The organism is Flavobacterium sp. FlaQc-49 (genome assembly GCF_044005985.1).
In the GTDB taxonomy this organism is placed as follows: Bacteria; Bacteroidota; Bacteroidia; order Flavobacteriales; family Flavobacteriaceae; genus Flavobacterium; species Flavobacterium cupriresistens.
The window spans coordinates 634,385-692,055 of record NZ_JBIPCS010000003.1 but is presented as its reverse complement, the minus strand read 5'-3'; the positions used below and the strand labels follow the sequence as shown (position 1 = coordinate 692,055).

Sequence of the window (57,671 nt, the reverse complement as noted above, 5' to 3'; positions counted from 1 at the left end):
CCGCCTTAACACCTAAGAAACGTGGCTCCATTGCAGCATGCTCACGTGAAGAACCTTCTCCATAATTATGATCTCCCACAACGATAGACGGAACTCCGGATGCTTTATAAGCACGAGCTACAGCTGGAACGGCATCGTATTCGCCTGTCAATTGATTTTTAACTGAATTTGTTTTTTGATTGAATGCATTTACGGCACCAATCAACATATTGTTCGAAATATTATCTAAGTGTCCACGGAAACGCAACCACGGTCCTGCCATAGAAATATGATCTGTAGTACATTTTCCGAAGGCTTTGATTAACAATTTAGCACCTGTGATGTTTTTACCATCCCACGCATCAAACGGAGCCAACAATTGCAAACGCTCAGAGGTTGGACTTACAACAACCTGAACTCCTGAACCGTCAGCAGCGGGAGCCTGGAATCCCGGATCTTCGGCATAGAAACCTTTTGCAGGAAGTTCATCTCCTGTTGGCGCTTCAAGCATTACTTCTTCACCATCTTCGTTGATTAAGGTATCAGTTAACGGATTAAAACCTAAATCACCTGCAATAGCCATGGCAGTTACTAATTCCGGAGAACCAACAAAAGCCAGTGTATTTGGATTACCATCGGCACGTTTTGAGAAGTTACGATTGAAAGAGTGCACGATTGTATTTCTTTCTTCTTTCTCTGCTCCTTCTCTGTCCCACATACCGATACAAGGTCCGCAGGCGTTGGCAAAAACAGTAGCTCCAATTTTATGAAAAGTTTCAATAAACCCGTCTCTTTCAATAGTAGAACGCACTACCTCAGAACCTGGAGTGATTGTAAACTCGGCTTTGGTTTTTAAATTTTTAGCCGAAACTTGTTTCGCTAAAGAAGCCGCACGAGCAATATCCTCATAAGAAGAGTTGGTACAAGAACCTATTAAACCGACTTGAATTTGCAATGGCCAGTTGTTTTTGATAGCTTCTTCTTTCATTTTAGAAATCGGAGTAGCCAAATCCGGTGTGAATGGACCGTTTAAGTGTGGCTCTAATTCCGATAAGTTAATTTCGATCACCTGATCAAAATACTGTTCGGGATTAGCATATACTTCCGGATCTCCCGTTAAGTAAGAAGCTACTTTATCTGCGGCATCGGCAACATCTGCTCTGTCGGTAGAACGTAAATAACGCCCCATTGAAGCATCGTAACCAAAAGTTGAGGTTGTCGCTCCAATCTCAGCTCCCATGTTACAAATCGTTCCTTTTCCGGTACAGGACATTGAAGTTGCTCCTTCACCAAAATATTCAACGATAGCTCCGGTTCCTCCTTTTACAGTAAGTATACCGGCTACTTTAAGAATAACATCTTTAGGAGCAGTCCAACCGGATAATTTACCGGTTAATTTCACTCCGATTAATTTAGGAAATTTTAATTCCCAGGCCATACCGGACATCACGTCAACAGCATCGGCTCCACCAACACCAATCGCTACCATTCCTAAACCACCTGCATTTACAGTGTGCGAATCGGTACCGATCATCATTCCTCCCGGAAATGCATAATTTTCAAGCACTACCTGGTGAATAATTCCGGCTCCTGGTTTCCAGAAACCAATTCCGTATTTATTTGAAACTGACGATAAGAAATCGAAAACTTCATTACTTTGTGTTTTTGCTCTCGCCAAATCAGTTGCCGCATCTACTTTTGCCTGAATCAAGTGATCGCAGTGAACCGTTGTCGGAACTGCCACTTTAGATTTACCGGCATGCATAAATTGTAATAATGCCATTTGTGCCGTGGCATCCTGACATGCTACACGATCGGGCGCAAAATCAACATAATCGATCCCTCTTCCAAACGCCTTAGACGGAGTTCCGTCCCAAAGGTGATTGTACAAAATTTTCTCTGTTAAAGTAAGTGGACGACCAACAATCTTGCGTGCTGCATCAACACGACCCGGCATGTTGTCATACACTTTTCTAATCATTTCAATATCAAATGCCATAATTATAAAATTGTTTTGTTATTTTTTTTTGAACATCCAAGATACGAAAAATAGAGTCGCTATAAAAGAAAAAGCCCGAGTTTGTGACTCGGGCTTCTGAATTATGATTGTTTAATCGTATGCTTATTTCACCAATAACTTGTGAGAAGGTGCAAACTTAGTAAGGTTGATTCCTTCTACAGCTACTTTATATTCTTCGATAGTAGGCGTTCTACCCAAAATTGTAGACAATACTACAACCGGAGTAGAAGAAAGTAAAGACTCTCCTTTTTTACCTTCAGAATCTTCCACAACTCTTCCTTGGAAAAGACGCGTAGAAGTTGCCATTACTGTATCTCCTTTTGCTGCTTTCTCTTGATTCCCCATACAAAGGTTACATCCAGGACGCTCTAAATACAACATGTTCTCGTATTCTGTACGTGCTGCACCTTTAGGAGCGCTATCGTTAAATTCGAAACCGGAATATTTTTGTAAAACTTCCCAGTCTCCTTCTGCTTTCAATTCATCAACGATGTTATAAGTAGGTGGTGCTACTACAAGCGGCGCCAAGAACTCTACTTTACCGTGTTGCTCTTCAATATTTTTTAACATTTGAGCAAGGATTTTCATATCACCCTTGTGAACCATACAAGAACCGATAAATCCAAGATCTACTTTTTTCACTCCTCCATAAAAAGACAATGGTCTGATGGTATCGTGCGTATATCGTTTAGAAACATCAATATTATTAACGTCCGGATCAGCAATCATTGGCTCAGCAATCACATCAAGATCAACAACAACCTCAGCGTAATACTTTGCATTTGCATCTGGAATTAAAGCTGGTTTCTCTCCAGAAATAATTTCTGTGATTCTCTTATTTGCTTTATCAATTAATCCTTGAAGAACCTGATTTTCATTGTCCATACCTTTGTCGATCATGATCTGGATTCTGCCTTTAGCAATTTCCAATGATTCAATCAAAGTATAATCTTCAGAAATACAGATAGAAGCTTTTGCTTTCATCTCTGCAGTCCAGTCTGTAAATGTAAAGGCCTGATCTGCATTAAGAGTTCCGATATGAACCTCAATGATTCTACCTTGGAATACATTTTCTCCTCCAAATTTCTGAAGCATTTGAGCCTGTGTAGCATGAACCACATCACGGAAGTCCATGTATCCTTTCATGTCTCCTTTGAACGTTACCTTCACTGATTCAGGGATTGGCATTGAAGCTTCACCTGTAGCAAGTGCAAGAGCCACTGTTCCGGAGTCAGCACCAAAAGCAACACCTTTTGACATTCTTGTGTGTGAATCACCACCAATGATGATCGCCCACTCGTCTATCGTGATATCATTAAGTACTTTGTGAATTACATCGGTCATAGCATGATAAACGCCTTTCGGGTCACGAGCTGTGATCAAACCGAAATCGTTCATAAATTTCATCAATTTTGGAATGTTTGCTTGTGCTTTTTTATCCCAAACCGAAGCCGTATGACAACCTGATTGGTACGCACCGTCAACGATTGGTGAAATTACGGTAGCAGCCATAGATTCTAATTCCTGAGCCGTCATAAGACCAGTCGTATCTTGTGAACCTACGATATTTACTTCTACACGTACATCTGAACCTGCATGTAATGCTTTATTTGAAATGGTACCAACAGCATTTCTGTTGAAGATTTTCTCAACTGCTGTAAGACCTTGCCCTTCAATAGAAATTTCTTTTGATGGAGCATATACAAGTGGAAAGTCAACTCCTAAAGTCTTAGCTGCAAATGTTTGAAGTTTTTTACCAAATACAATCGCGTAGGAACCACCAGCTTTAATGAATTCCATTTTCTGAGGCGTAAATGCCTTAGAAATGTCAATCAGCTCTTGGTCGCCTTTATATAATTTTTTCTCTTTAATATTGATTGTAAGAACCGTTCCTGTTGCTACAGAATACGTTTCTTCTAAAATTGGTTCATCATTCTCATTACGAACGATATTACCATCAGCATCAAGCTTTTTAACCCAGTTTTTAAGGTCAAGACCAATACCACCCGTAACGTCAACCGTAGTTAGGAAAATCGGAGAAATACCGTTTGTTCCCCCAACAATTGGAGCAATATTTACGAAAGGAATATAAGGACTTGCTTGTTTACCGGTCCAAAGTGCCACGTTGTTTACACCTGACATTCTTGAAGAACCTACCCCCATTGTCCCTTTTTCAGCAATCAACATCACACTTTTATCCGGATGTTGTGCCTGTAGTGCTTTAATTTCCTGTTGTGCCTGAGGCGTGATCATACATTGTCCGTGAAGTTCACGGTCTGAACGAGAGTGTGCCTGATTACCCGGAGAAAGTAAATCTGTTGAAATATCTCCCTCACCGGCAATAAAAGTAACGATCTCTACTTTTTCTGCCACGTCCGGAAGTTTTGTAAAAAACTCCGCTTGTACGTAGCTTTCCAGAATATCTTTAACTATTTCGTTACCTTGTTTGTAGGCTTCCACTAAACGATCTGTATCTGCTTCGTAAAGAAAAACCTGAGTTTTAAGCACTTTTGCCGCTTCTTTTGCAATAGCAACATCATTACCTAAAGCCAAATCAAGCAATACCTCGATAGAAGGTCCGCCTTTCATGTGCGATAATAATTCAAAAGCAAAAGCAGGTGTGATTTCTTTTACTACAGCTTCTCCCAGGATAATCTCCTTTAAAAACTTAGCTTTCTCACCAGCAGCACTAGTAGTTCCAGGCAACGTATTATAAATAAAAAATTGAAGAGAATCTGCTCTATATGGATTCTCCAAATCTTTAATTTGTGCGATGATTTCGCTTACTAATTCAGCACCATCGATAGGCTTCGGGTGAAGACCCTGACCTTTTCTTTCTTCGATCTCTTTAATGTAATCGTTATACGTATTCATAATATATAGAAGTCTTTTTGTTTTTTTGTACGCAAATTTAAATATTAAAGACGAGAATTAAAAAAAATATAATAGAAGTCGGCTTTTCAAAAATTATTATTGCTAAAAAACGATTTTCACTGCCATTTTTTGCTAAAATTTCAATTTTGTATTAAAAAAATGATTTATTACTATTTTAAAATCCTTTCTTTATTAAAGTCGAAATCGGGTGTTGCAGACTAAGGTCATTTTAAGGCCTTTTTAAGTAAAGAACCTTTCTAAATTAGCATCTATAACGTTATAGTAGGTGTTTTTACCCCCTGTCATAAACTTTGAAGAGCAAAACTTTGCAGTATCCTTTTGCTTCTTTTTCTTAAAATCTAATTTTAGAAAAAGAAGGATCAAGTCCGAAAGTTGTAGGGAAGTAAAAATCTCGCAGAATTGCAGTAAAGTTAAAAAAGATTAAACGCTCTGTTTGTCTTTTCTTCCGACGAAGCAGACGCCAATAAAAACGAATAGACCGAGTAAATCAAACGAGAAATAATATTATATCGCAAAATTGTTTCCTTCCTCTTTACGAATTAAATCTGACAGGTTTTTGAAACCTGTCAGATTTGACTTTTGGGTAATTAATTCTATTTTAAAATTAGATTTAAGGAAAGGTGTCTTTTGTATTGTACGAACTAATTTCATCCGAAATGATATGAGTTCAAAAAATAATAGCTAAAAAATCGACACTAAAAATAGCGAACCTTCGATACGAAGACCAATTAAACGAAATAGCTCTCACATAGACAAGCCACACGATATAGCAGCTTCCACGAAAAGGTTTTTCCTGCGATACCCCACAACTTTTGGACTTGGTTCCCTGTATTGGCGACATGTAGCCACTAAAACAAAAAGCCCAAACCTGAAATACGTATCGGTTTGGGCTTTTATATCTGTTTTGCAAATAAACTACATCAATTTCTGTATGATAATTTCTTCTGTAATTCCTTCAGCATCGGCTTTGTAATTTTTAATAATTCGATGTCTCAGAATTCCGGTTGCAACTGCTTTTACATCTTCAATATCCGGAGAAAATTTACCTTTAAAAGCAGCATGTGCTTTTGCTGCCAAAATCAGGTTTTGAGAGGCTCTTGGTCCTGCTCCCCAATCTAGGTAATTTTTCACAAAATCATTTGACAGAGCATTGTCGGGTCTTGTTTTACTCACCAATGTTACGGCATACTCCACAACATTATCCGCTACAGGTATTCTGCGAATCAAATGCTGGAAATCGATTATTTCCTGTCCCGTAAACAACGGATTAATAGCTGTTTTAACATCAGATGTTGTGCGTTTTACAACCTGTACTTCCTCTTCAAAACTAGGATATTCTAATTTTATGGCAAACATAAAACGATCCAACTGCGCTTCCGGTAACGGGTAGGTACCTTCCTGTTCAATTGGGTTTTGAGTTGCTAAAACAAAATAAGGCAGATCTAACTTATGATTTTCACCCGCTATGGTTACCGAACGCTCCTGCATGGCTTCAAGCAAAGCTGCCTGCGTTTTAGGCGGCGTTCTGTTGATCTCGTCAGCCAGAATAATATTAGAGAAAATAGGCCCTTTTATAAATTTAAACTTTCTGTTTTCGTCTAGAATTTCACTTCCCAAAATGTCCGAAGGCATTAAATCGGGTGTAAACTGAATTCTTTTAAAATCCAATCCCAAAGCCTGTGACAAAGTATTAATCAATAATGTTTTTGCCAATCCCGGCACACCTATTAAAAGTGCATGTCCACCGGAAAAAATACAGATCAAAATCTGATCGATAACTTCATCCTGGCCTACAATAATTTTCGCTATTTCTGTTTTTAGTTCATTTCGTTTTTGAACTAAATTATGAATTGCTGTTACGTCAGACATTTAAATATATTTTAAAATTAAAAAGAGTTAGCTCTATGAATTCATAAAACTAACTCTTTTTCTTTATTTAATAAAAATTATTTTTTCAACCAATTGTTTGTGAAAGTACAATCTCTGTATTCTCCAATAATTTTAATGTACGTGTCTTTAATTTTTGTATCAAACCATTTTGCAATCGCAGTGATTTGTTTTTCTTTTAATGCTAATTCTTTAATCTTAGTGTAATCTTTAGCATAATCAGCGGTATGAGCATCAATTCTGTTCGTTACGGTAATCAACTTGTATGTTTTTTTACCTTTATCATCTGTATTTAAAAGCGGTTGAGAAATTTCATCATCTTTTAAATTCGAAACCTGGCTGTATAACGTCGGATCCATTTTAGTCAATTCAAAACGAGTATCCTGAGAAGTAGGATTCACTAATATTCCTCCGTTTGCTCTCGTTTCTTTTTCGTCAGATTCTGTTCTTGCTGCATCTGCAAACGAAATTTCTTTATTTATGATCTTGCTTCTGATATTCGTAATTTTCTCTTTCGCTTCTTTTAAAGCATCTTCAGATACTGTTGGCGAGATCAAAATATGTCTTAATTCTACTTCCTGACCTTTAATTTTATCGATCATAATAATATGAAATCCAAAAATAGTTTCGAATGGTTCCGAAATCTCTCCTTGTTGCAAACTAAAAGCAACATCTTTAAACTCTTTTACAAAAGGAGTTTTTCTATTCATTTTGTAATACCCCCCGTTAGGAGAAGACGCAGGATCTTGTGAATACAAAACAGCTTTGGTAGCAAAACTGGAACCTTCTAAGACATCTTTTCTAATTGCATTTAATTTGTCTTTCACTTTTTGTTTGTCGGCATCTGAAACTTTAGGTTCGATCACAATTTGTGCTACTTCCATTTCAGCACCAAAAGTTGGCAACTCGTCTTTAGGGATTTTTTTAAAGAAACTACGAACCTCCTCCGGTGTAATTTCTACCGCATCAACAATCTTTTTAGTCATTTCTGATGCTAACTTTTGCTCTTTTAAGATATCAGCAAAATAAGTTTTAAACTCTTCTACCGAGTTTTTCTTGTAGTAAGCTACCACTTTATTAATGTCACCAACTTGTTGCGTCATGTAAGTCAAACGCTCTTCCATCATGCTTCTCACTTCGGCATCGCTTACGATAATACTATCCTGAACAGCCTGATGCGCGTACAATTTATCTTCTAACAATTTACCTAGCATCTGGCATCTGGTAATATCTTTTACAGAACCACCCTGAGCACTGATTTCCAGAAATCCTTTATCAATATCTGAATCTAAAACAATATAATCTCCAACAGTAGCAATAATACCATCAATTTTTCGCTTCTGCGTTGAAGGCACTTCAGCTGGTTTTTCAGCCACAACATCTTTAATTATTTCCTGTGCAGAAATGACAGAGTTGAAAAAAAGTAAAAAACACATTGTTAACCCAAATCTGTAATCAATTGTTTTTAGCTGTAATTTTTTTAATAACATTATTTTAAATTTAATTTGAATGTAAAGATCTTGCTTTAGAATTTCATTTTTAAAACAAGTAGTAATCTCATAGCGCTGACCTGAATTTTCAGGAAACACTATCGAATTAGCACCTGGTTTCTTATAACTTATAACGAACAAAAATAACAATTCAATTACATAATACAACTATCAGCTATACTATTAACAAAAAATTATATGATAACTCTTAAATCCAACAACTAAAGTGCTGTTTTTGAAGATAAAAAACCTTCAAAAAAGAGCATAAAAATTACAAATTACGAAACGGGATTACACTTTCGCTCAATTATCCTTAGCAAACCATAAACTACTACTTCACAGCGAAATAAAAAAAAGTTTTCAACACTACAACGTTTTCGCGCTATAGATATTTTCATATAATTAAAATCGGAACAAAAAACTCCTACTTTAGGTAGGTAATTGATAATTTTTGTACTTAAAAATTACGAATATTTATGTTTTAAGACCCCATAAATTACAATTACAACTTTATTAATCTAACCAAACCAAATCCTTAATTATGAAAAAACCAATCCCAAAAATCTATTCCTTTTTGGCTCTTACAGCGTTTTTGTGCTCTTGCTCGCAAAATGAGACCAATGAAATTGATGCAAAAGCAGAAAGTCAACAATTTAAAATTATCAATGTTACCAATCACGATGGAAAACCTTTTAGTACCGGAGATTCAAAAACAACACGCACCGGAAAATATGTAGACAATCCGGGTGGCGGTGTTATGATGCAGGCCTTCTATTGGGACGTTCCTGCTGGCGGAACCTGGTGGGACACCGTAAATAGCAAAGTAACGGCCTGGTCTAATGCCGGAATTGGCTCGATATGGCTACCTCCCGCATCTAAAGCTCAAAATGGCGCTTTTTCTATGGGCTACGACCCAACGGATTATTTTGATTTTGGAGATTTCAATCAAAATGGAACTACAGAAACCCGATTTGGATCAAAAACAGAATTAGTAAGTCTGATCACAAAAGCACATACTGAAAACATGAAAGTGTATGCCGATATTGTTATTAATCACAATAGTGGAGGTCAGTCTGAAGCCAATCCGTTTACCGGAACAAATACCTGGACCAACTTTAACGGAGTTGCTTCCGGAAAATTCAAGCGTTCCTATAATGATTTTTACAAAAACAACTACGGCAATAATGACGAAGGAGCATTTGGAGGTTTTCCGGATTTATGTCATGCAAGTCCTTATGTACAAGATTGGTTGTGGCTTAGAGCGGACGGAGTTGGTAAATATTACAAGAACACCATGAAATTTGATGGCTGGAGATTTGATTATGTAAAAGGTTTTGGTTCTTGGGTCGTACGCGATTGGAATGCCAATGTTGGTGGATTTTCTGTCGGTGAATTATGGGATTCTAACGTAAATACACTGAATGATTGGGCGAACAATGCCAACAGTTCTGTTTTTGATTTTGCTTGTTATTATAAAATGAATGATGCTTTTGACGGAAATAATCTGGCTCTTTTGAATGATGATATGATGTGGAAAAGAAATCCATACAAAGCAGTCACCTTTGTCAGCAATCACGATACAGATGAAATTTCGAGCAAGCTACTTGCCTACTCTTATATTTTAACTCACGAAGGTTATCCAACAATCTTTTACAGGGATTATGAAGAATGGCTGGATAAAAGTAAATTAAACAATCTTATCTGGATCCATAATAACAAAGCTACCGGAAACACTTCGATTTTATATTCGGATAATGATGAGTATATCGCCAGAAGAAACGGTTACAATGGAAACCCGGGACTGGTCGTTTATATTAACAATTCAACTACCTGGCAGGAAAGATGGATTCAGACGAATTGGGCCAATACTCAAATCAAAGATTTCACAGGAAACTCTTCCTGGTACCCGACAACTCAGGGGGATCAATGGGTAAAAATCCAATGTCCGCCAAAAGGATATACTGTTTGGTCAATTAATCAATAATAAACCAGTTGGATGTAATTCAGCTAAAACTTTTTTAACACATAGAAACATAGATTTTAATTTTTTAAAATTGAAACGTTTCAAGAAACTCCTATTTTTTTTACATAGTCTTATATGATTTATTTTGAATGAAACGTCTTTTTTTGAGCTTTATAAACTAGGGCTCTATGTAGTAAAAATAAATACTCCCAACGGGTTAACAATAACAAACAAGGCTGTTCTAAAAAAACAGCCTTGTTTATTCTGCAAAACTTTTATTTTAAACGACAAAGAGTTCCAATTTAAGAAGTGAATATTTTTATTAAGCCGTAATTAATAGTACTTTTGCAACCTATTTATACGAAATATGAGCTTTTTAAAAGAAATACAACGCAGAAGAACGTTTGGAATTATATCGCATCCCGATGCCGGTAAGACCACTTTAACAGAAAAATTACTATTGTTTGGAGGGGCTATTCAAGAGGCTGGTGCTGTAAAAAACAATAAAATTAAAAAAGGAGCAACGAGTGATTTCATGGAAATCGAACGCCAAAGAGGTATTTCGGTTTCAACCTCTGTCCTTGCTTTTAACTATAAAGACAAAAAAATCAACATTCTTGATACCCCTGGTCACAAGGATTTTGCAGAAGATACTTTTAGAACTTTAACTGCTGTTGACAGTGTTATTGTTGTAATCGACGTTGCAAAAGGGGTCGAGGAACAAACGGAAAAATTAGTTGCCGTTTGTAGAATGCGAAACATTCCGATGATTGTTTTCATCAATAAATTAGATCGTGAGGGTAAAGATGCCTTTGATTTGATGGATGAGGTAGAGCAAAAATTAGGTTTGAAGGTTACTCCTTTAAGTTTTCCAATCGGAATGGGGTATGATTTTCAGGGAATCTATAATTTGTGGGAACAAAACATTAATATCTTTAGTGGAGACAGCCGTAAAAACATTGAGGAAACCATTGCTTTCTCAGACGTTCAAAATCCGGAACTGGAAAAAATTATTGGTCAGAAACCTGCTGACAGACTACGTGAAGAATTAGAATTAATTGACGAAGTATATCCTAAATTTGACCGTCAGGATTATTTAGACGGAAAAATTCAACCGGTGTTTTTTGGTTCTGCCTTAAATAATTTTGGAGTTCGTGAACTTTTAGATTGCTTTGTTGCCATTGCACCATCTCCAAGAGCAAAAGATTCTGAAACGCGTTTGGTTGATCCGAAAGAAGAAAAAATGACAGGATTTGTGTTTAAAATCCACGCTAATATGGATCCGAAACACCGTGATCGTCTGGCATTCATTAAAATCGTTTCTGGAACTTTCGAAAGAAACAAACCGTACTACCACGTTCGTCAGAAGAAAAACTTAAAATTCTCAAGTCCAAATGCGTTTTTTGCTGAGAAAAAAGAAATTGTAGACATTTCCTATCCTGGAGATATCGTAGGTTTACACGATACCGGAAACTTTAAAATTGGTGATACTTTGACAGAAGGCGAAATCATGAGTTTTAAAGGAATTCCAAGTTTCTCTCCAGAACATTTTAGATACATCAATAATGCTGATCCGATGAAAGCCAAACAGCTTGACAAAGGAATTGATCAATTAATGGACGAAGGGGTTGCGCAATTGTTTACTTTAGAAATGAACAATCGTAAAGTAATCGGAACCGTTGGAGCGCTTCAATATGAAGTAATTCAATACCGTTTAGAACACGAATACGGTGCAAAATGTACCTATGAAAACTTCCCGGTACACAAGGCATGTTGGGTAAAACCTGATGATGCTAAAAATAATGAATTCAAAGAATTTAAGCGTATCAAGCAAAAATTCCTGGCACATGATAAGTACGGTCAATTGGTGTTTTTAGCCGATTCTGACTTTACAATTCAAATGACACAAAATAAATACCCAAGTGTGAAATTATTTTTCACCTCTGAATTTGAGTAATCCCTAATCGGGTTACGAAAAAACAAAAAGGCAGTCTAAAATTTTTAGACTGCCTTTTTTTCTTCATAAAAACCCGAATAATAATAAACTCTTTATTGTAATTAAAAAAAAATACTACTTAACGCACAGAAACATAGCTACAAAAGAACCTACTAAGGCGTTTCAAGAAAATCACAATTCCCCCCAAAGTCTTATGAATTATAGTAGTAGCAAACACCTCTTTTAAGCCTTACCGACTATGCCTCCATGTGTTAAAAGTAATTGCCCCCGCTTTTATTTATCTCTTACTTGAATAATTAATCCCTAATCCTCCGGCAATATAAATTCTGGAAAGTTCCTCTGCAGCTATACTAATGTCCTGCAACAAAACCTTATTCTTAACCGAACTAAAAGTAAAAGGTATCGCTTTTGAAAGATAATAATCGTCTCCTTTTAAAACAATCTCAAGTGTTTTGTCCGTTTTTAAAACGCGCATCGGAACAGAAAACTCCCCTGTTTTTGGATTTACTTTCACTACACTTTCAAAACCATTAATGCTAAGCATCAAATTCGGGTAGGTTTTACCATCAAAAGGTCTGTTTGTTTTTGTTTCGATTAGTTTTCCTTTCACCAATATCGAAACTTCTTTTTCAACAACTTGGTTTGAGACTACTGCACCCATTATAAGAACATTAGGTTTTGGACAACTCACTTCGGTTGCAACCGGTGTTTTTTCTTGCGCCACGAGATTCGACGTCAGCAAAACTGATGCTGCTACGGCAGCATATTTTAAAGTATTGATTCTAGAAATCTCATTGTGTTCAAATTCTTCTTCTAACTGAGTCGTTTTTAGTCGCGCACAAATATTTTTATCTTTATTTCCTGCAATGAATTTAGCCACTTCTGAATTTGTTTTGGCACTCAAATCAATTACATTTTTCATACAAGAATCACAAAATGAACCGTTTGAATTAACTGTCATTTTATCAAAATTTTCAGAACAAGGACTTGCTATTTCTAAGGTGAATTTCTTTTTCATACACTACATTTTTAGATTAAAGCGGTTCATGAATAACCACTTATTTATATAGAGTACATTTTTGTCAAAAAGGTTGGGAAGAGCGTAAAATATTTTTTCAATTTTCAACAATCGTATTAGCTTTGCCAAAACCGGAGGTGATTATACGACAAAGTTTAATTATAGCATTACGACTCCTTTTTTAACTCTATAACTAATTTTTTTGCTCTCAGATTTGGCAGATCGCGCAGATTTTTTACAACAAGAAAATAGATCCGCTTAATCTGCGTGCAAAAGAAAATCTTTACGAGTCTTACTGTTAATTTTTTAATCGCAAAGTAAAGGCAAGGCTCGCAAAGTCTAATTTATAGCATTACCACTTCTTTTTTAATTCTATAACTTTTTTTTTCTCGCAGATTTGGCAGATTGCGCAGATTTTTTACAACAAGAAAATAGATCTGCCTAATCTGCGTGCAAAAGAAAATCTTTAAAAGTCTTCCGTTTAATTTTTTAATCGCAAAGTAAAGGGCAAGATTCGTAAAGTCTAATTATAGCATTACAACTCCTTTTTTAATTCTGTCCCCAATTTTTTTACACGCAGATTTAGCAGATTGCGCAGATTTTTTATAAAGGGCAAATAAGATCCGCCTAATCTGCTAAATCTGCGTGCAAAAAAAACTTTGCACGTTTTACGATTAGAAAATCAAACGCAAAAAATTTTCACAACAAATACGGCATAAAAAAAGCGCTAATTAAAAAATCAGCGCTTTTTTTAAAATTTGAATTAAACCAACCTTTATTAGTTTCTATATTCTAAAAATAAATCCTTTTATTAGATGTTGCAAATTAAAACAATAGAATCATAACACGAAATTTACTCGATGAACGTAATGAAAATCAGTTAAACTACCCGTCTCTGTATCGTTCATTTATTTCCATAAAAAAAGCCCCATTTCTGGGGCTTTTAAAATTTATGCTTGTCCCGCAGGACCAAAATTAAGCGGTATTGGTGCTTGTTCCGTCTCTTTGATCTCGCCGTGGGCTGCTTCAAATCGATGAATATTTTCACCAATTGCTTTTAATAATCTTTTAGCATGTTGTGGTGTCAATACAATTCTTGACTTTACCTTGGCTTTAGGAATACCGGGCATAATGCTCACAAAATCTAAAACAAACTCTGATGAAGAGTGATTTATAATCGCAAGATTAGAATAAATTCCCTCTGCAATTGTTTCGTCTAACTCAATATTAATTTGCTCTTGTTGTTGTTTCGAATTACTCATAGTGTCCTAAATTAATAAATATATTCTTCTTTATTAGCCATCATTTCATTGTAATCGTCTTTAGAACCAACGATAGTGTTATCGTATTCTCTCATACCGGTTCCGGCAGGGATTCTGTGTCCAACAATTACATTTTCTTTCAATCCTTCTAAATCATCTACTTTACCAGCTACAGCAGCTTCGTTAAGTACTTTTGTTGTTTCTTGGAAAGAAGCAGCAGAGATGAATGATTTAGTTTGTAGCGAAGCTCTTGTAATACCTTGTAAAACTGGCGTTGCAGTTGCAGTAATTACGTCTCTGGCTACAACCAGATTTTTATCATTTCGTTTCAACAATGAATTTTCATCACGTAAATCACGAGGTGTAATAATCTGACCTGGTTTCAATACAGCAGAATCTCCTGAATCTTCAACTACTTTCATACCGTATAATTTATCATTTTGAACGATAAAGTCTTTAGTGTGAATCAATTGATCTTCTAAGAATAAAGTATCTCCTGGATCTTGAACTCTTACTTTACGCATCATTTGACGAATAACTACCTCAAAGTGCTTGTCATTAATTTTTACTCCTTGTAAACGGTATACCTCTTGAATTTCATTTACCAAGTACTGTTGAACAGCAGCCGGTCCTTGAATTCTTAAAATATCGTCCGGTGTAATTGCACCGTCAGACAATGGTACTCCTGCTCTTACGAAGTCATTTTCTTGTACTAAGATTTGGCTTGAAAGTTTAACTAAATACTTTTTAATCTCACCAAATTTAGATTCGATAACAATTTCACGGTTACCTCTTTTGATTTTTCCAAAAGAAACAACACCGTCAATTTCAGAAACAACTGCTGGGTTAGAAGGGTTACGAGCCTCAAGCAACTCGGTAATTCTTGGAAGACCTCCTGTAATATCGCCTGCTTTAGAAGAACGACGTGGGATTTTTACCAATACTTTACCTGCTTTAATTTTCTCACCGTTCTCAACCATTAAGTGTGCTCCTACTGGTAAGTTATACGAACGAATCAATTCACCTTCTTTACCGTAAACCAATAAAGTTGGGATTAATTTTTTATTTCTTGCTTCAGAAATTACTTTTTCCTGGAAACCTGTCTGCTCATCGATTTCAACCATGAACGATTGTCCTTGCTCTAAATCTTCGTAAGCAATCTTACCTGTAAATTCAGAAACAATTACACCATTATATGGATCCCACTTACAGATCACAGATCCTTTAGTAACTACTTCACCATCCTTAACGAAAATACTAGATCCGTAAGGAATATTATGTGTATTTAAAACGATTCCGGTTTTCTCGTCAACTAATTTTAATTCTGTTGAACGTGATACCACGATATCAACTGCATTACCTTCGCTGTCTTCTCCTTTAACTGTTTTTAAATCTTCAATCTCAAGTCTACCGTTGAATCTTGTAACAATACTAGATTCTTCAGAAATACCTCCTGCAACCCCTCCAACGTGGAACGTACGAAGTGTTAACTGTGTACCTGGCTCACCAATAGATTGAGCTGCAATAACTCCAACTGCTTCACCTCTTTGTGTCATCTTACCGGTAGCTAAGTTTCTACCGTAACATTTCGCACAAATACCTTTTAAAGCCTCACAAGTTAATGGAGATCTAACTTCTACTCTTTCAATAGGAGAAGCTTCGATAACCTTCATAATTGCTTCAGTGATTTGTTGACCTGATTGAACAATTACTTCATTAGTAAGAGGATTAATAACATCTTGCAACGCAACACGTCCTAAAATTCTTTCTCCTAAAGATTCAACAATTTCCTCATTTTTCTTCAAAGCAGATACTTCAACACCTCTTAAAGTTCCACAATCTTCGATGTTTACAATAACATCTTGAGAAACGTCATGAAGTCTTCTTGTTAAGTATCCGGCATCAGCCGTTTTAAGAGCCGTATCCGCAAGTCCTTTACGAGCACCGTGAGTAGAAATGAAATACTCAAGAATCGAAAGACCTTCCTTAAAGTTAGAAAGAATCGGGTTTTCAATAATCTCACCACCACCGGCAGTAGATTTTTTAGGCTTAGCCATCAAACCACGCATACCTGTTAACTGACGAATCTGCTCCTTAGAACCCCTCGCTCCAGAGTCAAGCATCATATACACAGAGTTGAAACCTTGTTGGTCTTCTCTAATATTTTTCATTGCTAATTCTGTAAGCTGTGCATTCGCAGAAGTCCAAACGTCAATAACTTGGTTGTAACGCTCGTTATTCGTGATAAGACCCATGTTATAATTTACAGAAATACCTTCAACTTGCTCTCTGGCATCTGCAATTAATTTTGTTTTTTGTTCTGGAATTCTAATATCACCTAAAGAGAATGATAAACCTCCTCTAAATGCGAATTTATACCCCATGTCTTTCATATTATCCAAGAAAGCTGCTGTAGTAGGTACATTCGTCACACTTAAAATGTGTCCGATAATATCTCTAAGGTTTTTCTTAGTCAATACGTCATTGATATATCCTGCTGCTTCCGGTACTACTTCGTTAAATAATACACGTCCTGCAGTTGTTTGGATAATTTTATACACCAATTCTCCAGCCTCATTAAAATCTTTTGCTCTAATTCTTACACGAGCATTCAATTCTAATCTTCCTTCGTTTAATGCAATATTTACTTCTTCAGCAGAATAGAATGTTAAGTCTTGACCTAAAATAATGTGTTCTGGTGTAGAGATACGTTCTTTGGTCATATAATATAGACCCAAGACCATATCCTGAGAAGGTACCGTAATTGGAGCACCATTTGCAGGGTTAAGAATATTGTGAGAAGCCAACATTAATAATTGTGCCTCTAAAATAGCCTCTGGTCCTAATGGCAAGTGAACTGCCATCTGATCCCCATCAAAATCCGCGTTAAATGCCGTACAAACTAACGGGTGTAACTGGATTGCTTTTCCTTCAATTAATTTTGGTTGGAAAGCCTGGATACCAAGTCTGTGCAACGTAGGAGCACGGTTAAGTAATACAGGGTGTCCTTTAATTACATTTTCAAGGATATCCCAAACTACCGGCTCTTTTTTGTCTATGATTTTCTTAGCCGATTTTACTGTTTTAACAATACCTCTTTCAATCAATTTACGGATAACGAAAGGTTTGTATAATTCAGCTGCCATATCTTTTGGCAATCCGCATTCGAATAATTTTAATTCAGGACCAACAACAATTACCGAACGAGCAGAATAATCCACACGTTTTCCTAAAAGGTTTTGACGGAAACGTCCTTGTTTACCTTTTAATGAATCTGATAATGATTTTAATGGTCTGTTAGATTCTGTTTTAACAGCAGAAGCTTTACGAGTGTTATCAAATAATGAATCTACAGATTCTTGTAACATACGTTTTTCGTTTCTTAAGATTACTTCAGGAGCTTTAATCTCCATTAATCTTTTCAAACGGTTGTTACGGATGATTACACGACGATATAAATCATTTAAATCTGAAGTTGCAAAACGACCTCCATCAAGTGGCACAAGCGGACGTAATTCTGGTGGAATAACAGGAACCACTTTCATAATCATCCATTCCGGACGGTTTTCGCGGTTTAAGTTAGACTCACGGAAAGACTCAACAACTTGTAATCTTTTTAATGCTTCAGTTTTACGTTGTTTAGATGTTTCGTTGTTAGCACTGTGTCTTAGTTGGTAAGATAACTCATCTAAGTCAATACGCGCTAATAAATCCATAATACATTCTGCTCCCATTTTGGCAACAAATTTATTAGGATCCATATCATCTAAGTATAGATTTTCTTGTGGAAGAGTATCTAAAATATTCAAATATTCTTCTTCTGTTAAGAAATCTAATCTTTGTAAGGATTCTCCATCTGCATTTTTAGCAATACCAGCTTGAATTACTACGTATCTTTCGTAGTAAATGATCATATCTAATTTCTTAGATGGAAGACCAAGGATATAACCAATTTTGTTTGGAAGAGAACGGAAATACCAGATGTGAGCGATTGGCACAACAAGGTTGATGTGTCCTACTCTGTCACGACGTACTTTTTTCTCAGTAACTTCAACACCACAACGGTCACAGATGATCCCTTTGTAACGAATTCTTTTATATTTACCACAAGCACACTCAAAATCCTTAACAGGTCCAAAAATTCTTTCGCAGAAAAGTCCGTCTCTTTCAGGTTTGTGCGTTCTGTAGTTGATTGTTTCTGGCTTTAAAACCTCTCCTCTTGATTCTTTCAAGATAGATTCAGGTGAAGCTAATCCAATAGAGATTTTATTAAATCTTTTTACCGGATTTTTATCTTTATTATTGTTTCTATTATTCATCATAGTTTTTACTATTGATTTATTTGCAATTAAAAATTGATTTTTGTTTAAGTCGAAAGCCACTGCTGACTTTATGACTGTTAACACTACCTCGGGTTACTTCTCTAAACTTCAAACCTTTAAATTTTGAAGCGCTAGATATAAAACATATTCAGTTTTATAAAAAATCGGAACGGTTTACGGGTATAAATCCTAAAAACTTTAATTTTAGTAAACAGCTACAGTCTCAGTTTTCAGTGTTGAACTGAATACTGAGACTGCGACTGAAAACTTATTTATTCTTCTAAACGAATATCTAGTCCAAGACCTTTTAATTCGTGCATCAATACGTTGAATGATTCTGGTAAACCTGGTTCTGGCATAGACTCTCCCTTAACGATAGCTTCGTAAGTTTTAGCTCTACCAATAACGTCATCCGATTTAACAGTTAAGATTTCTCTAAGTGTACTTGATGCTCCATAAGCCTCAAGTGCCCAAACCTCCATCTCTCCAAAACGCTGACCTCCGAATTGCGCCTTACCTCCAAGAGGTTGTTGCGTAATCAATGAGTATGGTCCGATAGAACGTGCGTGCATCTTATCATCAACCATGTGTCCTAATTTAAGCATGTAAATTACACCCACAGTCGCTGCTTGATGGAAACGCTCTCCAGTACCACCATCATAAAGGTGTGTATGTCCGAAACGTGGAACTCCAGCTTCATCAGTTAATTCATTAATTTGATCTAAAGAAGCACCGTCAAAAATTGGAGTAGCAAATTTTCTACCCAAGTTCATACCGGCCCATCCAAGAACAGTTTCATAAATCTGACCAATGTTCATACGTGAAGGTACCCCAAGTGGATTCAATACGATATCTACCGGTGTTCCGTCTTCAAGGAAAGGCATATCTTCATGACGAACGATTCTTGCAACAATACCTTTGTTACCGTGACGTCCTGCCATTTTATCCCCAACTTTCAATTTACGTTTTTTAGCAATGTAAATCTTAGCTAATTTCAAGATTCCAGATGGTAATTCATCTCCAACTGTGATCGTAAATTTCTCTCTTCTTAAAGATCCTTGTAAGTCGTTAAGCTTAATTTTATAGTTATGAATTAAATCATTCACCATTTTATTTGTAGCATCATCAGCAACCCATTGACCTTTGCTTAAGTGAGCAAAATCTTCTACTGCGTAAAGCATTTTTTGAGTATATTTTTTACCTTTTGGTAAAACTTCTTCACCCAAATCATTCATTACACCTTGAGATGTTTTTCCGTTAACGATCAAGAATAATTTTTCAACCAATCTGTCTTTTAATTCAACAAATTTAGTTTCAAATTCCATTTCTAAAGCGCCTAAAGCATCTTTATCCTGAGTACGTTTACGTTTATCTTTTACGGCTCTTGCAAATAATTTTTTGTCAAGAACTACACCATGTAAAGATGGAGAAGCTTTTAATGAAGCATCTTTTACATCACCCGCTTTATCCCCGAAGATTGCACGAAGCAATTTCTCTTCCGGAGTTGGATCTGATTCTCCTTTTGGTGTAATTTTTCCGATCAAAATGTCGCCAGGTTTAACCTCTGCTCCAATTCTGATCATACCGTTTTCATCTAAATCTTTAGTAGCTTCTTCAGAAACGTTAGGAATATCGTTTGTTAACTCTTCATTTCCTAACTTAGTATCTCTAACCTCTAATGAATAATCATCAACGTGGATAGAAGTAAAAATATCATCACGAACTACTTTTTCAGAAATTACAATCGCATCCTCAAAGTTATACCCTTTCCATGGCATGAACGCAACTTTTAAGTTTCTACCTAAAGCTAATTCACCATTTTGAGTAGCATATCCTTCTGATAATACTTGACCAAGACTAACTCTGTCTCCTTTTCTTACGATTGGTTTCAGGTTAATACTTGTACCTTGATTGGTTTTTCTAAATTTAATTAAGTTGTATGTTTTCTCATCAGCATCAAAACTAACCATTCTTTCATCTTCAGTACGGTCGTATTTGATAGTAATGATATTAGCATCAACATATTCTACAGTTCCATCTCCTTCAGCATTAATTAATACTCTGGAATCTGAAGCTACTTGACGCTCTAAACCTGTACCAACGATTGGTGCTTCCGGACGGATCAAAGGAACCGCCTGACGCATCATGTTAGATCCCATCAAGGCTCTATTCGCATCATCATGTTCCAAGAAAGGAATCAATGAAGCCGAAATCGAAGCAATCTGGTTAGGAGCAACGTCTGTATAATGTACTGCTGATGGCTCAACAACCGGGAAGTCACCTTCCTCACGCGCAATAACATTGCTCGCTGTAATTTTACCTGTAGCATCCATTTCAATGTTTGCCTGAGCAATCATTTTTCCTTCTTCTTCTTCAGCACTCAAATAAATAGGAGTACTTTCCAAATCAACTACACCTTCAGTAACTTTACGGTAAGGAGTTTCGATGAAACCCATTCCGTTAACTTTTGCATAAACACCAAGAGATGAAATCAAACCAATGTTTGGTCCCTCTGGAGTTTCAATCGGACATAAACGACCATAGTGTGTATAGTGAACGTCACGAACCTCGAAACCAGCTCTCTCTCTCGAAAGTCCACCTGGTCCAAGTGCAGATAATCTTCTCTTGTGTGTAATCTCAGCTAATGGATTCGTTTGATCCATAAATTGAGACAACTGGTTTGTTCCAAAGAAAGAGTTGATAACTGATGATAATGTTTTAGCATTAATCAAATCAATTGGTGTAAACACCTCGTTATCTCTAACGTTCATACGCTCTCTAATAGTTCTAGCCATACGTGCTAAACCTACACCGAATTGTTGAGACAATTGTTCTCCAACTGTTCTAACACGACGGTTAGATAAGTGATCAATATCATCAATCTCTGCTTTAGAGTTGATCAATTCGATCAAATATTTTACAATGGTAATGATATCTTCTTTGGTAAGCACTTGCTTTTCCATCGGGATATCTAAACCAAGTTTTTTGTTCATTCTGTAACGACCTACCTCACCTAAGTTGTAACGTTGATCAGAGAAGAACAATTTATCTATAATACCACGAGCCGTTTCCTCATCAGGCGGTTCAGCGTTACGCAACTGACGGTAAATGTGCTCTACAGCTTCTTTTTCAGAGTTTGTTGGATCTTTTTGTAATGTATTGTGGATAATAGCATAATCTGCTTGGTTATTATCCTCTTTGTGTAACAAAATAGATTTAACGTTAGAATCGATGATCTCTTCCACATTATCTTTGTCGATAATAGTATCACGATCAAGGATGATTTCGTTACGCTCGATAGAAACTACCTCACCGGTATCTTCATCAACGAAATCCTCATGCCATGTATTCAATACACGTGCAGCAAGTCTTCTTCCAATATACTTTTTGATACCTGTTTTAGAAACTTTAATTTCTTCAGCAAGGTCGAAAATTTCAAGGATATCCTTATCTCTTTCGAATCCGATTGCACGGAATAAAGTTGTAACCGGTAATTTTTTCTTTCTATCGATATACGCGTACATAACGCTGTTGATATCTGTAGAAAATTCTATCCAAGAACCTTTAAAAGGAATTACTCTGGCAGAATATAATTTTGTTCCATTTGCATGGAATGATTGTCCAAAGAAAACCCCAGGAGAACGGTGTAGTTGAGATACTACAACACGCTCAGCACCATTAATTACAAAGGTACCACTTGGCGTCATGTAAGGAATTGTTCCAAGATAAACATCTTGTACAATAGTTTCAAAATCTTCGTGTTCTGGATCTGTACAGTATAGTTTTAACCTGGCTTTTAAAGGCACACTATAAGTAAGTCCTCTCTCTATACATTCTTGAATTGTATAACGTGGTGGGTCTACAAAATAATCCAGGAACTCCAATACAAAGTTATTTCTTGTATCTGTGATTGGAAAGTTTTCCATGAAGGTGTTGTACAACCCTTCGTTGCCTCTCTCGTCAGATTTAGTTTCTAATTGAAAAAAATCTTTAAAGGATTTAACCTGAACATCTAGAAAATCCGGATAGTCAGGAATATTTTTTGTAGAGGCAAAATTCAATCTTTCAGTCTGATTTGTTATCATCAATGAACAAAATTTTGATTAAAAAAAAAGTAGTTTTTTGTGTAAAAACACATTGTTTAATGTATACTTTCTTATTGTAATCAATACATCTTTAAAAATAAACCAAGAAAATAAGGCTTAATTTTTTTTCTTCGTATTGATCAAAAACTTTTTCGTATTTTAAACTATTTGATAATAAAACATGCTATATTTTATTATACGAAAAATGGTTTAGGCCATTGAGTTTTGACTCAAGACCTAAACCTAGTTCTTAAAACCGAGTAAACTTATTTAAGTTCAACTACAGCTCCAGCTTCTTCTAATGATTTTTTAAGACCTTCAGCCTCTTCTTTAGAAACACCTTCTTTAACGTTACTTGGAGCACCGTCAACTACATCTTTAGCTTCTTTAAGACCTAAACCTGTAAGTTCTTTAACTAATTTTACAACAGCTAATTTAGAAGCTCCAGCTTCTTTTAATACTACTGTAAATTCAGTTTGTGCTTCTTCAGCAGCACCTTCTCCACCACCAGCAGCAACTACAACCGCTGCAGCAGCAGGCTCGATACCATACTCGTCTTTTAATATTGTTGCTAATTCGTTAACTTCTTTAACTGTTAGGTTAACTAATTGTTCTGCGAATTGTTTCAAATCTGCCATTTTTTCTATCGTTTAAAATGATTTGTAAAATTATAATTTATTTGTGTGTGCGAATTTATCAACACAAGAGACAGTAGCTGTCTTTTGTATTATGCTTCTTCAGTTGCTGCTTCTTCTCCAGCAAATTTGTTTTGAAGTGCAGAAATAATTCTTTGAGCTGGTGATTGTAACAATCCGATAAGCTCTCCAAGAAGTTCTTCTTTAGATTTAATAGTTGCTAACGCATCTAATTGATCATCTCCAATGTAAATTTCAGAATTGATATAAGCTCCTTTTAATAAAGGTTTAGCTGATTTTTTTCTGAAATCTTTGATTATTTTTCCAGGTGCATTTGCAACGTCTGAAATAAAGATAGCGCTGTTACCAGTCAATACTGAAGGTAAATCACCATAGTCATTAGCAGAAGCTTCCATTGCTTTTGCAAGCAAAGTGTTTTTTACAACTTCTAATTTAATACCTGCTTTAAAACAAGCTCTTCTCAAGTTTGAAGTTGTTTCTGCATTTAATCCAGAAATATCAGATACATAAATAATATTTGTACCAGCTAACTGCGCAGTTAAATCTTCAATCGCGATTGATTTTTCTTCTCTAGTCATACTAAAAATTATTAACTACCAATTATACTGCTTTAGGGTCCAAAGCAATTGCCGGACTCATAGTGCTTGTAAGGTGAATACCTTTAATGTAGGTACCTTTAGCAGCAGTTGGTTTAAGTTTGATTAATGTTTGAATAATTTCGTGTGCATTGTCATAAATTTGCTCAGCTCCAAAAGAAACTTTACCAATTCCTGCATGTACGATACCAGTTTTATCAACTTTAAAGTCAATTTTACCAGCTTTAACCTCTGCAACAGCTTTTGCAACATCCATAGTTACAGTACCTGTTTTAGGGTTTGGCATTAAACCTCTAGGTCCTAAAATACGACCTAATGGACCTAATTTACCCATAACAGCTGGCATAGTGATGATTACATCAACATCTGTCCAACCATCTTTAATTTTTTGTAAGTAATCGTCAAGACCTACATAATCAGCTCCAGCTTCTTTAGCTTCCGCTTCTTTATCTGGAGTAACTAATGCTAATACTTTAACGTCTTTACCAGTTCCGTGAGGTAATGTAACTACACCTCTAACCATTTGATTCGCTTTTCTTGGATCAACACCCAAACGAACTGCGATATCAACAGACTCATCAAATTTTGCAGAAGCTATAACTTTAATCAATGCAGCAGCATCTTTCAAAGAGTATAGTTTGTTCTTTTCAATTTTTGAAGCAGCCTCTTTTTGCTTTTTTGTTAATTTTGCCATTTCTTTCTCTTAATTAAAAAGGAGCATCTCCTGATACAGTTATACCCATAGATCTAGCAGTTCCAGCGATCATGCTCATTGCAGATTCGATTGTGAATGCATTTAAATCTACCATTTTATCTTCAGCAATTGCTTTGATAACGTCCCAAGTAACGCTAGCTACTTTTTTACGATTTGGTTCACCTGATCCAGACTTTAGCTTTGCAGCTTCCAATAATTGGACAGCAGCTGGAGGAGTTTTTACAACAAAATCAAATGATTTGTCTTTATACACAGTAATTTGTACTGGGCATATTTTGCCAGGTTTATCTTGTGTTCTAGCATTGAACTGCTTACAGAACTCCATGATATTAACCCCAGCAGCTCCTAAAGCAGGTCCAACCGGTGGCGACGGGTTCGCAGCACCTCCCTTAACTTGTAGTTTAACTACCTTACTAATTTCTTTAGCCATTTTTTAAAAAATTTAACACCATAATCATAGGAAGCAATTATAGTGGTTATTATAGATGTAACAAAAATTATACTTTTTCAACTTGCATAAAGCTCAATTCCAATGGTGTTTTTCTTCCGAAAATCTTAACCATTACTTCAAGTTTACGCTTCTCTTCGTTTATTTTCTCAACCGTACCGTTAAATCCGTTAAAAGGACCATCGATCACTTTTACAGTTTCTCCTAAGTTGAACGGAATTGCACGAGTATCTGTATTTACAGCAAGCTCATCTACTTTTCCTAACATACGATTTACTTCAGAAAGTCTCAATGGAACAGGCTCGCCCCCTTTGATCTCTCCTAAAAAACCAATTACACTGGTAATTGACTTAATAATATGAGGTATCTCACCAACCAAGTTGGCTTCGATCATAACATATCCAGGGAAATAAACTTTATCCTTAGACATTTTCTTTCCTTCTTTTACGGTAACTACTTTTTCTGTAGGTACTAAAACTTGGGAAACATAATCACCCATACCTAATCTGGCAATCTCAGTTTCGATATAAGCTTTGACTTTATTTTCTTGTCCGCTTACAGCTCTAACTACGTACCATTTTTTCACATTATTATCTGCCATCACAAAAAAATTATCCTTTTAACCAGTTAAAAAATCCAGCTAAAGCTTTTGCAAAAAATTCGTCTGTTCCCCATGTTGCCAAAGCAAACAGTATCGAAAATACAGCCACAACAATTGTCAATTTCTGAACCTCAGCCCAAGCCGGCCAAGTAACATTTGACTTTAACTCTTCGAAAGCCTCTGATAAATAATTCGTAACTTTTGTCATTTGATATATTTTTTATTGCACGGGCGGAGGGATTCGAACCCCCATCAACGGTTTTGGAGACCGCTATTCTACCCTTGAACTACGCCCGTAATTAAAAGCCAGTGATTTCAGTTAAGAAAATCAACTGGCTTCTTATAATTTTATAGGATTATCCTACGATTTCAGTCACCTGACCTGCTCCTACAGTTCTACCACCTTCACGGATAGCGAAACGTAAACCAACGCTCATTGCGATTGGGCTTAATAAAGCAACATTAATTGTCAAGTTGTCTCCTGGCATTACCATCTCTACTCCTTCTGGTAAAGTAATAACTCCTGTTACGTCAGTTGTACGTACGTAGAACTGTGGACGGTAGTTATTATGGAATGGAGTGTGACGTCCACCTTCTTCTTTTTTCAAGATATAAACCTCAGCTTTGAAAGTAGCGTGTGGTTTTACTGATCCTGGCTTAATGATAACCATTCCTCTTTTGATAGATTCTTTATCAACACCTCTTAACAATAAACCTACGTTATCTCCAGCTTCACCTCTGTCAAGGATTTTACGGAACATCTCAACTCCTGTAATAGTAGAAGTTAATTTGTCAGCTCCCATACCAATGATTTCAACTGCATCTCCAGTATTAGCAATTCCAGTTTCGATACGACCTGTAGCAACAGTTCCACGACCAGTAATTGTAAATACATCTTCAACAGGCATTAAGAAAGGTTTTGCAGTATCACGGATTGGCTCCTCGATCCAAGCATCAACAGCTTCCATTAATTCAATAATTTTAGGAACCCAAGCAGGATCATTATTCAATCCTCCTAAAGCAGAACCTTGAACTACAGGACCATTATCTCCATCATATTCGTAGAAAGATAATAAATCTCTAATTTCCATTTCAACAAGCTCTAACAATTCAGCATCATCAACCATATCCACTTTGTTCATGAATACAACCATTCTTGGAATACCAACCTGACGACCTAAAAGGATGTGCTCACGAGTTTGTGGCATTGGACCATCTGTAGCAGCAACTACTAAGATAGCACCGTCCATTTGAGCAGCACCAGTAACCATGTTCTTTACGTAATCCGCGTGACCTGGACAGTCAACGTGAGCGTAGTGACGGTTAGCTGTTTCATACTCTACGTGTGATGTATTAATAGTAATACCTCTTTCTTTCTCCTCTGGAGCGTTATCGATTTGATCAAACGATTTAGCTTGACAGTAACCAGCGTCAGACAATACTTTTGTAATTGCTGCAGTTAATGTAGTTTTTCCGTGATCTACGTGTCCAATTGTACCTATGTTTAAGTGCGGTTTGGAACGATTAAAATTCTCCTTTGCCATTTTACTTAATTTTTAATCTTAGTTATATATTAATTTTCAATTTCCTACTTACTTGAGCCAACTACGGGAATTGAACCCGTGACCTCTTCCTTACCAAGGAAGCACTCTACCCCTGAGCTAAGTCGGCAGAGAGTTCTGATTTTAGATTTTTGAATCTTAGATTTAAGACTTTCAATATCCTTAACCTACAACCCGAAATCTTAACTTCTTTTTTTTGTGGGGAGAGCAGGATTCGAACCTGCGAAGTTCACACAGCAGATTTACAGTCTGCCCTCGTTGGCCGCTTGAGTATCTCCCCGAAATAATTTATGATTTTAGACTTCTGATTTTAGATTAAAACCTAAAATCTTTCTCTAATCATAAATACTTTTTTCAATAATTTAAAAGAACCTGTTTCAAATCGCATTTGAAACTTTTTTAGAGCCGGCGGAGGGACTCGAACCCACGACCTGCTGATTACAAATCAGCTGCTCTAGCCAACTGAGCTACGCTGGCAAACTCATTAAAAAAGTCCGCTATTTCTAACGGACTGCAAATGTAGCTAATTTATCCTTTAATCAAAACATTTTTTGAAAAAAATTTCAATTAAATTCAATTATATATGTGTTCTAATTTTTTCTTTCCTCTTTACAAGCAATCGTTCTAAAGATTCTGCCGAAAGCTCAATCGCCTCTTCAAACGTTTTACACTGCTTTTTAACCAAAAAATCATCCCCAGGAACATTAATCTTTATCTCTACCGCCTTATTCTCCTTATCACTTGTTCTTTCCACTTTCAAAAAAACATCTGCCGAAACCACTCGATCGTAGTATTTTTCCAACTTATCCATTCTTTCCTGAATAAAATCTACCAACTTTCTGTCAACAGTAAAGTTAACTGCATGAACATCTACCTTCATAATATAAATTTTAGGGTTAAACATTTAAGAACTATTATTTATTTCTCGGATGCGCGTCACCATACACTTTCTTCAACTCTACCAAACTATTATGAGTATAAACTTGCGTAGACGCCAAACTCGAATGCCCTAATAATTCTTTAACTGAATTCAAATCCGCTCCGTTATTTAATAAGTGAGTCGCAAAAGTATGCCTGAGGACATGTGGACTTTTTTTTACCTTTTCAGAGACCCTACTAAAGTATGAATTTATTAAACGATACACAAAAGATTCACTCAATTTTAACCCTTTCCTTGAAATAAAAAAATAATTCTGATCCACTATTTTCTCTAAAGAAGATCTTTCCTTCAAATACAACTCAAACTGCCCTAAAACAACAGGAAGAACCGGAATTATACGCTCTTTATTTCTTTTCCCCAAAACCTTTATCACCCCTGAAGACAAATCCACATTAGAGACCATCAAATTAATCAACTCCGCTCTTCGAATTCCGGTTGCATAAAACAACTCCACAACAAGCTTGTCCCTGATCTCCTCAAAACCAATCGGACTACTAACCTCCTCCATCAAATCAACAAGTTCTTTTTCAGAAAATGGAATCTGAACAATTTTAGGCGTTTTCAAAGCCTTATGCTTCAACATCGGATTTACTTCTATTTGTTTTGTTTTTAAAAGGAACTTATAAAAAGCTCGCAGAGAAGCCATTTTTCTATTCACAGAAACATTAGAAACACCCTGATCTACCAAAGAGACAATCCAACTTCTAATTTGACCGTAATGAACCTGCTCTATATTCTCCTGTTCAAATTGAGACTGATTAAAAATTTCAAAAAATGAGATATCACCCAGATACGCATTAACCGTATGAAGGGAATATTTTTTCTCTAATTGCAGATAATCACGAAATGCTTCTTTATTTGTTTTCATACAAAACCACCGTTATATATCACACCTAATTTGCTCCTCGAAAAAACCAGAAACTAAAGGGAATTAAAATTCCAATTTTTGAAATTCCAAATTCCAAATCTGAACGACAAACTTTTCTAACCTTAATCCCAAAACTATTTAAAACGCAAGTCGAAATAAAATTCCAATTTTTGAAATTCCAAATTCCAAATCTGAACAACAAACTTTTCTGACCTTAACCCAAAACGATTCGAAAACACAAGTTGAAATAAAATTCCAATCCTTGAAATTCCAAATTCCAAATCTGAACGACAAACTTTTCTGACCTTAACCCAAAACTATTCGAAAGCACAAGTTGAAATAAAATTCCAATCTTTGAAATTCCAAATTCCAAATCTGAACGACAAACTTTTCTGAAGCTAATCTAAAAGTCACTCAAAAAGGATCATGTCGAAAATTCGACAATCTCAAAATTAGGCATAAAAAAACCGTTAGCATCAAAAAAATATATTTTTGACCGCTAACGGTAATTATTTTGATAAGCTACTACTAACTTTCTAAACCATCTCTCATGTTTTGAATGTAAGCCGCTTTTTGAATTTGAGCTCTTTTGATTACAGAAGGCTTAATAAAAGCAGTACGTGCTCTTAATTGACGAACAGTTCCTGTTTTATCAAATTTTCTTTTATAGCGCTTTAATGCTCTATCGATATTTTCTCCGTCTTTAATTGGTATAATTAACATAATATTGACACCTCCTCTCGTTAAGGCTGCAAAAGTAATTATTAATTATGAGTTATCAGTTATAAATTATGAATTATTTTTCTTTAAATAAAAGAAAAGAGAGAATAGAATATAGAAAACAGACTCAAGCTACGTCAATCCTAACTTAGACCAACAAAACCTACTCTATATTCTATTCTCTTTACTCTATAAATTCTATTCTTTCAGCAAATTTCTGGCAATTACTACTTTCTGAATCTCAGTCGTTCCTTCTCCTATCGTACATAATTTAGAGTCACGATAGAATTTCTCAACTGGAAAATCTTTAGTATATCCATAACCTCCATGAATTTGAACTGCTTCGTTTGCAATTTTAACGCAGGCTTCTGAGGCATACATTTTTGCCATAGCTCCGCTTGTCGTAACCGGTTTGTGCTGCTGCTTTAAGAAAGCTGCTTTATGTAACAACAATTCTGAAGCTTCAATTTCTGTTGCCATATCAGCCAATTTAAAAGAGATACCTTGAAAACTACTAATAGGTTGCCCAAACTGATGTCTTTCTTTTGAATATTTTAATGCTGCTTCATATGCTCCTTTGGAAATTCCAAGTGACAAAGCTCCGATAGAGATTCTACCGCCATCTAATATTTTCATTGCCTGAACAAAGCCCTGGCCCACTTCTCCTAATCGGTTAGCATCAGAAATACGACAATTGTCAAAAACCAACTCAGCTGTTTCACTGGCGCGCATTCCTAATTTATTTTCTTTTCTGCCAGACGTAAATCCAGGCATCCCTTTTTCAAAAACAAAAGCCGTCATTCCTTTTGAATCGCCTTTTTCTCCTGTACGAACAATCACAACAGCAACATCACCTGAAATCGCATGTGTGATAAAGTTTTTAGCACCATTGACAATCCAAAAATCACCATCTTTAACGGCAGTGGTATTCATCCCTCCGGCATCAGAACCTGTATTGTGTTCTGTTAAACCCCAGGCTCCTATAAATTCCGCAGTTGCTAATTTTGGTAACCATTTTTTCTTTTGCTCTTCATTTCCAAAAGTCAAAATATGATTTGTACATAATGAATTATGCGCCGCAACGGATAATCCAATAGAAGGATCTACTTTTGAGATTTCTTCTACAACAGTAATATACTCGTGATACCCTAAGCCACTTCCTCCATACTCTTCAGGAACTAAAACGCCCATGAATCCCATTTCTCCTAATTCTTTAAATAAGGCAACAGGGAAAGTTTGCGCTTCATCCCATTCCATTATATTAGGTCTGATGTTTTTGTCCGCAAATTCCTTTATTGACTGCGCAATCATTAATTGTGTTTCGTTATAATCAAAATTCATAGTGGTCAGTTTAATTTTAGAACTCCAAATATAAACTAATTATTTTTGCTTTTTCAACAGGAAAACCGTTAATTTTTGCTAAATCCTCAATATTCTTAAAATCTCCATGCATACTCCTATAGGTAATGACTTGTTTTGCTAATGCAAATTTAAAATAAGGAAACTGGGATAATTCTTTTAAAGAGACCTTGTTTATTGCAATCTTTTTAAGCTTGGGGATTTCAAAAATCTTAAAATGCACATTCAATTCATTAATCACTTCGGGTGAAAGCCCCCAAACTTCCTTTAATTGTTCCATTGAAACAAATCCGCCCAAGATTTTCTTCTGTTTGAGTATTCGTAAGGATAATGCATCACCAACTCCATAAATTTTAATTAAATCTTCCTGAGTCGCTAAATTAAGATCCATCACTGCACTCTTCACTTTTTTTACAAAGGTTGAATTACCATATTTTTCACTTTTATTAAAGTCCCTCTTATTCCCAACAACTCTTTTTTTATTGCTTGCCCATTCCGGAAATTTAAAAAGAGGCGAAATGACATTTAACAACGAATCTGAAATTTTTGTAATCTGCTGAAACTCTTCAGCCGAATTTACATAGCGGTTTTCTTTACGAAAAGCCATCAACCTGTCAATTTCCTGAACAGACATGCCTAATTTATACCCTTTGTAATCTGACATATAATTAGGATTGAACAAATAGACTTGTCGCTTGTTCTCGTATTTTTCTATTTTTAAGGAATCAATTTCAGGCTGCAAAGACATCCACTGTTCTTTTTCGGGAACTTTTTTTTCGAGTTCCGTGAAGTTTACCAAAAAGTAAATCATTTGCAACACTATTATTACTCCAAAAAGCAAAAAAATTCCGGTTCGTTGCTGATTTGTAAACTTAAAATACCTTACTAACGTCATAAAACTCCTATTCACCTAAAACTTTATACTTTATTATAAGCCTAAATTAATTAAAAACGCTTAATTTTAAAAGAAAAATCTTACAAATTTAATTTAAGGTCTTTTTTCTGCTTAAATGCCTTCATAGAATTAATTAATGATTTCAAGCATTAACGGATACTTTAAGTGCGATTTATATAAATAGTGAAGATTTTGTCACTTAATATTACATAATTGTTTTTATTTTTTATAAAAAACGATACATTTGGAACTTAATAACAATAAACCACGATTATAGTATGTCAATTATGCGAGTTAAACCAATATCGGCTTTTGAAGCTGATATGAAGAAAAGTGATTTAAAAAGGGTTTTAGGAAAATGGAGCCTTACTGCCATTGGAGTTGGAGCCATTATTGGTGGAGGAATATTTGTTCTTACCGGTACCGGAGCTTACTACCATGCAGGACCAGCACTAGCCGTTTCCTTCATTATTGCAGGTATTGCCTGTGTTTTTGCAGCTCTTTGTTATTCTGAGTTCGCTTCTATTTTACCTGTTGAAGGCTCTGCTTATGCCTATGCCTATGGTACAATTGGAGAAATTTTCGCCTGGATTATCGGTTGGGGGCTTATCCTCGAGTATGCCATGGGATCAATGACGGTCGCCGTTTCCTGGTCGGGCTACTTTAATAAATTACTCAAAATGTTTCATATTCACCTCCCTGAATGGCTTACAACAGATCCTAGCAGTTATACAGGAGAAGGTTTCTCTATGAATCTACCTGCTTTCTGTATCGTTCTTTTTGTTATTTCAATCCTTATTAAAGGAACAAAAAGTGCAGCAAAAGCTAACAATATGATTGTAATTCTTAAAGTTTCTGCTGTAATATTTGTAATTATTGCAGGGCTTTTCTTCATCAATACTGCTAACTGGCATCCATTTATTCCGGCAGCAACTCAAATTATTGAAAAAGAAACTACACATAATGCTTACGGAATTGGCGGAATTGTATCTGGAGCTGCAGCAATTTTCTTTGCTTATGTAGGTTTTGATGCTGTTTCTACTCAAGCTGGTGAGGCCATTAATCCTAAAAAGGACGTTCCATTTGCCATTATTGCTTCGTTATTAATTTGTACTACCTTATATATTCTTGTTTCTTTAGTACTAACAGGAATGATGAACTATAAAGATTTTAACCCACTAGGAAAATATCCTGAGGCTATAAAAGCACCGGTTGCTTATGCATTTGATATTGCAGGACAAGGTTGGGCAGGTTTAATAATTACTATTGCTGCAACTGTTGGTTTGGTTTCAGTTTTAATGGTAATGATCATGGGACAATCAAGAATTTTCCTTGGAATGTCTAAAGATGGCTTAATTCCTTCTGTGTTCTCTAAAGTTAACCCAATTTCAGGAACACCAAAAACCAACTTAATGATCTTGGGTGGTATTATTGCAATTGTTGCTGCTTTTACGCCAATCAACAAATTAGCGGATATGACTAGCTTCGGTACTCTATTTGCCTTTACAATGGTTTGTATTGCAGTTTGGATTTTGAGAGTTAAACAACCTCAATTAACCAGAACTTTTAAAGTACCAGCTTTACCTGTAATTGCAGTTCTTGGTATTTCAATCAATACTTACTTAATGATTAACTTAAGTATAGATGCTCAATTACTTTCACTGGGATGGTTGGCTATCGGTATATTAGTTTATTTTGGCTATAGCAAGAAAAGATCAAAACTGAATAAAACAGAATAGTTTTCAGCATACTATTTCATAAAAAAACTCCAAATTTAATTTGGAGTTTTTTTATGCTTATAAATCAAAAACGGAAGTTCGTTTTGCTCTAATTAAATCTTTTAGTCTTATCCAAAATGCCAGAGTTAAATAAACTCCAAAACCCAAGCCTACAGTCACAAATGAAATATAAATAAAAAACAACCGTACGCTAGTTACCCGCATACCTAATTTATCTGCCAATCTTGAAGAGACATGAAAACCATATTTTTCAAAAAAGAATTTAAGTTTTACTATTGCTGACATGGGTTGGTTTTTAATTTTAGATTGTTGACTTTAGACAAAAGTACAAAAATATATAACGAACCTGTTTTCTAATTGCCTTTTAATAATTCTATTCCGATTGCGCATTTTAAACAGGCATTTTGATTGCAGTATTCTTTTTTGAGTTGCAAGAGCGCTTGTGTATCAAAAGCGCTGTTTGATACTACTCCGAAGGATTCAAACTTATCAATAATCGAATTTTTCTCGGGAGTAACCTCCTTCATAAAATCAATTAAATCTTCTGAAATAAATTCTCCTCTCTTTTCCGCGTAAGCAAATTGTAGCGGAATTATTGTATTTAGAATTATTAAATCTATGAATGATTTCGATACTGTTTTTACTTTTTTAGGACTTTCTTTATCGAACTGGTAATGATTCTGCCAGTACAAAGTGGAGGAAACAGCAAACAATTCATACACCTTTTTGATCGATTTTACTTCAATTATTGCAGTGAATAAGTTTTGATGTTTTTTATATAAGGCCGCTAATTGCGAAAGTCGAATGGTCGGAAAATTATCCGGACGAAGTTTAAAAAACTGAAGTGGGTCAATGTACACTTTCGGTAACTGGTATTTACTAATTAGATAAAAATATCTGATTTTTAAATCGGTAAAATAAACATCTTCATTCTCCATATCCAGCAAACCCGAAATTCCAAAAAACAAAGCTTCCAGATTTTCTGTTTCGAAACCTTCTTTTCTCACAATTGAAAACGGAATTGACTTGGCGATTTGAAAGAAAGAATCTCCATTTATATTCAAACCAAAATTTTTAGCCAGTAAACAGAATAGAACGGCTTCCCAATCCTGATTTTTTTCCTTCAAAAAACTAAAAACAAGTTCAGATTTGCGTTCTAATCGTTCAAAAAAAATACGTTCCAGCCAATTTTTGAAAACAAATTCATCAATCCGAGCAATTTCCCTTTCACAGGGAATCCATGACTTTGGTTTAGTTAAGAGCTCATAATTATTTAGTATTTCTGACGAAACATAATCCTTTAATACCAAAACAGAAATTTCAGTATTATCTACCCGAAATATTGCCGTATCGTGCTCCCAAACTACATGTAAAATTACATTTTCATAAGCAATATCGCTTTCATGACCGTGCACATACCAATCGGATGATTTTAGATGAATTTCGACATTCCCAGCCCATTTTTGCTTTCCAATTATAATTTGAGCATTAAAAAAATCAGGTCCCGAAAGTCCCAAATAGTCTCCTGACTTAATAATTGTTACAGGCTCATTTTGAGTCGTCTTTAAATTTAAGGTTTCAAATTTCTTAAACTTCCACAGGTAATGAAGAAATTCTTCTTTCATTTTTAGGGCTTTATATTAATTCATAAACAAGCCTAAAAATAAACAAAAATTAGTATTAATCTTACAAATGTAACTTAAATTATTTCAACAGATATAATTTAGCACAGGCCCGTGCATCAGAAAGTGCTTCGTGATGGCTCAGCTGAATGTTCATTTCCCGGCAACAATCACTTAATTTCGTGGGCTTTATTCCTTTTGCTTTATATATTTTCACTGTACATTCCCAACGTGGGGCAATATTGAGCTCTTCATAATCTAAGCCATAAAGCGCCATTGATTTAAATAAAACATTACGATCGAAACTTTCATTATGCGCTACCACTACTCTATTTTTTAATCTTTTTTCGATTTCCGGATAGACTTGCAAAAATGATTTTGCATTTACGGTATCTCGCGGGTAAATTCCATGTACACGAATGGTGAACGGATTGTATTCATTATTGGGAGGTTTTATCAAAGTAACAAACTCGTCTACAATTATCCCGTTTTGTACCGTTACGATTCCAACAGAACAAGGATGGTAAGCAGTTGCCGTTTCAAAATCTATGGCAGTAAAATTCATATTCATTTTATTTTAAAACTAAAAAAAATCCATAAATCTAATCTTTACAAATTAGATCTATGGATTACAAAGTTACGAACTAGGTTATTATTTTATAGACCCAATAATATCGTATTTGGTAATAATATGGTGATTGCCATTTCCTAAATCCACTAAAACAGCATCGTTTTCTTTGGTAAATAATCGTGAAACTTCTTCAATTGGAGTTCCTAATTTTACAATCGGGAACGGTTTCCCCATTACTTCTTTTATTGGTTTTTCGGCTACATTTTTGTCTGCCACATAACTTCTGAATAAATCTGTTTCATCAACAGAACCAACAAAACCATTAATATCTACAACTGGAATTTGCGAAATTTTGTACTTGCGCATACGCTCGATAGCATGTGAAACCAATTCTTCTGTACGAACAACAATTAATTGTTTGTCAATATGGTCTTTGATTACATCTTCTGCTTTTGTTATATTTTCTTCTAAGAATCCACGTTCACGCATCCAGTCGTCATTAAACATTTTCCCTACGTAACGACTTCCTGAATCATGAAAAAGCACCACAACTACATCATCCGGCTTAAAGTGTTCTTTAAGCTGTAACAATCCTTTTATACAAGCTCCGGCAGAATTCCCGACAAAAATAGCTTCTTCAAGAGCAATTTTTCTGGTATAAACAGCTGCGTCTTTATCTGTTACTTTGGTGAATCCGTCGATTAGAGAAAAATCAACATTTTTAGGCAAAATATCTTCACCGATTCCTTCTGTGATATAAGAGTAGATTTCGTTTTCATCAAAAATACCAGTTTCGTGGTATTTTTTAAAAACAGAACCATAGGTATCAATTCCCCAAATTTTGATGTTCGGGTTTTTCTCTTTCAAGAATTTACCCACTCCTGAAATGGTACCACCCGTTCCTACTCCAACCACAAAATGCGTGATTTTACCATCGGTTTGTTTCCAGATTTCAGGTCCGGTTTGTTCATAATGCGCCAAAGAATTTGACATATTATCGTATTGATTTACATACCAGGAATTAGGAGTTTCTTCTGCTAAACGCTTTGAAACCGAATAATAAGAACGTGGGTCCGTAGGTTCTACGTCTGTAGGACAAACTACCACTTTTGCTCCAACAGCACGAAGAATATCCATTTTCTCTTTTGACTGTTTGTCAGAGATCACGCAGATTAATTTGTAACCTTTTATAATTGCTACAAGAGCAAGTCCCATTCCGGTATTTCCGGAAGTTCCTTCAATAATGGTTCCTCCTGGTTTTAGGCGACCATCGGCCTCAGCATCTTCAATCATCTTTACGGCCATTCTGTCTTTTACAGAATTCCCCGGATTAAAAGTTTCGACTTTTGCCAATACTAACGCATCAATTTCAGCAACAATTTTGTTGAGTTTTACCAATGGTGTATTACCAATTGTCTCTAAAATATTTTTTGAAAAGTCCATTTTATTTAAATTTAATATTTGGTTTTAAAATTAATAAAGAGTCTAAAATTCTATTGGAAGAAATTCCAAACTAAACCAAATCGAATCGCTAAATCACGATATGGATTATTAGGAGCTGAATAATAGTTACTCTGAGAAAAAGCAGCATTAAAGTGTTCTACTTTAAAATAAAATCGCGTCTGACGAATTCTGGCGTTCACAAAAAAATCAAAGTTGGCATAGTTTCCAATCTTCTTATTTTGTTGAACAAAAAATTCACCGATAACAGGATTATAGCTATTACCGAAATATTCAGTAAAATAATTAAATGTAATTCCGCTTTGCATAAATAATGCTTTCTTGAAAAAATAACCTGAATAGTAAAATGTATTTCTGGTTACAAAATCAGGTACATTTAAAATTAAATCCGATTGTTCTACTTTTTGATATAATAATGTATTGTCTAAAGCAAACGGTCCAAATTTAAACTCACGACTTGCTTTTACAGACAAATAATTAATTGCATTACCGTACTGATACGGTCTCACTATCTGAGTTTGAGCGGCAATTTCTACAGCATTGGACTCATCTTTAAAATACAAATGATCTTTTAGAACTGAATATTGAACCTCGGCATTTAACCATGGTGTAAAAACATTAGCGCTAAGCGAATTTATTTTTTCGTTTTTAAAATTATTAGACCAGTTGTATTTTATAAAACTACTTTGGTACAGGTCGTAATTATTATTAGGCAATTTATTAATATTCTGATACCTGAAATCAAATTTGATCTTTTCATTTAGATCATATCTTAATTTGGCATCTAAATCAGAAAGCGACTGATTGGTGATTGATCTGGAATATAAAAAACGGCCGTTCCATTTGTTTTTCTGATATTCGTACTGTCCTCCAACATTATTTATCTGTCTGTAAAGATTGTTTGGAATTGCAACAACTCCACTGTTATCAAGTATCACTCTGTTGTATTCGTAATTCGATCTGTAGTCGTCAATAAAAAAATTAAACTTTCCTAAAAGCGAATTCTCATAGGTAAGGCCAACCTTATTGTACAATTTCTCAAAACGGGTCTGGTCTTTTATACCACTGGTTACATAAGAATCTCCAAATCTATTTACAGGCTTATTATCAACAGTAGAAGTAACAGTAGCCTGATTGTATTCGTAAAATTTGTTTTCGTAATTAAATTGATGCGTTAGATAGGCATTATTATTTCCTTCTTTCGGGTTAATCCTAAAAGCGTGATCAAAAAACAATCGCTTTCCTTTCAAAAAAGATTCCGCATCAAGTAAGTAAACCTGCAATCTTTGGCGGTTCTTAAAATTTTGATCGCCACTTTCAAAATCTGCAGGAGTTGTTATTCCTCCATTTTCTTCATTCAAAATATCCTGATAGGTATAATGCGCATTTAAAACATATCTTTTATCGGTTGTAAAATAACTGGTTGTAAACCTAAAATTTCCTGTACTTGCCAACTGATTTATGTACTTTCCTTCTGAACGCAATCCTCTATATGCAATAGAGAAATTAAGATTTTTTGAGGTGTTTAGTGTGATAAATGAATCTACGTTCTGACCTTTATTAATAGTGCTGTTAAAAAACAACTCTGTCAAAGGTGTTGCTACTGAATAATACTTAATTTGATTGGCCTCTAAAAAATTAAAATGTTTCCCTTTAAAACCAAATTCCGGATAGGGTGAAAAATCTGTTAAACTGTATTGCAAAGTATTATACGTCTGTCCAATATTAGAGAATGCCAAAAGTCCAAAACTATCCTTTCTAAGGTAATTATGCTTGTACGCGTTTTTCAACGTTAACGAAGTATCGGCATAAGTTGTATCATGCTCAATCGTGATAATTTGATATTGATCTATAGTCGCGATCTTGGCTTTTTTCTTTTTTACGGTATCTGTAATACTTGAATATTTTGTATTCATATCCAAATTGTCTTTAGCAATAGGCTTGGTCTGAGAAAACAACACTGCTGGCACTACCACTAGATATAGAAAAAAGAATATTCTCATTTGATAACTTTATAAATAATTATTTAGGCAAAAATTTGTGGAGCAAAGGTAAAAGATTAAACCGTATAAATAAAAAAACACTTGAAATTATAGCAATACATTAGCTAATAGCACGAAAGAAATTCCAAACTTTTAAATTCCAAATTCCAAACGGATAGGATATAAAATCATTGAAACTGCAAATATTCAAATTAATCAGGTAAAAAAAACAAAACTCACTCTGTCAGACTTTATAAACTAAAATTTAAACGTTTTATTTTCATACTAAAACCTAAAGAATTTTACAGCTGAATTTTGGGCAAAAAAAAACTGCCCAAACTTAATTGGGCAGTTCCTTATATAATCTATAAAAAATGATTATAGTTCATTTTGTCTCACTAATGGGTTAGCGTTTATCTCAGCACGAGGGATAAGCCATTGCCATCTTTTATCTGATGCAGGAACAGATAAAACACCACCAGTAAATATTGTACTGTGATTAGCTCCAGTTCTATCTAAATCTGAATTAGTTCTTTTTAGATCCAAAAATCTAAATCCTTCTCCCCATAATTCAATTCTTCTTTGAAAAAGAATCTCATCAACCAAAGCTTGACCAGTTTTTGCCGATAAAACATAAGCCGGGTCTCTTTTTGATACAAGATTAAATAAAACCTGAGCTGCATCTGCAGAACCTAATCTTGCTTTTGCTTCAGCTTCAATCAAATACATCTCTGCAACACGCATGTAAGGAACATCACATCTACTATCTCCAGTACTTACTGCTAAGTATTTTTGGCTAGTATAAGGGTACTTATTAAAACCTGCTAAGTTTAAAGTTGGATGTTCTCCAGTTTTACTAAATAAAGCAGCACGCACATCAGTTGCAGGAATTTGATTGTACAATTTACTATTAATTGCTTTAGGGGAGGCTCTAATTACTGACGAACTAAAATTACGAGACATATAAGCACCGAAATTTCCAAAATATTCTGTTTGAAGTTCAATAATATCACTACCCCACATCCACTCTACGTTAGTGTAATCGTTAAATCCTTTTGTATACTCAGCAATTGACATCAGACTTTTACCTACTTTTGCTTTTGCAGCATAATCTGCGGCAACAGCCCAGTTACCTTGTACTAAATTCACACGAGCTTTTAAACCATTTGCTACTGATAAATCTAAATTTGAATTATCAGGTTTTTTATACCCATCTAACAAAACCATAGCATCGTCTAAATCCTTATTGATTTGCTTGTACACATCCTCAACAGAAGATCTTCCTACCATGTCTGTAGTTGTCAAGGCTAATGGCACACCATCTTGACTATTATTAGTTCCATTTACATATCTTTTCGCATAAATTTGAACTAATTGAAAATGTCCAAAAGCTCTATACAAAAGTGCTTGCCCTTTGACCATGTTTCTAACTGTCTGAGAACCCGTAGCTGCATCAGCATTATTTATAATTGCATTTGCATTTCTAATGATTCTATAAAATGTTCTGTATGGAAATTTTATCTCTGCTGAATTTTCGTTTATTACTGCAGTCCAGTTGTAAACACTTAAATACCAACCATTACTTGCTGGATAAACCAAATCATCTCCGGCAATATCCATTTGTTGCATAACACCTCCAGCACCCATTTGGTTTTGGTCTTCGTAACGCATATACATCGAACGATGTATACCATTTATAGCCAATGTCAAAGCATCTGCATCTGCTGTAGCAGCGTCTTCACTTATAAGTTCAGTTGGTGTTTTTTCTAAAAAATCACTTGAACATGATCCTAATATCAGCACCGAAAAAGCTGCTATTAAATATTTTGATAAATTAATTTTCATAATCATTTAAAATTAAAAGTTTAAATTAAGTCCTAATGACACAACTCTTGAAGGAGAAAATCTGTTTGTAGTTGTACCATTAAAATTTTGGGTTGGATCCATTCCTTTTTTCTTAGTAAAAAGAATTAAATTCTCTCCATTTACAAAAAATCTCATATTATCAATTCCTAATTTATCAACTAAATTTTTAGGCAAGTTATAAGCTAAATTTGCTTGTCTGAATGATAAATAATCAGAATCAATCAACCAACGGTCAGAAGCTGCAGAAGATTGTGTATTTCTATTGATGTCTAATCTTGGAACATCAGTTACATCTCCAGGTTTCTGCCATCTATTTAAAATATCAGTACTTAAGGCTGATCCGTATTGATTACCTGTATGCATTAAAGCTGCATAATTCGTATCGTATGTTTTACCACCTAACTGATAAGTAAACATAAGACTTAACTCTAATCCTTTGTATTTAAATGTGTTTGTAAAACTACCAAACAAGTCAGGTAAAGCAGAACCTGCATAGTGATATAATGCTTTATTTTGGTTTGTTGTTACATTAACTCCGTTAACAACACGCTCATCAGTTGCTCCTGGCTTACTTAAATTTGGATCTAAAGTATACAACGCGTAACCATCTGCTGAATCTACTCCGTACCAATCTCTTAACCAGTAATCAAAAACAGAACTACCTACTGAATATTTTTTAGATCCGTTGATAATTTCCTTTTGTGGTAACGACGTTATTTTATTTTGAATAGTTGAAGCATTCACATTAAGATCCCAAGAAAAATCTGCTGTTTTTACTAATGCCCCATTTAAAGAAATCTCTATACCATGGTTATACATAGAACCAATATTCTCAACTCTATCGTCTAATCCAAGTGATAATGGGTTAGGCACGTTAAAAATAAGACCATCCGTTTTACGGTTATAATATTCAACACTTCCACTAAATCTGTTTTTAAACAAAGCAAATTCAACAGCTAAATCAGCCTGTGTGTTTTTTTCCCATTTTAAATTTGGCGCTCCAATACCATCAGCAAGAATACCTCCTGCACTACCATTATCAAAACCTAATGAATAAGTTGGCTGGTTTACATAATATGATAAAGCATCATAATCAATATGAGAATCGTTACCTACTTCTCCAAAAGACCCTCTAATTCTCAAATCATTAACCCAAGAACTATTAACTAAGAAATTCTCTTTTGAAATATTCCAAGCTCCTCCAAAAGACCAAAAATCTCCCCAACGATTATCTTTAGCAAATTTTGAAGAACCATCTCTACGATATGACGCAGATAACAAATACTTACCATCATAATCATATCCTAATCTAGAGAAATAAGATTCTGTAGCATAACCTCTTGTATAAGACGTTAAATTGGTTACTGTAGTAAAGTTAATCAACTCATCATTATTATTAACAACCTGTCCTCTTTTTGTCCCATCTAAATAGGTAGTTTCATAATCAAAACTTTCGTGTCCAAGCAATGCAGTTAAATTATGTGAACCAAAAGATTTTGAATAATCAAAAATTTGATTAAAAGTAACACCAGTATAAACATTGTCCTCTTTAGATGCTCCTCCTAATCCAATAGCATCACCTATTACTTTGTTTGTATAAGTTGAATTATTTACAGATCGTTTGTCAATTGCATAATTCGTGGTGAACTTAAGATCCTTAGAAATCTTAAATTCGGCAAAAGTTCTAGCAGATAAAGAGATCGATCTATCAACATCTTTATTGTTTAAAGTTTCGTAAACTATATTTCTACCAGTTGAAGCTCCCTCACCTCTTAGTGTAGAATAAACCTTATTACCAGCGTCATCTAACATATAGCTACCATCAGCATTATGATCAAATATAGGATAAATTGGTCCCATATATCTAATCGATCTAAAAGGGTTTACAAAAGATGAACTACTGGTAACACCATTAACCGCTTGTTTAGATTCAGTAAGAGCTCCAGATAAGTTTAATCCTGTTTTAAACCATTCTTTAAATTTTGAAGTAACATTAATACGAGCCGTAGTTCTTTCATAATCAGAATTTATAATATTCCCTTCTTCATTTAAGTTACTCAACGACACAAAATAATTTGAAGTTTCACTTCTTCCTTGATAAGAGAAATCAACACTTCTTCTCACACCTGCTCTTGAAAGTGCTTTTTCCCAATCCAAGTCATTAGGATATAATAAGCTGGCATTAGGATTTAATTGTCCATCTACCCCTACAATATTATTGTCAGCAACGTTAAATGGATTAACAACCAAAAGTTTTTTAACATTATTCGTCGCAAAAAGATTAGCAGCAGCAATCTCTGTAGGATTTCCCATTGGTTGAGCATTTCTAACAGCTTCCCATGTCAATGGGTAATATTGCTGTGCACTTACTCTACTATATTCAGGAATTGATCTAGTAGATAAACCCTGACTAACATTCAATGTAAATTTATCCTTTTTAGATTTTCCAATTTTAGTAGTAATAATAATTACCCCATTAGCTGCTTTTGATCCATATAAAGAGGTAGATGCTGCATCTTTTAAAACACTCATACTTTCAACGTCTGTAGTATTGATGCTACTAATATCACCTGTAAAAGGAACACCATCAACAATATACAAAGGCGTGTTAGAACCATTGATAGAACTGAATCCTCTGATTCGTACCGCAGGAGCTGAACCTGGCTGACCAGCTGAACTTTGAATCTGAACTCCAGATGTAGCACCATCTAAACCAGATAAAACGTTCGTTAAAGCTCTGTCTTCAATCTGCTCTGCTTTTACAGAAGAAACAGATCCAGTATAGCTGCTTTTCTTAACTTTTCCGTAAGCTACAACAACTACTTCATTCATTATTTGAGCCTCAGACTCTAAACTAACGTTTAAAGTATTTGAAGTTCCAACAGTCACTTGTTTGTTACTCAAACCTACGTATGAGAAAACTAAAACATCTCCTGTTTTTGCTTTTACTGAATAACTTCCGTCGAAATCAGTATAAGTACTTACCTTACTTCCTTTAACAACAACATTCACTCCTGGAATGACACCTGTTTGGTCAGATACCTTTCCGGATACAGTTCGCTCTTGTGCAAAAGAAAACTGCATAGACAACGCTACTAATAGCGTAAAAATCCATTGTAATTTTAATTTCATTTTAATTTGTTTTGAATTAGTATGGCGCAAACATCTTAATTATTTCTTAAAATAGCAAAACATTTTTAACAAAACTTATACACAATGATTAACAATACATCAATATTGACCGCAAAAAGAGGTATTTATACGTGCTTTTCACAAGATTTTACCCTAAATATTAACATTATTTCATTTAATAAAAAAATAAAACTTAACAATTTAAAAACATGCTACAGGGCGCTATATCGCTAGCGTTTAACTATATATCACTAAAAATCAAATACTTACATTTTGTATATTTTTACGAAATCCGAACGGTAATTTTACAAAATCTATAAAAAAAAATTACAATATTTGTCGTTGAAAAAAAACATCAAAATGCTTGAAAAAAATTTCTCCGGATTTACTTTTGAAACTGGTACAGACGAAGCTGGAAGAGGTTGTTTGGCTGGTCCTGTAACTGCAGCTGCCGTAATTCTGCCTGTTGATTTTTGCAATTCCATTTTAAATGATAGTAAACAGTTATCTGAAAAAGTCAGAGAGAAACTAAAACCGATTATAGAACTGGAGGCCATTTGCTTTTCTGTAACACACTTACATCCGAAAGAGATTGATGAAATAAACATTTTGAACGCTTCCATGAAAGGTATGCAGGAATGTATCTTAAAATTAAATCAAACCCCGGAATTTATTATTGTAGATGGTAATCGTGCTTTGAATGCAAAACTGGGTTTAAAAAATACTTTCGGAAAACAATTCTCTAAAACTGAAATAGCCTTATTAAAGTCTATTCCAAATCAAAGTATAATAAAAGGAGATTCTAAATTCTTAAGTATTGCCGCTGCCTCCATTTTAGCTAAAACATATCGTGACGAATATATGAATCAAATTCACGAAGAGTTTCCTATGTACAATTGGAAAAAGAACAAAGGTTATCCTACTAAAGAACATCGCGAAGCCATCAAAAAATATGGCCCGACCAAATACCATCGCATGTCTTTTAGATTACTACCGGATCAATTGGAGTTGTTCTAAGAATAGGTCCCGGGTGATTCCAATACTATTAAGGTATATGCACCACTAAAACACTACCATCGGTAAGACGACCTACAAAAAACAAAGAGCTAGCAAATCATAAAAACCACAACCGCCACTCTATTAAACAATTACACATCAAAAAACAACATTTTCAAGACCTGTATTCTTGTTAAAATCTCCTCACTTTATTATCTTTGATTTTCAAAAAACGAACCAATATGAAAATCAAAACCTTAACCTTAGCCCTAATTGCGTGCATAACCTTTGCATGCAATTCTAATAAAAAGCAGAATGATCTGACCGATACCGCAGATTCTCTGGTATCGCCCCCAACTGCTGAGAAACCTGCTGCAGCAAGTTCCGCTAATCAATTCGACATTAATTCGGTCCCTGTTTCAGACAAACCTCTTGGTGCTTTCCCTTATTTTAATCTGCCTGAAAATTATGAAGGCAATCCAAAAGATAATACTTCTGACTTTGATGTTGCTTATTTTTGGGTAAAAGACCATTTTGAAAAACCGGAGGGGAAAATTTTCTATGCCCGAATTAAGGCCAAAGAAGGAAAATCGTATAGCGATCTTGAAGTAGCACGAAATTTAGAAGAGTTAATTAAAAGTGTTGATGGTGTAAAGGTGTCTCAAATGAAAGTACCGGTAGACTCCTCTCATACCGTTCCGGATAATAACCGTGTAAAATATATGAATGGTTATGGATTTATGGCAAGTGCCGTTACCACAACTTATCTGATTCGCCGTGCCGACAAAAACATTTGGGTACAACTTACGCCCGGTGATGATGCTGTTTCTGCCGGATGGATGGTTCTGGAAACAAAACCATTTAAAATGACGGCTTCTCTTATCAAAGCAGAGGCTATAAAAAACGAACTTGATACTAAAGGACATATAGCGCTTTACATAAATTTCGACACGGATAAAACCACAATAAAAACAGAATCCTTACCGATTGTTGATGAAATCCAAAAATTACTAACGAATAATCCTAGTCTTAAGATCGTTATTGAAGGACATACCGATAACAGCGGTATTGCCGCTCGCAATAAAAAACTTTCTGAAGACAGAGCAAATGCCGTAAAAGCTGCATTAACTTCTAAAGGAATAAATGCGACAAGATTACAAACCAAAGGTTGGGGAGCTGATAAGCCTGTCACGGATAACAACAGTGAGGAGAATAAAGCAAAGAACCGCAGGGTAGAAATCGTAAAAGTATAAGTATTTGTTTAAATTTTATTGAAAAGAATTTTACAGCCTTTTTAATCCGTGCGTGAAATTAAGTTGCGACAGATTGTGTAGAATTGGACGCAGATTATACGGGTTTGCAATGGCAAAAACGCTGATATAAAAGCTTTTTTTATATTGAAAAGCGATATTAATCGAGTACTTTTCGAGATTCTACATGAAATCAAAACAACAAAAGGAAGCAAAAAAACATCTCTTTTGCTTCCTTTTTCATACTCCCTTTAAGATTCTTAAAATTGAAATTTATATCCGAAATCCGGTGAAAATCCGATTTGGTCTTTTTGATTGATACTATTCGTTAATCGATTATATTCTTTAGTAAAAATATTGGTGTGATTGGTTACGTTTTGAAAATCGATATAAAACTGGTGGAATCTCTTTTTCTTTTTACTATTAAATTTAATTCCGAACTTAATATCCAATCTCAAATAGGGATCGTATTGTTTACTAAAGGCATTGGCATCATCCCTAATTTCATAACCTGCATCATTGGAAGCCGCTAAATCTACAGGGGTATAATAACGTCCTCCTGCCGTTGTAAATTTGGTGTCGATCGAAAAAACATTTTTCTTCTCCTTTCCGATTCTAAATTCTTTTCCTCCCAGAAGATTAATTACATAACCATTATTAAACGGCGAATTTCGCTTTATACCATCACTACCTTTGTATTTACTTTCAAAAAATGACGTTGTAAACAAAGCGTAATAACCCTCGCTAAAGAACTTTTCAACTGTAAATTCTATTCCTTGATTGTATCCTTTTCCTTTACTGATCAGCGACGTTTTATCGATTGAATAGCCAAAATCCGCTCCCTCTGTTAAGGAGGAATAACTACTTGGAAAGGATTGTACAGCCGCTTTGTCAATATCCTGATAATATACCTCTACTTTTCCTCTCCATTTTTTAGCCAGTCGAACATCATACCCTAAAACATAATGTTTGCTTTCTACTAAATCTAAATTCTTATTGGTCTGCAACGGATTTCCATCTATAAATTCATTCAAAAACAAAACAGGAACCGGTACACTTTGATGATGTATACCAAAACCGAAACTAATGGAGTTTTTTGGATTTACCGCATAAGACAAGGCTGTTCTGGGCTCCAAAACAAACTCTTTATTGATCGAAAAATACTGTCCATGAACACCCGCATTAAAAGTCAGTTTTTCAGTCAATCGAAACTGACCCTGAGCAAAGGGTTGCATAATATTATAACTACCATTATTATCGACAACCTGAACAAAATCAGGATAACCATCTCCATCTGAATCCTGCTGTCTGTCACGGGAAGCCATTTTAGCATCAAGTGTGTAATGTTCAAAAAGCAACCCTGCCCTGAATGTTGTTTTCTTATTTATTTTAGAATTGAACAAAGTTGAAAATGTAATTCTGTTTTCCGAATTTTTGATGTCTGTGAAAGATAATTTAGTTTCGTTTGGCGTTTGAAAACCATAATACCGGTCATTTCTATAGGAGTTTTCAGCATTGGAAGCTCCGATAATTGTCTTTAAATAAGATCGGGTTCCAATCTCTAAATTATGTTTTACGCCTATAGAAGCAAATCCCGACTTCACAAAAGCATCTTCATCCTGCGCTGCGAAAGGGTCTTCTTTATCAATTTTACTTCCCAGAAATTTAATATCCGAAGTGCCGTAGATTCCAAAAACTGAGAAGTTTCCAATCTTGCTTTTCCCTAAATCTACATTAAAACTAATGTCCCGATAATTAGGCTGAGCATCTGTTCCCGCCAGTCCTAAAACCCCAACAAAACCATATCTTGCAGCTGCTACAAACGAACCTCCTTTTTTGCCCAACGGTCCCTCTGCCATAAATTCTACACCGGGGTAGGCACCTGCACTAATCATATACTCATAGTCATCCGGATTTCCTTTTCGGAAACTAAGGTCAAAAACACCGCTTATTGCGTTCCCGTATTCAGCAGGAAAAGCCGAGGTCAAAAAGTCAGAATTAGCCAAAAGATTGGGATTTAATGCCGAAATAGGCCCTCCTGTTGTTCCCAAAGTCGAAAAGTGATTTGGACTTGGAACCGGCATCCCTTCTATCCTCCATAACATCCCCGACGGAGAGTTCCCGCGCACTACGATATCGTTTCGACTGTCATCTCCGGTAGATACTCCAGCAAAATTAGACACCAGACGCGCGACATCACTTCTTCCTCCGGCATATCGATTTACTTCTTCGGTGGTAAATTGTTTGGTTGAAACAAGTGCCATTTTATTGATCGCCTTGGCTTTGCTGGATCCGGAGGTGACTACAATTTCATCCAGCGCATTAAACTTTTCAATCATCGAGATGGTCAGCAGATTGTCCTTTCCGGTAGTTACATCCAGATCAGAAACCGAAGTGTTTTCATAACCTGTAAAACTGATCGTAAGATTCTGTCTTCCAATAGGGATATTCAGTAATTTAAAGTTACCGTTACTATCCGTTACGGCTTCGATACTCTCATTTCCGACTAGGGTGACAAGAACGCCGACTAAAGGTTTTTCAGATTGTTTGTCAATTACCTTTCCTTTTACAGCTCCGGTTTGAGCCTCGGAAATAAAGCCAAAAAGGCCAAAAATAATCAGGAATATGCGTTTCATTTTTATTTTGCTTTACAGTTACTAAAGCAAAAATAGAGTGACGAAATTTCTTAAAAATTGACTTAAGTTAAGATTTTACTATTAAGCGTTAATCGGGTTCTGATTCTACTTAAACTCTCTGGTTTTATCCCTAAATAACTGGCAATGTGTTTTAAAGAAACTCTTTCCATTACTTTTGGGCAATATTTAATAAACTTCAGGTAACGCTCTTCATTAGACAATAATGACATCATCATATTTCGTCCTGTTAGCCCTTTTATCGTTCTTTCCATCATGACACGCAAAAAAGAATTAAAGACCGGATATTCTGCTACCAATTTTTCAAAATCATGTTTGTAGGCCAAATAAAATACACAATCTTCTAAGGCCTCAATATTTATTCTGGAGGGTTTACCGTATAAAAAACTTTCAAAATCGGAATACCAATCATTCTCAAAGAAAAAATTCCCTGTAGATTCTACCCCATCAACCAGATAATAATAGCGAATACAACCTTCTGCTACAAAAACGCCAAAATTACAAACCTCCCCTTCGATTAAAAGATGCTGATTTTTTTTAACTTTTTTCAGTTTAAGTATACTTCTAAAAGCAATACTTTCCGCTTCATTAAATTCCATAAATCGCGAGAGATCGGTAATTACACTTTGCATGATTTTTTAGGTTTTAAGAATACTAGTTTGTTTTTGGATATCTAAAACAAATAACTCCAATTATTTAAAAAAATTGTCTTAAATCACTATTACACAGAAATATAACAAATCAAACAATCATTGTATTTTCTTTTAAAAGCGATTTAATCTGATTCCCCCATTCCGCGCTATTCTCCGAAGAAGCTTTGTCGGCTTTATCAAAATAAAAATGCTCTTGAATTTCAAGCCCGCAATAGGTAAAAATCCCTGTGTCTGAAGTTAAAGCCAGCGCTTTATCCATTCCAATGGCTTCATATTCTTCTTTTGATTTCCCATGCGAATTTACAATGATGGCTTTCTTGCCTGTAAACAGTCCTTTTTGAACGCCCTGATCGTATCGGTACGCAAATCCATAACTAAAAACACGGTCAATATAGCCTTTCATTATTGCGGGCATTCCTGTCCACCAAATCGGATAAACAAAAATGATTTGATCTGCCCAAGTTATAAAATCCTGCTCTTTTTGCACTTCTGCGGCTACTTTTCCTATTCTTTGACCCTTCATATCTTCTAAAGAAAGAACGGGGTTAAAATCGATCTTATTTAAATTGCGAATTTCAACCTCCTGACCTGATTCCTGAAGGCTTTCGATAATCGTTTGTTTAAAAAAATGGCTTAAACTGTCTGAATTTGGATGTGCGTAAATGATTAAGTTTTTCATGTTTTCTATGTTTTTAAGATTGAACATGACAAATGTAGATCGGAAGAAAGAATACCAATTGTAAGAAAACGAAATCCGAAATGCTAAAAAAAATTATTGGGTCTTAAAACCACAGATATCACTCTGGAATTTCAGAAATTTGGTAGGCGAAATATTCATATAATACTTAAAATCATGAATGAGCTGACTTTGATCGTAATAGCTGCATGCTTCCACAATAGCAAGCCAGTCTACTTTTCCGGTAGTCTCTACATCTTTCTGAATGTGCTCAATGGCTTTTAGAAAACGCTCGTAACGATTGGCTTCTTTGATGGTATACCCGAAAGCTTTTTTTTGATTGAGCTGAATATTCCGTTCTGTTTGATTGGTTTTGGATGCAATTGTTTTAATCGGATTTAAGGCTTGTTCTTTAAAATCGGCTAAGAGCATCGCAATTGCATTTTGTTCTCTTAAGTATGGTTTACAAAATGCTAATATATGAGCCACACGATCATTTGTATCGGGAATTTGCTGCAACTCTTCCCATAAAGCGGCAAAACAATTGTCCGAAATTAAGTCATCCGGATGTACGGGTAAGGTATGTTTTGCAAGGGCTTTTCCGAAGAATCTGTAAAAAGCATCTTCTTTGAAATTGGCAACCAGAATTTGAGAACCTGATGCTAATGTATAATCAAAGGCTTGTTTTATGGGACCCAAAACAAGGCATTTTTCAGCTTCAAGGGTATTGTTTTGCTGTGATTTTAAAGAGGTTTTTGCACCAAAGGTAAATACCAGTATCGTCTGAAAACTGGGTATTAGTGTTTTCGTTACCGGAGAATCGGTTTTGTTTTCTGCAAAATAAAAATGAGAAAAAACAGTTTGAAATTCTGAAGGAACAGCAATTTTATAATTGTTATTTTCTTCAGAATTCCCCATGTTTTTTCTCTTTTAAATAGTTTATTTTTAAATGAATTCGGTTTCAAATAAAGCAGTCAGATGTTTTAAGATTTTGGCTTTCACCTCTTCTTCATCGACACGCTCTACGCCTAATTCTACGTTTAGAGAAGTAACTCCTTTTCCACGAATTCCACACGGAATAATATTATCAAAATACCCTAAATCTACGTTTACATTTAAGGCAAATCCGTGCATGGTTACCCAGCGCGAAGCCCGTACACCAAGGGCACAAATTTTTCGGGCAAACGGAGTTCCAACACCTAGCCAAACGCCGGTTTCACCTTCGCTGCGTCCGCATTCTAAACCATACTCGGCCAATGTCAGAATAATAGATTCTTCCAGAAAACGCAAATATTTATGAATATCAGTAAAGAAATTCTCCAAATCTAAAATCGGATACCCTACAATTTGTCCTGGTCCGTGATAGGTGATATCACCACCACGATTGATTTTGTAAAACGTTGCTCCTTTCGCTTCGAGTTGCTTTTCGTTTAACAACAAATTCTCAAAATCACCACTTTTACCCAACGTATACACATGCGGGTGTTCTACAAAAAGCAAATAATTTGGCGTTTCTAAATCGAGCTCTTCTCTTCTGTTTCTTATTTTTAAGTCGACAATATCTTTAAAAAGTTCTTCTTGATATTCCCAGGTCGCTTTATAGTCTTTACTTCCTAAATCTTGAAGTTGAATTTTTTTATTCATTTTTTATTATTTTTCAAACTCTACATCAAAGTTAAGTTTGTCAGGATTCTCCATATAATCCGTAAAAGGGTATTGAATTGTAATTGTTTTTCGATCTTCACTAAACAAGGCGTCGGGATTAGATACTTTTTTGATTTTTTTCGGGAAATGATATTTTAAAATGTATGTCGATGATGAAAAAATCATTTTAGACATATCTGCGGTACTATCTTTTACCTTTTCTGCCAATTTTTGTTTGTCAACTATGGCTTTACGGGTAAATTTCTTTCCGTCATAGGTATAACTTAACTTACTGTTATTGTTGCCAAAATCACCTCCAAATGGAGCTGCAGCTCCGCTTTTATCTAACTTTTGGAACGTACTTAGTGTTTGTAATATGTCCTGCAATTCATTTACATTTTTAAAATCGGTTGAGAAAGTCATTAAAAATTCTTTCTTTGCTGAACTCATTTTGGTGTGAACTACAAAGTTTTCTATTTTTTTAAACTCTTTCTGCATTTCCGGCGAAAGCTTAGCGATACTGTCTTTTTTCTCTTCAAACAACTGCTTGAAGGTAAAAGTAGAATCAATGTCTTTTTTAGCCTCGGCTCCCATTTGACTTCCGATTTGGTCTCCCGCCATTGCCATTAAGGAAGAACCGTCCAGGTCTACTGAAAACTTCCCGGTTCCGTTGTCATTTACATAAATATTTTCTGTGAAAGTACAGCTTGTCAGTGTTGCTACTAAAAAAGAAAAACTAAGTAATTTGTATAATTTCATTGTAGTATATTTTTTATCAAAGATACGAAGTCTAATTTGAATTAATTAGTCGTTTAATTCTTGATTTTTCATCAATTTTAAAGCAAAAGGTTATTATTCAAGTTCTACTTTAAAACCAAAACCTGCACTCCTTTTTTGAGGGTTTCGCAACGGAATTTCAACAACAAAAAAAACATTACAAACCTCACTATCAAAGTATTTCAAACTGAAATATTTTGATTTTCTCCAGACTATGCAAATCCGGAATAGCTGTTCTTTGCTAAAAGTATAGCATTATACGCTTTTTTTTAAATATATAAATCTATGTCAACCTTTTGATACTTATAGAAGCTTTTTCGAATATAAATTCACTAAAATCAAATATTAATCGAGAGACAAGCATCACTCCTAGATGCATTACTTTTGAATTGTAATTTTATTCTTACTTTTTTAATGTGGTTTAAAAGTTAACAATGTAAATACAGACTTTAAGAGCCTCGTGAAAATATAGTAATAAAACTGACAAAATATGCTTGTCAATCCTAAATCGGAATCACAAAGTATCATCGCTCTCCAGACGAAAAATTAGTTTCTTTATTTCATTAAACAATTAACAAAATTAAAGGGCCATTCAATTTGAATTTTCTACTAAGAAAACTTATAAAATAAACCAACAATTTTAATACATATAATTTCCTTCTTATAGAGAAAAACATACTCTCATTAATAAGCATTTCATCTTCGGGAATAGAAGTAATTATACCGAAACAATAAGGAATCAAAGCTCTAATAATCTAGCTCAGAGTAACAGCTGATTGAATCGTATGGATTAATAGTGTTTGACCAGCCACAGACAAAAAACATGTACCTAAATTAACCTTTAAAATCTACAAAATATGAAAACAACTATGAAATTTTTAATTGAAAATGCAAACAAATCGTTACTGGTTTTAGTACTATTATCCATGCCTTTTAATTGGAGTTATGCCCAATCACAGTTATTGACTTTTGCAGAACTGACAGCAGACAGAACTAACAACTGGACCAACGATGCCAATTTTACAACTACTATTGATGCTAATAACAATGCCACCAATATACCAAGATCATTCAGTTGGTTTATAGGACCAGGAACTACCGACGCTGATTTATTGATGTATCTTACCAAGATTCCCGCTTCCGGAAATGAACTCCATCTTTTTGGTAAGACTGTTATACAAAATCCTACATGGAATGCAAGTTGGGACAATCTAACTTCATGGGTAGAAGGCGAGACCTCTTTTATACAGAGTAATGGTGATGAACAGGGCTTAAAAATTTCGTCCAATACAGGAAATAAAGTATATATAGGTGACAGCAATGATCAGGTTTTTTTTCCCGGCAATAATATTGGGATTGGGATTGATTCTCCTCAATTTAAAGTTCATGCAAATGGAGGATTCGTTAGTGATGTTAATGGTGTTCAAGTTATAATGGGGCCCGGTAAAAATAGTACCGGATGGATTGGCACTCTTTCAAACAGCGGTCTATTTATTGGAACAAATAATACAGGCTCAAATATGTTTTTGGACACTAGTGACAATGTATATATTGGGGGTTTACAACCCAGCGATATTAAAACTTCAATGAGAAGTTCCTATGATTTATTTGTTCATAATGGTATTTTGAGTGAAGATTATGGAATTGGGCCTAAAGCAACATGGGCCGATTATGTTTTTAACGATACTTATGAATTAAAAACACTAAAAGAAATCGATGAGTTTATTTCTGTGAATAAACATTTACCCAATATGCCTTCTCAAAAATCTGTATCCGAAAACGGTTATAATTTACACGAAATGAATGTAACACTTTTAGAGAAAATAGAAGAACTTATGCTTTATACCATTAACCAGCAAAAGGAATTGGATAAACTCAAAGAAGACTATACAGGATTAAAAAAATCCATTCATAATTTGCAGATCAAACCTAATTAAAAACTTAAAACGATGTATAAAACAAATCTTTACGCCAAAAATTTTGGTATAAAATTCTTGGCCTTTTTAAGTCAGTTACTGTTTTTTTTCTCTGTTACCATAGTTGTGGGGCAGACCAACCAAGTTTTAAATACAACAGCTGAAATAAGTTTATTAAATATTTTTGATCCTAATGCAGATTTAACCGGAGGAATAATAGGGGAAACATCTAATAATGGCACTATTCAAATGGAAGTTTGGACTTATGACGAAAGTAAACCTAATAAAGGAGGCGTTTTAGTCTATTTACTGACTACTAGTGCTTCCACAGCTAATTTTGCGGGAGCCCCCTATACTTATGCAAAGAATACAATACCCAATACTGACGTCAGTTGGTTGTCAAATTATCCAGATAACTGGGCAACTAATGATATTAAAAGTGCCATATGGGCTATTGATAAATCCCGTTATGGTAAATCTCAAAAAACATCCGTTTATAATTTTTTGTCAAGTAAAATTAAATTAAGGATTTTTGTATTTACCACAAATGCAGTTTTTTCTAAAATCAAAGTGCCGGGAATTGGCATTATTAATTCATCAGGAGGAAATGCACAATTTGATTCCAATCATTTTTGTTACAATTTAGATAATTCCGGTAATCCAATTTGCACAATTTGGAGTAAAATTAAATCCCCCAATTTAGAGCAAAAATCTAACTTCATATTTGCTGCACACAGAGGGTATTGGGGATACGACTTAGGTAATGGTCCTCCTGAAAATACTCCTGAAGCTATAAAAGCCGCATTGAAGTACACAACAGTTATAGAATCGGATATTACGCGAACTAAAGATAATTTAATCGTTGTAAGTCACGACTATTACTTACAACGTCTTACAAACTATTCGGGACCAGATACGGATTATATTTATGATAAAACCCTGAATGAATTAAAAACATTAAAGTTAAAAAAGCGCAATGGAACTATCAGTGACAATAATTTCATAACTTTTTCTGACATACTAGATGAAATGATTGCAAACAAAACAGTATTAACCGTTGATATTAAAGGTGCCAAATCGCGAAACGATATGTATACCAAAGAGTGCATAGCAAGGTGTGATTATGACCCTCAACTGAATCCAACAAACGCAGAAAGAATGCAAAAAGAGGATTATATGTTAATATTAAGAAAATGTATTGAAGAAGCCAACACTAAAAATGCCTTACAATATGTAGCATTCAAAGTGGCATATACCTATGAAGACATTGTAGATGCTATGCCACCCGGTTTCGATATTAATTTACTTTCTAAAATCCTATATTTTCCTATTCTGCAACCTGGTGGCGATATCCAGTCTAAAGCTCAATTTATTGACACCTGGTATAGCAAAGCCGGCAATAAAATTATGGCTTTTGAAACCAACTTTAAAAGCGAGAGCGAAATTGCCAATACCTCTTTTAGAAGAGGAGGTAAATTATATGAGAACTTATTTGAGTATACTTATAAAGTAACTGGATTAAGACCAGGAACTTATACTGAAGAGGCCATGGGACCTAAAGGTAACGTAGACAGATGGGCGCAATGGAATATTAAAGATATTCGTGTTGACGTTAGAGGAGATCATTACTACTTAATGAGTATCCCTTATTTTAATATATCCGTCCTGACAACTGACAGACCTGATATCTGGTCCCAAATACAATCCACTTTTTGATTAAATATAAATTTATACGTTATGAAAAATATTTCTCTTTATCCTTTTTCGATAGGACAAACAAAGTTTTTATCCGTACTATTGGTGCTAAATTTTAATATGTCTTTTTCTCAGACAGAGCCTTATTCCTATTTTGCGCCTTATGGGAATAATATACTTACAAGCACGTCGGAACCCGATCATAATTCACAGATTATTACTGCGAATCAATTAAATAATTTATCTCAAAATACTGATGGACTAGTAATCATTTGTGATTTTGAAGCACCAAAAAATGGGGATCAATTATTGAGTTTTGAAAGCAGTAAAGGGAGATCTTTAGAAGTCTACTATCAAAATCAAACCATGATGCTTAGAAGATATCATGAAAATGGTACTCATTACGATTATCTTTTATTTGATCCGTTATTTACTCTAAAAGAGCAGACTCCTGTTGATGCAGTCTGGACAGTACGATACTTTTTTACAGCCCGCTTTATGTGGATTGAAGTACAAATAAAGCAGACTACAATTCCAGTTAGCACTCAATATTTGTCAGCAACTTACTTTGGTCTGGATTACAAGTTCAACGATACTAATTCTCCTATGAATGAATTTTTACAGAGGAATACTACCGCTAAAATTCGCTTGGGTTCTAATTCTAATAATAGAAAATTTAAAATACCGGGGATACTTAAAATACATGAATTTAAATATTCTGAACTTAAAGATCATATCCAAACTCATTTTTCATATCCAAAAAAAGTAGATAACACACAAGAAAAAATAGAAATTGCGT

41 protein-coding genes and 4 tRNA genes (2 of these 45 running past the window's edge) are annotated in these 57,671 nt (G+C 34.9%); 8 read left to right on the top strand and 37 right to left on the bottom strand.

The window, feature by feature from the left end; all coding sequences use genetic code 11:
- The 4 genes from ACHRV3_RS09295 to ACHRV3_RS09280 form a co-directional block, all read right to left on the bottom strand.
- Positions 1 to 1,978: the 5' portion of an aconitate hydratase gene (locus ACHRV3_RS09295; RefSeq protein ID WP_395434038.1), read on the bottom strand. The gene continues 287 nt to the left of window position 1, outside the view; only the first 1,978 of its 2,265 coding nucleotides appear in the window; its start codon is at positions 1,976 to 1,978; its stop codon lies beyond the left edge, outside the window.
- A gap of 123 nt (positions 1,979 to 2,101) precedes the next feature.
- Complete coding sequence (locus ACHRV3_RS09290; RefSeq protein ID WP_047777898.1) at positions 2,102 to 4,873, bottom strand: bifunctional aconitate hydratase 2/2-methylisocitrate dehydratase; 2,772 nt, start codon at positions 4,871 to 4,873, stop codon at positions 2,102 to 2,104.
- A gap of 936 nt (positions 4,874 to 5,809) precedes the next feature.
- Positions 5,810 to 6,763 carry an AAA family ATPase gene (locus ACHRV3_RS09285; protein ID WP_395434037.1) on the bottom strand — a complete coding sequence of 318 codons (954 nt, stop codon included), beginning with the start codon at positions 6,761 to 6,763 and terminating at the stop codon, positions 5,810 to 5,812.
- Between the two features lie 77 nt (positions 6,764 to 6,840).
- Entirely contained in the window at positions 6,841 to 8,271 is a 1,431-nt protein-coding gene (locus tag ACHRV3_RS09280) for a peptidylprolyl isomerase (RefSeq protein WP_395434036.1), read from the bottom strand.
- Between the two features lie 541 nt (positions 8,272 to 8,812).
- Between ACHRV3_RS09280 and ACHRV3_RS09275 the strand changes: the two genes are divergently transcribed.
- The gene (locus ACHRV3_RS09275; RefSeq protein WP_395434035.1) at positions 8,813 to 10,255 is read left to right on the top strand and encodes an alpha-amylase; all 1,443 of its coding nucleotides are present in this window, start codon (positions 8,813 to 8,815) and stop codon (positions 10,253 to 10,255) included.
- Positions 10,256 to 10,601: 346 nt separating this feature from the next.
- Positions 10,602 to 12,191, top strand: a complete 1,590-nt coding sequence (locus tag ACHRV3_RS09270; RefSeq protein ID WP_047777904.1) for a peptide chain release factor 3 — start codon at positions 10,602 to 10,604, stop codon at positions 12,189 to 12,191.
- Positions 12,192 to 12,468: 277 nt separating this feature from the next.
- Here ACHRV3_RS09270 and ACHRV3_RS09265 read toward each other — a convergent pair whose 3' ends face one another.
- From ACHRV3_RS09265 to ACHRV3_RS09170, 20 genes are all read right to left on the bottom strand, one after another.
- Positions 12,469 to 13,209: a hypothetical protein gene (locus tag ACHRV3_RS09265; protein WP_395434034.1), complete on the bottom strand. Its 741-nt coding sequence runs from the start codon at positions 13,207 to 13,209 to the stop codon at positions 12,469 to 12,471.
- Positions 13,210 to 14,159: 950 nt separating this feature from the next.
- Positions 14,160 to 14,471, bottom strand: a complete 312-nt coding sequence (locus ACHRV3_RS09260) for a DUF3467 domain-containing protein (RefSeq protein ID WP_047777907.1) — start codon at positions 14,469 to 14,471, stop codon at positions 14,160 to 14,162.
- Between the two features lie 11 nt (positions 14,472 to 14,482).
- Entirely contained in the window at positions 14,483 to 18,793 is a 4,311-nt protein-coding gene (gene rpoC / locus ACHRV3_RS09255; protein ID WP_230004746.1) for a DNA-directed RNA polymerase subunit beta', read from the bottom strand.
- Positions 18,794 to 19,065: 272 nt separating this feature from the next.
- Entirely contained in the window at positions 19,066 to 22,878 is a 3,813-nt protein-coding gene (gene rpoB / locus ACHRV3_RS09250) for a DNA-directed RNA polymerase subunit beta (protein WP_047777909.1), read from the bottom strand.
- 266 nt (positions 22,879 to 23,144) lie between these two features.
- Positions 23,145 to 23,516: a 50S ribosomal protein L7/L12 gene (rplL, locus tag ACHRV3_RS09245; protein WP_007807437.1), complete on the bottom strand. Its 372-nt coding sequence runs from the start codon at positions 23,514 to 23,516 to the stop codon at positions 23,145 to 23,147.
- An 89-nt stretch (positions 23,517 to 23,605) separates the two neighbouring features.
- Entirely contained in the window at positions 23,606 to 24,112 is a 507-nt protein-coding gene (gene rplJ, locus ACHRV3_RS09240) for a 50S ribosomal protein L10 (RefSeq protein ID WP_047777912.1), read from the bottom strand.
- A 22-nt stretch (positions 24,113 to 24,134) separates the two neighbouring features.
- Positions 24,135 to 24,824 carry a 50S ribosomal protein L1 gene (gene rplA / locus ACHRV3_RS09235; protein ID WP_007807440.1) on the bottom strand — a complete coding sequence of 230 codons (690 nt, stop codon included), beginning with the start codon at positions 24,822 to 24,824 and terminating at the stop codon, positions 24,135 to 24,137.
- Between the two features lie 13 nt (positions 24,825 to 24,837).
- Positions 24,838 to 25,275, bottom strand: coding sequence for a 50S ribosomal protein L11 (gene rplK / locus ACHRV3_RS09230; protein WP_007807442.1), 438 nt, complete (start codon positions 25,273 to 25,275; stop codon positions 24,838 to 24,840).
- 67 nt (positions 25,276 to 25,342) lie between these two features.
- A complete protein-coding gene (gene nusG / locus ACHRV3_RS09225) occupies positions 25,343 to 25,894 on the bottom strand; it encodes a transcription termination/antitermination protein NusG (RefSeq protein ID WP_029273444.1) in 552 nt (183 codons plus the stop codon).
- A 10-nt stretch (positions 25,895 to 25,904) separates the two neighbouring features.
- The gene (gene secE, locus ACHRV3_RS09220; protein ID WP_047777913.1) at positions 25,905 to 26,102 is read right to left on the bottom strand and encodes a preprotein translocase subunit SecE; all 198 of its coding nucleotides are present in this window, start codon (positions 26,100 to 26,102) and stop codon (positions 25,905 to 25,907) included.
- An 18-nt stretch (positions 26,103 to 26,120) separates the two neighbouring features.
- Positions 26,121 to 26,191: transfer RNA gene (locus ACHRV3_RS09215), tRNA-Trp, on the bottom strand.
- Positions 26,192 to 26,250: 59 nt separating this feature from the next.
- A complete protein-coding gene (gene tuf, locus ACHRV3_RS09210; protein WP_047777914.1) occupies positions 26,251 to 27,438 on the bottom strand; it encodes an elongation factor Tu in 1,188 nt (395 codons plus the stop codon).
- Positions 27,439 to 27,493: 55 nt separating this feature from the next.
- A tRNA-Thr gene (locus ACHRV3_RS09205) sits at positions 27,494 to 27,565 on the bottom strand.
- Positions 27,566 to 27,655: 90 nt separating this feature from the next.
- Positions 27,656 to 27,736, bottom strand: a tRNA-Tyr gene (locus tag ACHRV3_RS09200).
- Positions 27,737 to 27,859: 123 nt separating this feature from the next.
- A tRNA-Thr gene (locus ACHRV3_RS09195) sits at positions 27,860 to 27,933 on the bottom strand.
- A gap of 100 nt (positions 27,934 to 28,033) precedes the next feature.
- A complete protein-coding gene (gene hpf / locus ACHRV3_RS09190) occupies positions 28,034 to 28,336 on the bottom strand; it encodes a ribosome hibernation-promoting factor, HPF/YfiA family (RefSeq protein WP_041517713.1) in 303 nt (100 codons plus the stop codon).
- A gap of 34 nt (positions 28,337 to 28,370) precedes the next feature.
- Complete coding sequence (locus ACHRV3_RS09185) at positions 28,371 to 29,264, bottom strand: tyrosine-type recombinase/integrase (RefSeq protein ID WP_395434033.1); 894 nt, start codon at positions 29,262 to 29,264, stop codon at positions 28,371 to 28,373.
- A gap of 528 nt (positions 29,265 to 29,792) precedes the next feature.
- Positions 29,793 to 29,987 (bottom strand): 30S ribosomal protein S21, encoded by a 195-nt coding sequence (rpsU, locus tag ACHRV3_RS09180; RefSeq protein WP_026985791.1) that lies wholly within the window; start codon positions 29,985 to 29,987, stop codon positions 29,793 to 29,795.
- Between the two features lie 195 nt (positions 29,988 to 30,182).
- Positions 30,183 to 31,325, bottom strand: coding sequence for an acyl-CoA dehydrogenase family protein (locus ACHRV3_RS09175; protein ID WP_047777919.1), 1,143 nt, complete (start codon positions 31,323 to 31,325; stop codon positions 30,183 to 30,185).
- Positions 31,326 to 31,341: 16 nt separating this feature from the next.
- Positions 31,342 to 32,154, bottom strand: a complete 813-nt coding sequence (locus ACHRV3_RS09170; protein ID WP_395442780.1) for a ComEA family DNA-binding protein — start codon at positions 32,152 to 32,154, stop codon at positions 31,342 to 31,344.
- Between the two features lie 362 nt (positions 32,155 to 32,516).
- On the opposite strand from ACHRV3_RS09170, the gene ACHRV3_RS09165 reads away from it, so the two are divergent.
- On the top strand, positions 32,517 to 33,977 hold the full coding sequence (locus ACHRV3_RS09165; protein WP_047777922.1) for an APC family permease: 1,461 nt from the start codon (positions 32,517 to 32,519) through the stop codon (positions 33,975 to 33,977).
- Positions 33,978 to 34,034: 57 nt separating this feature from the next.
- On the opposite strand, the gene ACHRV3_RS09160 is transcribed toward ACHRV3_RS09165, so the two are convergent.
- From ACHRV3_RS09160 to ACHRV3_RS09130, 7 genes are all read right to left on the bottom strand, one after another.
- Positions 34,035 to 34,262 (bottom strand): PspC family transcriptional regulator, encoded by a 228-nt coding sequence (locus tag ACHRV3_RS09160; RefSeq protein ID WP_047777924.1) that lies wholly within the window; start codon positions 34,260 to 34,262, stop codon positions 34,035 to 34,037.
- Positions 34,263 to 34,330: 68 nt separating this feature from the next.
- Positions 34,331 to 35,602 (bottom strand): DUF2851 family protein, encoded by a 1,272-nt coding sequence (locus ACHRV3_RS09155; RefSeq protein WP_395434031.1) that lies wholly within the window; start codon positions 35,600 to 35,602, stop codon positions 34,331 to 34,333.
- A 79-nt stretch (positions 35,603 to 35,681) separates the two neighbouring features.
- Positions 35,682 to 36,164 (bottom strand): 3'-5' exonuclease, encoded by a 483-nt coding sequence (locus tag ACHRV3_RS09150; RefSeq protein ID WP_047777927.1) that lies wholly within the window; start codon positions 36,162 to 36,164, stop codon positions 35,682 to 35,684.
- A gap of 87 nt (positions 36,165 to 36,251) precedes the next feature.
- Positions 36,252 to 37,613 carry a pyridoxal-phosphate dependent enzyme gene (locus ACHRV3_RS09145; RefSeq protein ID WP_047777929.1) on the bottom strand — a complete coding sequence of 454 codons (1,362 nt, stop codon included), beginning with the start codon at positions 37,611 to 37,613 and terminating at the stop codon, positions 36,252 to 36,254.
- Positions 37,614 to 37,663: 50 nt separating this feature from the next.
- Positions 37,664 to 39,634 carry a putative porin gene (locus ACHRV3_RS09140; protein ID WP_395434029.1) on the bottom strand — a complete coding sequence of 657 codons (1,971 nt, stop codon included), beginning with the start codon at positions 39,632 to 39,634 and terminating at the stop codon, positions 37,664 to 37,666.
- Between the two features lie 357 nt (positions 39,635 to 39,991).
- Positions 39,992 to 41,464: a RagB/SusD family nutrient uptake outer membrane protein gene (locus ACHRV3_RS09135; protein WP_395434028.1), complete on the bottom strand. Its 1,473-nt coding sequence runs from the start codon at positions 41,462 to 41,464 to the stop codon at positions 39,992 to 39,994.
- A 6-nt stretch (positions 41,465 to 41,470) separates the two neighbouring features.
- The gene (locus tag ACHRV3_RS09130) at positions 41,471 to 44,611 is read right to left on the bottom strand and encodes a SusC/RagA family TonB-linked outer membrane protein (RefSeq protein WP_395434026.1); all 3,141 of its coding nucleotides are present in this window, start codon (positions 44,609 to 44,611) and stop codon (positions 41,471 to 41,473) included.
- Between the two features lie 360 nt (positions 44,612 to 44,971).
- Here ACHRV3_RS09130 and ACHRV3_RS09125 point away from each other — a divergent pair, with 360 nt between their 5' ends.
- Positions 44,972 to 45,628, top strand: coding sequence for a ribonuclease HII (locus ACHRV3_RS09125; RefSeq protein WP_395434024.1), 657 nt, complete (start codon positions 44,972 to 44,974; stop codon positions 45,626 to 45,628).
- A 221-nt stretch (positions 45,629 to 45,849) separates the two neighbouring features.
- On the top strand, positions 45,850 to 46,860 hold the full coding sequence (locus tag ACHRV3_RS09120) for an OmpA family protein (protein ID WP_395434023.1): 1,011 nt from the start codon (positions 45,850 to 45,852) through the stop codon (positions 46,858 to 46,860).
- A gap of 257 nt (positions 46,861 to 47,117) precedes the next feature.
- Here ACHRV3_RS09120 and ACHRV3_RS09115 read toward each other — a convergent pair whose 3' ends face one another.
- The 6 genes from ACHRV3_RS09115 to ACHRV3_RS09090 all read right to left on the bottom strand — a co-directional run bounded on the left by ACHRV3_RS09115 (position 47,118) and on the right by ACHRV3_RS09090 (position 53,243).
- Complete coding sequence (locus tag ACHRV3_RS09115) at positions 47,118 to 49,493, bottom strand: carboxypeptidase-like regulatory domain-containing protein (protein ID WP_395434021.1); 2,376 nt, start codon at positions 49,491 to 49,493, stop codon at positions 47,118 to 47,120.
- 62 nt (positions 49,494 to 49,555) lie between these two features.
- Positions 49,556 to 50,143 (bottom strand): Crp/Fnr family transcriptional regulator, encoded by a 588-nt coding sequence (locus ACHRV3_RS09110; protein WP_395434020.1) that lies wholly within the window; start codon positions 50,141 to 50,143, stop codon positions 49,556 to 49,558.
- 109 nt (positions 50,144 to 50,252) lie between these two features.
- Positions 50,253 to 50,843, bottom strand: coding sequence for an NAD(P)H-dependent oxidoreductase (locus ACHRV3_RS09105; RefSeq protein WP_395434019.1), 591 nt, complete (start codon positions 50,841 to 50,843; stop codon positions 50,253 to 50,255).
- A 93-nt stretch (positions 50,844 to 50,936) separates the two neighbouring features.
- On the bottom strand, positions 50,937 to 51,758 hold the full coding sequence (locus tag ACHRV3_RS09100) for a DUF6597 domain-containing transcriptional factor (RefSeq protein ID WP_395434018.1): 822 nt from the start codon (positions 51,756 to 51,758) through the stop codon (positions 50,937 to 50,939).
- Positions 51,759 to 51,785: 27 nt separating this feature from the next.
- A complete protein-coding gene (gene lipB, locus ACHRV3_RS09095) occupies positions 51,786 to 52,484 on the bottom strand; it encodes a lipoyl(octanoyl) transferase LipB (RefSeq protein WP_395434017.1) in 699 nt (232 codons plus the stop codon).
- A 6-nt stretch (positions 52,485 to 52,490) separates the two neighbouring features.
- Positions 52,491 to 53,243 (bottom strand): hypothetical protein, encoded by a 753-nt coding sequence (locus ACHRV3_RS09090; RefSeq protein ID WP_047777940.1) that lies wholly within the window; start codon positions 53,241 to 53,243, stop codon positions 52,491 to 52,493.
- A gap of 875 nt (positions 53,244 to 54,118) precedes the next feature.
- On the opposite strand from ACHRV3_RS09090, the gene ACHRV3_RS09085 reads away from it, so the two are divergent.
- The 3 genes in view from ACHRV3_RS09085 to ACHRV3_RS09075 are tightly spaced (at most 21 nt apart) and all read left to right on the top strand, a layout consistent with a single transcriptional unit that may run on beyond the window.
- Positions 54,119 to 55,198 carry a hypothetical protein gene (locus ACHRV3_RS09085; protein WP_395434016.1) on the top strand — a complete coding sequence of 360 codons (1,080 nt, stop codon included), beginning with the start codon at positions 54,119 to 54,121 and terminating at the stop codon, positions 55,196 to 55,198.
- A 12-nt stretch (positions 55,199 to 55,210) separates the two neighbouring features.
- Positions 55,211 to 56,893 (top strand): glycerophosphodiester phosphodiesterase family protein, encoded by a 1,683-nt coding sequence (locus ACHRV3_RS09080; RefSeq protein ID WP_395434015.1) that lies wholly within the window; start codon positions 55,211 to 55,213, stop codon positions 56,891 to 56,893.
- 21 nt (positions 56,894 to 56,914) lie between these two features.
- Positions 56,915 to 57,671, top strand: the 5' portion of a protein-coding gene (locus ACHRV3_RS09075) for a T9SS type A sorting domain-containing protein (protein WP_395434014.1). 332 nt of this gene lie beyond the right edge of the window; only the first 757 of its 1,089 coding nucleotides appear in the window; it begins with the start codon at positions 56,915 to 56,917; the stop codon falls past the right edge of the window.

Coding starts and splice junctions, on each gene's coding strand:
- ACHRV3_RS09290 (WP_047777898.1), bottom strand. CDS start 4,873: ATGAATACGTATAACGATTACATTAAAGAGATCGAAGAAAGAAAAGGT.
- ACHRV3_RS09285 (WP_395434037.1), bottom strand. CDS start 6,763: ATGTCTGACGTAACAGCAATTCATAATTTAGTTCAAAAACGAAATGAA.
- ACHRV3_RS09280 (WP_395434036.1), bottom strand. CDS start 8,271: ATGTTATTAAAAAAATTACAGCTAAAAACAATTGATTACAGATTTGGG.
- ACHRV3_RS09275 (WP_395434035.1), top strand. CDS start 8,813: ATGAAAAAACCAATCCCAAAAATCTATTCCTTTTTGGCTCTTACAGCG.
- ACHRV3_RS09270 (WP_047777904.1), top strand. CDS start 10,602: ATGAGCTTTTTAAAAGAAATACAACGCAGAAGAACGTTTGGAATTATA.
- ACHRV3_RS09265 (WP_395434034.1), bottom strand. CDS start 13,209: ATGAAAAAGAAATTCACCTTAGAAATAGCAAGTCCTTGTTCTGAAAAT.
- ACHRV3_RS09260 (WP_047777907.1), bottom strand. CDS start 14,471: ATGAGTAATTCGAAACAACAACAAGAGCAAATTAATATTGAGTTAGAC.
- rpoC (WP_230004746.1), bottom strand. CDS start 18,793: ATGATGAATAATAGAAACAATAATAAAGATAAAAATCCGGTAAAAAGA.
- rpoB (WP_047777909.1), bottom strand. CDS start 22,878: ATGATAACAAATCAGACTGAAAGATTGAATTTTGCCTCTACAAAAAAT.
- rplL (WP_007807437.1), bottom strand. CDS start 23,516: ATGGCAGATTTGAAACAATTCGCAGAACAATTAGTTAACCTAACAGTT.
- rplJ (WP_047777912.1), bottom strand. CDS start 24,112: ATGACTAGAGAAGAAAAATCAATCGCGATTGAAGATTTAACTGCGCAG.
- rplA (WP_007807440.1), bottom strand. CDS start 24,824: ATGGCAAAATTAACAAAAAAGCAAAAAGAGGCTGCTTCAAAAATTGAA.
- rplK (WP_007807442.1), bottom strand. CDS start 25,275: ATGGCTAAAGAAATTAGTAAGGTAGTTAAACTACAAGTTAAGGGAGGT.
- nusG (WP_029273444.1), bottom strand. CDS start 25,894: ATGGCAGATAATAATGTGAAAAAATGGTACGTAGTTAGAGCTGTAAGC.
- secE (WP_047777913.1), bottom strand. CDS start 26,102: ATGACAAAAGTTACGAATTATTTATCAGAGGCTTTCGAAGAGTTAAAG.
- tuf (WP_047777914.1), bottom strand. CDS start 27,438: ATGGCAAAGGAGAATTTTAATCGTTCCAAACCGCACTTAAACATAGGT.
- hpf (WP_041517713.1), bottom strand. CDS start 28,336: ATGAAGGTAGATGTTCATGCAGTTAACTTTACTGTTGACAGAAAGTTG.
- ACHRV3_RS09185 (WP_395434033.1), bottom strand. CDS start 29,264: ATGAAAACAAATAAAGAAGCATTTCGTGATTATCTGCAATTAGAGAAA.
- rpsU (WP_026985791.1), bottom strand. CDS start 29,987: ATGTTAATTATACCAATTAAAGACGGAGAAAATATCGATAGAGCATTA.
- ACHRV3_RS09175 (WP_047777919.1), bottom strand. CDS start 31,325: ATGAATTTTGATTATAACGAAACACAATTAATGATTGCGCAGTCAATA.
- ACHRV3_RS09170 (WP_395442780.1), bottom strand. CDS start 32,154: ATGATTTACTTTTTGGTAAACTTCACGGAACTCGAAAAAAAAGTTCCC.
- ACHRV3_RS09165 (WP_047777922.1), top strand. CDS start 32,517: ATGTCAATTATGCGAGTTAAACCAATATCGGCTTTTGAAGCTGATATG.
- ACHRV3_RS09160 (WP_047777924.1), bottom strand. CDS start 34,262: ATGTCAGCAATAGTAAAACTTAAATTCTTTTTTGAAAAATATGGTTTT.
- ACHRV3_RS09155 (WP_395434031.1), bottom strand. CDS start 35,602: ATGAAAGAAGAATTTCTTCATTACCTGTGGAAGTTTAAGAAATTTGAA.
- ACHRV3_RS09150 (WP_047777927.1), bottom strand. CDS start 36,164: ATGAATTTTACTGCCATAGATTTTGAAACGGCAACTGCTTACCATCCT.
- ACHRV3_RS09145 (WP_047777929.1), bottom strand. CDS start 37,613: ATGGACTTTTCAAAAAATATTTTAGAGACAATTGGTAATACACCATTG.
- ACHRV3_RS09140 (WP_395434029.1), bottom strand. CDS start 39,634: ATGAGAATATTCTTTTTTCTATATCTAGTGGTAGTGCCAGCAGTGTTG.
- ACHRV3_RS09135 (WP_395434028.1), bottom strand. CDS start 41,464: ATGATTATGAAAATTAATTTATCAAAATATTTAATAGCAGCTTTTTCG.
- ACHRV3_RS09130 (WP_395434026.1), bottom strand. CDS start 44,611: ATGAAATTAAAATTACAATGGATTTTTACGCTATTAGTAGCGTTGTCT.
- ACHRV3_RS09125 (WP_395434024.1), top strand. CDS start 44,972: ATGCTTGAAAAAAATTTCTCCGGATTTACTTTTGAAACTGGTACAGAC.
- ACHRV3_RS09120 (WP_395434023.1), top strand. CDS start 45,850: ATGAAAATCAAAACCTTAACCTTAGCCCTAATTGCGTGCATAACCTTT.
- ACHRV3_RS09115 (WP_395434021.1), bottom strand. CDS start 49,493: ATGAAACGCATATTCCTGATTATTTTTGGCCTTTTTGGCTTTATTTCC.
- ACHRV3_RS09110 (WP_395434020.1), bottom strand. CDS start 50,143: ATGCAAAGTGTAATTACCGATCTCTCGCGATTTATGGAATTTAATGAA.
- ACHRV3_RS09105 (WP_395434019.1), bottom strand. CDS start 50,843: ATGAAAAACTTAATCATTTACGCACATCCAAATTCAGACAGTTTAAGC.
- ACHRV3_RS09100 (WP_395434018.1), bottom strand. CDS start 51,758: ATGGGGAATTCTGAAGAAAATAACAATTATAAAATTGCTGTTCCTTCA.
- lipB (WP_395434017.1), bottom strand. CDS start 52,484: ATGAATAAAAAAATTCAACTTCAAGATTTAGGAAGTAAAGACTATAAA.
- ACHRV3_RS09090 (WP_047777940.1), bottom strand. CDS start 53,243: ATGAAATTATACAAATTACTTAGTTTTTCTTTTTTAGTAGCAACACTG.
- ACHRV3_RS09085 (WP_395434016.1), top strand. CDS start 54,119: ATGAAAACAACTATGAAATTTTTAATTGAAAATGCAAACAAATCGTTA.
- ACHRV3_RS09080 (WP_395434015.1), top strand. CDS start 55,211: ATGTATAAAACAAATCTTTACGCCAAAAATTTTGGTATAAAATTCTTG.